General features: G+C 56.2%; 44 protein-coding genes and 1 tRNA gene (2 of these 45 running past the window's edge). 31 read left to right on the plus strand and 14 right to left on the minus strand.

Annotated features, from left to right (window positions below):
• From coaE to ERD84_RS05725, 6 genes are all read left to right on the plus strand, one after another.
• Positions 1 to 403 carry the 3' portion of a dephospho-CoA kinase gene (gene coaE, locus ERD84_RS05700; RefSeq protein WP_130038628.1) on the plus strand. Its footprint begins 245 nt before the window's first position, so the window shows 403 of its 648 coding nt (coding positions 246-648); the start codon falls outside the window, past its left edge; its stop codon occupies positions 401 to 403.
• 23 nt (positions 404 to 426) lie between these two features.
• Positions 427 to 1179, plus strand: a complete 753-nt coding sequence (gene zapD, locus ERD84_RS05705; RefSeq protein ID WP_130038629.1) for a cell division protein ZapD — start codon at positions 427 to 429, stop codon at positions 1177 to 1179.
• A 152-nt stretch (positions 1180 to 1331) separates the two neighbouring features.
• A complete protein-coding gene (locus tag ERD84_RS05710) occupies positions 1332 to 2570 on the plus strand; it encodes an MdtA/MuxA family multidrug efflux RND transporter periplasmic adaptor subunit (protein ID WP_130038630.1) in 1239 nt (412 codons plus the stop codon).
• A 15-nt stretch (positions 2571 to 2585) separates the two neighbouring features.
• Positions 2586 to 5693, plus strand: a complete 3108-nt coding sequence (locus tag ERD84_RS05715; RefSeq protein WP_130038631.1) for a multidrug efflux RND transporter permease subunit — start codon at positions 2586 to 2588, stop codon at positions 5691 to 5693.
• Positions 5690 to 8794, plus strand: a complete 3105-nt coding sequence (locus ERD84_RS05720; protein ID WP_130038632.1) for an efflux RND transporter permease subunit — start codon at positions 5690 to 5692, stop codon at positions 8792 to 8794. Before ERD84_RS05715 ends, ERD84_RS05720 begins: the two co-directional genes overlap by 4 nt.
• A 122-nt stretch (positions 8795 to 8916) precedes the next feature.
• A complete protein-coding gene (locus ERD84_RS05725; protein ID WP_167667342.1) occupies positions 8917 to 10368 on the plus strand; it encodes an efflux transporter outer membrane subunit in 1452 nt (483 codons plus the stop codon).
• Here ERD84_RS05725 and ERD84_RS05730 read toward each other — a convergent pair.
• Complete coding sequence (locus tag ERD84_RS05730; protein WP_130038634.1) at positions 10360 to 11331, minus strand: Nudix family hydrolase; 972 nt, start codon at positions 11329 to 11331, stop codon at positions 10360 to 10362. The two genes, ERD84_RS05725 and ERD84_RS05730, sit on opposite strands and share 9 nt — an antisense overlap.
• Positions 11332 to 11385: 54 nt before the next feature.
• Complete coding sequence (locus ERD84_RS05735; protein ID WP_130038635.1) at positions 11386 to 12252, minus strand: ATP-binding protein; 867 nt, start codon at positions 12250 to 12252, stop codon at positions 11386 to 11388.
• Between the two features lie 139 nt (positions 12253 to 12391).
• Between ERD84_RS05735 and ERD84_RS05740 the strand changes: the two genes are divergently transcribed.
• The 5 genes from ERD84_RS05740 (at position 12392) to ERD84_RS05760 (ending at position 25575) form a co-directional block, all read left to right on the plus strand.
• Positions 12392 to 13357 carry a polyprenyl synthetase family protein gene (locus tag ERD84_RS05740; RefSeq protein WP_130038636.1) on the plus strand — a complete coding sequence of 322 codons (966 nt, stop codon included), beginning with the start codon at positions 12392 to 12394 and terminating at the stop codon, positions 13355 to 13357.
• Positions 13358 to 13409: 52 nt separating this feature from the next.
• Positions 13410 to 13486 (plus strand) — tRNA-Pro (locus ERD84_RS05745).
• A gap of 841 nt (positions 13487 to 14327) precedes the next feature.
• A complete protein-coding gene (locus tag ERD84_RS05750; RefSeq protein WP_130038637.1) occupies positions 14328 to 24698 on the plus strand; it encodes an autotransporter-associated beta strand repeat-containing protein in 10371 nt (3456 codons plus the stop codon).
• Between the two features lie 226 nt (positions 24699 to 24924).
• Positions 24925 to 25245 carry a hypothetical protein gene (locus ERD84_RS05755; RefSeq protein ID WP_130038638.1) on the plus strand — a complete coding sequence of 107 codons (321 nt, stop codon included), beginning with the start codon at positions 24925 to 24927 and terminating at the stop codon, positions 25243 to 25245.
• A gap of 123 nt (positions 25246 to 25368) precedes the next feature.
• Positions 25369 to 25575, plus strand: a complete 207-nt coding sequence (locus ERD84_RS05760) for an autotransporter outer membrane beta-barrel domain-containing protein (protein ID WP_130038639.1) — start codon at positions 25369 to 25371, stop codon at positions 25573 to 25575.
• Between the two features lie 207 nt (positions 25576 to 25782).
• Here the strand turns inward: ERD84_RS05760 and ERD84_RS05765 are convergent, their stop codons facing one another.
• Genes ERD84_RS05765 through ERD84_RS05775 form a run of 3 tightly spaced genes read right to left on the minus strand, consistent with a single transcriptional unit; the run spans position 25783 to position 29547 of the window.
• Positions 25783 to 26841 (minus strand): alcohol dehydrogenase, encoded by a 1059-nt coding sequence (locus tag ERD84_RS05765; protein ID WP_130038640.1) that lies wholly within the window; start codon positions 26839 to 26841, stop codon positions 25783 to 25785.
• A gap of 17 nt (positions 26842 to 26858) precedes the next feature.
• On the minus strand, positions 26859 to 28322 hold the full coding sequence (locus ERD84_RS05770; RefSeq protein WP_130038641.1) for an NAD-dependent succinate-semialdehyde dehydrogenase: 1464 nt from the start codon (positions 28320 to 28322) through the stop codon (positions 26859 to 26861).
• Between the two features lies 1 nt (position 28323).
• Entirely contained in the window at positions 28324 to 29547 is a 1224-nt protein-coding gene (locus tag ERD84_RS05775) for an ABC transporter substrate-binding protein (protein WP_130038642.1), read from the minus strand.
• 145 nt (positions 29548 to 29692) lie between these two features.
• Here ERD84_RS05775 and ERD84_RS05780 point away from each other — a divergent pair, with 145 nt between their 5' ends.
• Positions 29693 to 30313 (plus strand): TetR/AcrR family transcriptional regulator, encoded by a 621-nt coding sequence (locus tag ERD84_RS05780; protein WP_130038643.1) that lies wholly within the window; start codon positions 29693 to 29695, stop codon positions 30311 to 30313.
• 8 nt (positions 30314 to 30321) lie between these two features.
• Here the strand turns inward: ERD84_RS05780 and ERD84_RS05785 are convergent, their stop codons facing one another.
• Complete coding sequence (locus tag ERD84_RS05785; protein WP_130038644.1) at positions 30322 to 31215, minus strand: LysR family transcriptional regulator; 894 nt, start codon at positions 31213 to 31215, stop codon at positions 30322 to 30324.
• Between the two features lie 183 nt (positions 31216 to 31398).
• Here ERD84_RS05785 and ERD84_RS05790 point away from each other — a divergent pair, with 183 nt between their 5' ends.
• The gene (locus tag ERD84_RS05790) at positions 31399 to 31830 is read left to right on the plus strand and encodes a DoxX family protein (RefSeq protein ID WP_130038645.1); all 432 of its coding nucleotides are present in this window, start codon (positions 31399 to 31401) and stop codon (positions 31828 to 31830) included.
• A gap of 27 nt (positions 31831 to 31857) precedes the next feature.
• Positions 31858 to 32664 carry a DODA-type extradiol aromatic ring-opening family dioxygenase gene (locus ERD84_RS05795; RefSeq protein ID WP_130038646.1) on the plus strand — a complete coding sequence of 269 codons (807 nt, stop codon included), beginning with the start codon at positions 31858 to 31860 and terminating at the stop codon, positions 32662 to 32664.
• A gap of 73 nt (positions 32665 to 32737) precedes the next feature.
• Here the strand turns inward: ERD84_RS05795 and ERD84_RS05800 are convergent, their stop codons facing one another.
• Positions 32738 to 33787, minus strand: coding sequence for an NADP(H)-dependent aldo-keto reductase (locus ERD84_RS05800; protein WP_130038647.1), 1050 nt, complete (start codon positions 33785 to 33787; stop codon positions 32738 to 32740).
• Between the two features lie 129 nt (positions 33788 to 33916).
• Positions 33917 to 35560, minus strand: coding sequence for a GMC family oxidoreductase (locus ERD84_RS05805; RefSeq protein ID WP_130038648.1), 1644 nt, complete (start codon positions 35558 to 35560; stop codon positions 33917 to 33919).
• Positions 35561 to 35793: 233 nt separating this feature from the next.
• Between ERD84_RS05805 and ERD84_RS05810 the strand changes: the two genes are divergently transcribed.
• From ERD84_RS05810 to ERD84_RS05840, 7 genes are all read left to right on the plus strand, one after another.
• Positions 35794 to 36828, plus strand: coding sequence for a TRAP transporter substrate-binding protein (locus ERD84_RS05810; protein ID WP_130038649.1), 1035 nt, complete (start codon positions 35794 to 35796; stop codon positions 36826 to 36828).
• 100 nt (positions 36829 to 36928) lie between these two features.
• Positions 36929 to 37444, plus strand: a complete 516-nt coding sequence (locus ERD84_RS05815) for a TRAP transporter small permease subunit (protein ID WP_167667269.1) — start codon at positions 36929 to 36931, stop codon at positions 37442 to 37444.
• Positions 37441 to 38781, plus strand: a complete 1341-nt coding sequence (locus ERD84_RS05820) for a TRAP transporter large permease (protein WP_130038651.1) — start codon at positions 37441 to 37443, stop codon at positions 38779 to 38781. The genes ERD84_RS05815 and ERD84_RS05820 overlap by 4 nt, the downstream gene beginning before the upstream one ends.
• A gap of 57 nt (positions 38782 to 38838) precedes the next feature.
• The gene (locus tag ERD84_RS05825) at positions 38839 to 41037 is read left to right on the plus strand and encodes an alpha-ketoacid dehydrogenase subunit alpha/beta (RefSeq protein ID WP_130038652.1); all 2199 of its coding nucleotides are present in this window, start codon (positions 38839 to 38841) and stop codon (positions 41035 to 41037) included.
• 2 nt (positions 41038 to 41039) lie between these two features.
• Positions 41040 to 41762, plus strand: coding sequence for an SDR family NAD(P)-dependent oxidoreductase (locus tag ERD84_RS05830; protein ID WP_130038653.1), 723 nt, complete (start codon positions 41040 to 41042; stop codon positions 41760 to 41762).
• A gap of 13 nt (positions 41763 to 41775) precedes the next feature.
• Positions 41776 to 42471 (plus strand): GntR family transcriptional regulator, encoded by a 696-nt coding sequence (locus ERD84_RS05835; RefSeq protein ID WP_130038654.1) that lies wholly within the window; start codon positions 41776 to 41778, stop codon positions 42469 to 42471.
• Between the two features lie 14 nt (positions 42472 to 42485).
• Positions 42486 to 43652, plus strand: coding sequence for a dihydrolipoamide acetyltransferase family protein (locus ERD84_RS05840; RefSeq protein WP_130038655.1), 1167 nt, complete (start codon positions 42486 to 42488; stop codon positions 43650 to 43652).
• Here the strand turns inward: ERD84_RS05840 and bfr are convergent.
• Complete coding sequence (gene bfr / locus ERD84_RS05845) at positions 43645 to 44121, minus strand: bacterioferritin (protein WP_130038656.1); 477 nt, start codon at positions 44119 to 44121, stop codon at positions 43645 to 43647. The two genes, ERD84_RS05840 and bfr, sit on opposite strands and share 8 nt — an antisense overlap.
• Positions 44122 to 44216: 95 nt before the next feature.
• Between bfr and ERD84_RS05850 the strand changes: the two genes are divergently transcribed.
• From ERD84_RS05850 to ERD84_RS05865, 4 genes are all read left to right on the plus strand, one after another.
• Entirely contained in the window at positions 44217 to 44417 is a 201-nt protein-coding gene (locus ERD84_RS05850) for a hypothetical protein (RefSeq protein ID WP_130038657.1), read from the plus strand.
• Between the two features lie 222 nt (positions 44418 to 44639).
• Positions 44640 to 45701, plus strand: a complete 1062-nt coding sequence (locus ERD84_RS05855; RefSeq protein WP_130038658.1) for an ABC transporter substrate-binding protein — start codon at positions 44640 to 44642, stop codon at positions 45699 to 45701.
• A 3-nt stretch (positions 45702 to 45704) separates the two neighbouring features.
• Entirely contained in the window at positions 45705 to 46475 is a 771-nt protein-coding gene (locus tag ERD84_RS05860; RefSeq protein ID WP_130038659.1) for an ABC transporter ATP-binding protein, read from the plus strand.
• Positions 46472 to 47338: an ABC transporter permease gene (locus ERD84_RS05865; RefSeq protein ID WP_130038660.1), complete on the plus strand. Its 867-nt coding sequence runs from the start codon at positions 46472 to 46474 to the stop codon at positions 47336 to 47338. The genes ERD84_RS05860 and ERD84_RS05865 overlap by 4 nt, the downstream gene beginning before the upstream one ends.
• A gap of 27 nt (positions 47339 to 47365) precedes the next feature.
• Here the strand turns inward: ERD84_RS05865 and ERD84_RS05870 are convergent, their stop codons facing one another.
• Positions 47366 to 48166: an IclR family transcriptional regulator gene (locus tag ERD84_RS05870; RefSeq protein ID WP_167667271.1), complete on the minus strand. Its 801-nt coding sequence runs from the start codon at positions 48164 to 48166 to the stop codon at positions 47366 to 47368.
• Positions 48163 to 50283 (minus strand): acetate--CoA ligase family protein, encoded by a 2121-nt coding sequence (locus tag ERD84_RS05875; protein WP_130038662.1) that lies wholly within the window; start codon positions 50281 to 50283, stop codon positions 48163 to 48165. The genes ERD84_RS05870 and ERD84_RS05875 overlap by 4 nt, the downstream gene beginning before the upstream one ends.
• 185 nt (positions 50284 to 50468) lie before the next feature.
• On the opposite strand from ERD84_RS05875, the gene ERD84_RS05880 reads away from it, so the two are divergent.
• The 6 genes from ERD84_RS05880 to ERD84_RS05905 are packed head-to-tail and all read left to right on the plus strand — an operon-like array spanning position 50469 to position 54991.
• Positions 50469 to 51611, plus strand: a complete 1143-nt coding sequence (locus ERD84_RS05880) for an acyl-CoA dehydrogenase family protein (protein WP_130038663.1) — start codon at positions 50469 to 50471, stop codon at positions 51609 to 51611.
• Positions 51608 to 52759: a thiolase family protein gene (locus ERD84_RS05885; protein ID WP_130038664.1), complete on the plus strand. Its 1152-nt coding sequence runs from the start codon at positions 51608 to 51610 to the stop codon at positions 52757 to 52759. The genes ERD84_RS05880 and ERD84_RS05885 overlap by 4 nt, the downstream gene beginning before the upstream one ends.
• On the plus strand, positions 52713 to 53162 hold the full coding sequence (locus ERD84_RS16100) for a Zn-ribbon domain-containing OB-fold protein (RefSeq protein ID WP_218947890.1): 450 nt from the start codon (positions 52713 to 52715) through the stop codon (positions 53160 to 53162). Before ERD84_RS05885 ends, ERD84_RS16100 begins: the two co-directional genes overlap by 47 nt.
• Positions 53159 to 53572, plus strand: coding sequence for a hypothetical protein (locus tag ERD84_RS05895; RefSeq protein ID WP_130038666.1), 414 nt, complete (start codon positions 53159 to 53161; stop codon positions 53570 to 53572). The genes ERD84_RS16100 and ERD84_RS05895 overlap by 4 nt, the downstream gene beginning before the upstream one ends.
• 16 nt (positions 53573 to 53588) lie before the next feature.
• Positions 53589 to 54008, plus strand: a complete 420-nt coding sequence (locus tag ERD84_RS05900; protein WP_130038667.1) for a MaoC family dehydratase — start codon at positions 53589 to 53591, stop codon at positions 54006 to 54008.
• A gap of 2 nt (positions 54009 to 54010) precedes the next feature.
• On the plus strand, positions 54011 to 54991 hold the full coding sequence (locus ERD84_RS05905) for a Bug family tripartite tricarboxylate transporter substrate binding protein (RefSeq protein ID WP_130038668.1): 981 nt from the start codon (positions 54011 to 54013) through the stop codon (positions 54989 to 54991).
• A gap of 106 nt (positions 54992 to 55097) precedes the next feature.
• On the opposite strand, the gene ERD84_RS05910 is transcribed toward ERD84_RS05905, so the two are convergent.
• The 3 genes in view from ERD84_RS05910 to ERD84_RS05920 are tightly spaced (at most 52 nt apart) and all read right to left on the minus strand, a layout consistent with a single transcriptional unit that may run on beyond the window.
• Positions 55098 to 56075, minus strand: coding sequence for a Bug family tripartite tricarboxylate transporter substrate binding protein (locus tag ERD84_RS05910; RefSeq protein WP_130038669.1), 978 nt, complete (start codon positions 56073 to 56075; stop codon positions 55098 to 55100).
• A gap of 52 nt (positions 56076 to 56127) precedes the next feature.
• Positions 56128 to 56892 carry an enoyl-CoA hydratase/isomerase family protein gene (locus ERD84_RS05915; RefSeq protein ID WP_130038670.1) on the minus strand — a complete coding sequence of 255 codons (765 nt, stop codon included), beginning with the start codon at positions 56890 to 56892 and terminating at the stop codon, positions 56128 to 56130.
• A 14-nt stretch (positions 56893 to 56906) separates the two neighbouring features.
• On the minus strand, positions 56907 to 57671 hold the 3' portion of the coding sequence (locus ERD84_RS05920; protein WP_245150613.1) for a CaiB/BaiF CoA transferase family protein. 432 nt of this gene lie beyond the right edge of the window; only the last 765 of its 1197 coding nucleotides appear in the window; the start codon falls outside the window, past its right edge; its stop codon occupies positions 56907 to 56909.

Raw genomic sequence — 57671 nt, forward strand, 5'->3', positions numbered from 1 at the left:
GCTTGAATCCATCCTGCATCCCATGATAAGTTCCGTTACACGGCAGCGTGCCTCAGAGGCCCAGGGATGTTATCTTGTTTTCGTTGTGCCTTTGCTGGTTGAGTCCTTGCAGCACTCGAGTCGCTGGCGTGATCTGGCAGATCGGATTTGCGTCGTCGACTGCGACCCGGCTACCCAGGTAGCAAGAGTGCAGTCGCGCAGCGGGCTGACGCCGGAAGTGATTGCGCGTATCATGTCAGCACAAGCTTCGCGGGCTGATCGTCTGGCTGCCGCCGACGATGTTGTTCTTAACGATAGGCCAACCACTGTCAATGATCTTACACGCCGCACACGCATGCTGCACGATCAGTGGTGTGAGCTGGCACAGAGTCGCCCCGGTTCGCTTGCAGGCAGTCGTTCCTAGTCATTAAAAAGGTTTTTGTTCGCGTGATTCTTTATGAATATCCTTGCAACGAACGCGTAAGGTCTCTGCTAAGGGTCGAGCATCTCTTTGACAGGTTGTTTTTTTTCGCTCAAGGCACCGACGTCCATCACCATCAGATTGCGGTGGCCACCTTGTTCGACCTGCTCGATATCTGCGACCGTAACGATCTGCGGGGCGGGGTGTTGCAAGACCTCGAAAGGCAACGTGTTTCGCTCAGCGGCTTGCGCCAGCACCCGGGCGTCGATACGCAGGCGCTCGATACCATGCTCACCGAAATTCAAGGTGTCGCAACTGAGCTCGGCACACAAGGCCGCATAGGCCAGGAACTGCGCGACAACGAGTGGCTGGCCAGCTTGCGGGGTCGTCTGGCCGTACCGGGCGGATCATCCCAGGTCGACATGCCTTCGTATTTTTCCTGGCAAATCAAGTCCCCCGAGGTTCGTGCACACGACCTGCATCAGTGGGTCCGGCCTTTCTTACCCCTGTACAAGGGCCTGGCCCTTATACTGCGCGTGCTGCGCGACTCTGGCGATGTGGTCGATGTCATGGCGCGTCAGGGGGCTTATCAGGAAATGTTGGGTGGCAAGGTTTTTCAGCTTTTACGGGTCTGGGTTGATACCGCGGCCAATATTTTTCCCGAAATGAGCGCCAATAAATACGTGATCTGGGTGCGCTTTGCCGCACAAGACTCCGAGCTAAAGCCTCAGCCTGTTACCCGCGACGTGGCTTTCAAACTAGCGCGCTGCAACGTTTAAGACTGCCTGATTCAGGCCCCAGCGGGCCGCTTGCCGGCTCTATTGCTGCGGGATAGTTGTTGCGCTCCGTTTCAAATTCGCAATTTTCGTGTTCGCCGTGCCGGCAATAGGCGAAAATGTCGCCTGTTTTGTTTGTTCCCGGAGAACATTGCATGTCGGATTCATACTCCGAATCACGCCAACGACGTCAATCGTATTGGCTCTGGCTTGTTGCCCTGTTGGTGCTGACTGCCGGTGCCTACTGGTTTGTTGGCAAAGACAGTTCCCCACAATCTCAAGGGGGCGGTTCGTTTTTTGGCGGGAGAGGTATGTCGGCCATGCCTGTGCCAGTCAAAGTGGCAACGGCAACAATCGGGCCGATCAACTACACGCTTAAAGCCATAGGCACCGTAACCTCCTTCAATACGGTGACGGTGCGCAGCCGTGTCGATGGCGAGCTGCAGGAAATTGCCTTCAAGGATGGGCAGAAAGTAGAGGCCGGCGATCTGCTGGCACAAATCGATCCACGCACCTACCAGAATGCGCTGGATCAGGCTCTCGGGCAGCAAAAGCAAAATGCAGCGCAATTGGCCAATGCTCAGCGCGATCTACAGCGCTATCAGTTGCTGTATAAGCAAAACTCTATTGCGAAACAACAGCTCGATGCACAGGCTGCTCTGGTTCAGCAACTGCTGGGGTCGCGTAAAAGTGATCAGGCCGCTGTCGACAGCGCCAAGCTGCAGCTGGAGTTCACCCGTATCACTGCACCCATCAGTGGTCGCTTGGGGCTGCGCAAGATAGATAAAGGCAATATGGTGAATGCCTCAAATACCGATGGTCTGGTCACCATTACGCAAACCCAGCCTATCTCGGTGCTGTTTACGCTGCCGCAGACTCAATTGCCCGATGTGCTGGCCCAATTACGCGCCGGTAAAAACCTGGTGACCGAACTTTACGACCGTAGCGACCAAACAAAAATAGCCACCGGCCAGTTGGTCTCGGTGGATAACCAGATCGATGTGGCCACCGGCACCGTCAGCTTCAAGGCGCGTTTTGACAACGAAGATGAAATGCTGTTTCCCAACCAGTTCGTGAATGTGCGCCTGCGCGTTGATACGTCACAAGCACTGGCCATACCTACCATTGCCGTTCAGCACGGTTCTGTAGGGGCCTTTGTTTACTTGCTTGACGAAGAAGACAAGGTACACGTGCAGCCTATTGCTGTGGGCCGTACCGATGCAAAGCTCGTCGCTGTGGAGTCGGGCCTGAGCGAGGGACAGAGGGTCGTGACTGACGGCGTTGACCGCTTGCGTGAAGGCGCCAAAGTCGAAGTCATCACGGCTGACGCCGTGGCGGATGCTGCGGTTGCCGATAGTGGCGCGGCGAAGCGCAGTTCGGGTAGCCCCCACTAGGTCTGGGGGACACGAGTGAATCTGTCTCGCTTATTCATACTCAGGCCAGTCGCCACGACGCTGGCCATGGTTGCGCTGCTTATTTCCGGCATATTGGCCTATCGTCTGCTGCCGGTCTCGGCCTTGCCGCAGGTAGATTATCCAACCATACAGGTATCTACTTTGTATCCAGGAGCCAGTCCTGATGTCATGGCGGCGCTGGTGACCTCACCCCTGGAGCGTCAGCTCGGGCAAATGCCGGGGCTCACGCAAATGACGTCGTCCAGCTCGGGCGGTTCATCGCTGATCACCTTGCAGTTTGACCTGGACTTGCCACTGGATGTTGCCGAGCAAGAGGTCCAGGCGGCCATCAATGCCGCATCCAATCTGCTGCCTGGCGATTTACCATCGCCACCCATCTACAATAAGGTCAATCCGGCTGATACTGCCGTGATCAGTCTGGCGGTGACGTCACCAACCTTGCCGCTACACGAAGTGCGCGACCTGATCGACATACGGGTTGCCCAGAAGTTGTCGCAAATATCGGGTGTAGGCCTGGTCAGCATTACGGGGGGGCAGCGTCCTGCGGTACGTATACAGGCCAATCCACGGGCGTTGGCGGCCCACGGTCTGACGCTGGCCAGCCTGCGCTCCGCCATTGTGGGGGCCAACGTCAATCAGCCCAAAGGTAATCTGGACGGCCCCGAGCGCTCAACCACCATCAACGCCAATGACCAGTTGCGATCGGTTGAAGACTACCAGCAGTTGATCGTGGCCTACGAGAATGGCGCTGCGCTACGCCTGCAGGATGTGGCCCAAACCCGGGAAGATGCCGAGAACATCCGCCAGGCGGCCTGGATAGGCCAGACTCCGGCCATTCTGCTGAACATACAACGCCAGCCGGGTGCCAATGTGATCGACGTTGTGGATCAGGTCAAGGCCTTGTTGCCGTCCCTCAAGCAAGCCTTGCCGGTCGGTGTGGACGTCAGCGTTGCCACTGATCGAACGCAAACCATACGTGACTCCATCGAGCATGTGCAGATCGAAATGCTGCTGGCCGTGGTGCTGGTGGTGCTGGTCACCTTTGTCTTTTTGCGTACCTGGACCGCCACCTTTATTCCCAGCGTTGTTGTGCCTCTGTCGCTGGTGGGTACCTTCGGCATCATGTATTTGGCGGGCTTCAGCGTCAACAACCTGACACTCATGGCCTTGACCATCGCCACAGGCTTTGTGGTGGACGACGCCATTGTCATGATAGAAAACATTGCGCGCTATATCGAACAAGGCGAGAGTGCCTTGAATGCCGCCCTGAAGGGTTCGGCTCAAATAGGCTTTACGTTGGTGTCGCTGACCTTGTCATTGATTGCAGTATTGATTCCCCTGCTGTTCATGAGCGATGTGATCGGGCGGCTATTCAGCGAGTTTGCCATCACACTGGCCGTGGCCATTTTGCTGTCGCTGCTCATTTCCCTGACGCTCACGCCCATGATGTGCGCGCGTCTGCTCAAGGCTGAATCAGAAGTCAGGCACAGCCGCTTCCAGCTTGCCCTGGGCCAGTACATGGACAGGCTTACCCATGCCTATGACGGCGGCTTGAAGTGGGTGTTGCGACATCAGGCCCTGACCTTGTGGGTAGCGCTGGGTACTTTTCTGCTGACGGCGCTGCTGTATGCCATGGTGCCCAAGGGATTCTTCCCGCAGCAAGATACCGGCCTGATTCAGGCTATCAGTCAAGGTCCGCAAACCGTATCGTTCAGCGCCATGGTGCAGCGCCAGAAACGGGTGGTCGAACGTATTTCGAACGATCCCGATGTGGCGGCGGTTACCTCTTTCATCGGCATTGATGGCACCAATGCCACACTGAATACCGGCCGCATGCAAATAGCCCTCAAGCCTATAGGCGAACGCAGCGCAACGGCTAGCGCCATCATCGAGCGTCTGAATCAAGACTTGGCATCGCTGCCTGGCATGCAGGTATTCATGCAACCTGTGCAAGACCTGACGGTGGACGATCGTGTCAGCCGGACTCAATACCAGATGACCCTGTCCGATCCCGATCATGCCCTGCTGCTGGAGTGGACCCCCAGGCTTGTGGATACCCTGCGCGAGGTGCCTGAGCTGCGGGATGTGGTGGACGACTTGCAAAGCAGCGGTTTGCAGGCCACTGTGGTCATAGACCGGGATGCCGCTGCGCGGCTGGGTGTCAACAACGCAGTGATCGATGACGCCTTGTACGATGCGTTCGGCCAACGCCTGATTTCCACCATTTTTACCCAGTCCAGTCAGTACCGGGTGGTGCTTGAAGTGGCGCCTCAGTTCCGGCAGGATCCGCAAGCCCTGACGCAAATTTATATACCGACCACTTCCGGGACGCCGGTCCCCTTGAGCAGCGTCGCGCATATCGAGCAAAGCAGCACGCTGCTGTCCATAGAGCGATTGGGGCAGTTTCCGGCTGCGACGATTTCCTTTAATCTTGCGCCCGGTGTGGCCTTGTCGGATGCGGTTCTGGCGGTTCGGGCTGCGCAAGCAGAGCTGGATATGCCTGCATCGCTGGACTTGCGTTTCCAGGGCGCTGCCCGGGCCTTCCAGGCCTCGCTGGACAGCACGCTATGGCTGATGCTGGCGGCGGTTGCTGTTATGTATATTGTGCTCGGCGTGCTGTACGAAAGTTATATCCATCCTGTCACCATATTGTCGACCCTACCCTCGGCGGCCATTGGCGCCTTGCTGGCCTTGCTGCTCACTGGCTCGGACCTCGATATGATCGGGGTCATAGGCATCATCCTGCTGATCGGCATTGTCAAGAAAAACGCCATCATGATGATCGACTTTGCGTTGGATGCCGAGCGCAACCGCGGTCTGGCGCCCGCGGAGGCCATCCACGAAGCGGCCCTGTTGCGGTTCCGGCCCATACTGATGACCACCTTGGCGGCCTTGTTCAGTGCCATCCCCCTGATGCTGGCCAGCGGCTCGGGTGCCGAACTGCGCCAGCCGCTAGGCCTGGTGATGGTGGGTGGCCTGTTGTGCAGTCAGGTGCTCACCTTGTTTACGACGCCGGTTATTTACCTGATGTTCGACCGCTTGTCGCGCGGCAAGCGTGGTCGGAGCCGGGCGCCGCTCGCTGAAGGTGGTTCAGCCCAATGAGGTTTTTCTCCCTCTTCATCGTGCGACCAGTAGCGACCACGCTACTGTGCCTGGCCATGGTGTTGTCGGGTGGACTGGCCTTTGTCTTTTTGCCGGTCTCGCCTTTGCCACAGGTGGACTTCCCAATGATTTCGGTGTCGGCCAGCATGGCAGGGGCCAGTCCGGAAACCATGGCGTCCAGTGTGGCGACGCCGCTCGAGCAGTCTCTGGGTTCGATCGCAGGATTGAGCGAAATGAGTTCGCGCAGTTCCGAAGGGTCGACCCGCATCTCTTTGATGTTCGACATGGACAGGGACATCAACAGTGCCGCACGCGATGTGCAGGCCGCCATCAATGCGGCCCGCAGCATGCTGCCTTCCAGCCTGCGCAGCAATCCCACCTATAACAAGGTCAATCCTTCTTCGGCGCCCATCATGGTGCTGGCATTGACATCGCAGACGGCGACACAGGGGCAGCTCTATGACCTGGCCTCGACCGTATTGGCGCAAAAACTGTCTCAGGTTACGGGCGTGGGCGAGGTCGAGGTAGGCGGCAGCTCGTTGCCTGCCATCCGGGTCAGTCTGAATCCGCTGGCACTCAATAGCGCAGGCGTTGCATTGGACGAAGTACGTGCAGCCTTGTCCAACGCCAACACCATGCGGCCCAATGGCGTTGTCGAAAATGACGTGTACCATTGGCAGATCAGCTCGGGCGGCCAGCTATCCCGGGCAGAGCAGTACAAGCCTCTGATTATCGCCTGGCGTGATGGATCGCCCATACGGTTGCAAGATGTGGCGCAGGTTGAGGACTCGGTCGAGAACGTTTTCAATACGGGCTTCTTCAATGAGCGGCAGGCTATTTTGCTGGTGGTCCGCCGCCAGGCTGACGCCAATATCATCGAGACGGTAGACGCCATACGCGAGCAGATGCCCGTCTTCGAGGCGATGATGCCGGCGCATGTGGCACTGACCGTGGCACAGGATCGCACGCCCAGCATACGGGCCTCTTTGCACGAGGCAGAAATCACCTTGCTGATTGCCGTGATTCTGGTGACGCTGGTGGTACTGCTGTTCCTGGGCAATTTGCGTGCGGCCCTGATTCCTGCCATTGCTGTGCCCGCGTCCCTGATCACCTCTTTCAGCCTCATGCTTTGGTTCGGCTATAGCTTGAACACCATTTCACTGATGGCCTTGATTGTCGCCACGGGTTTTGTCGTCGATGATGCCATCGTGGTGCTTGAAAACATCATGCGCCATATCGAACGAGGCGTCACACCCTTGCGCGCAGCCATTCGAGGTGCCAGGGAAGTCGGGTTTACGGTGCTGGCCATGAGCTTGTCGCTGGTGGCCGTCTTCATACCCATGCTGCTCATGGGCGGTCTGGTAGGGCGTTTGTTTAAGGAATTTGCGGTGACGCTGTCGGTGGCCATCCTTGTCTCGCTGCTGATTTCCCTCACGCTGACGCCCATGATGTGTGCCCGCTTGCTGCGTCGGCAGCCGGAGACCGGGCCGGATCGTACAGGTGTGTTCAAGCGCAGCTTGCAAGCCATGGGTGATTTTTTCTGGCGCGGCTATAAGCGTTCGCTGAATTGGGCGTTGCGGCATGGGCGTTTGATGATGCTGATATTGCTCGCCACGATAGGGCTCAACTTTTACTTGTATGCGGCCGTACCCAAGGGGTTTTTTCCACAGCAGGACACTGGGCAGCTACTGGGGTTTTTCAGGGTGGATCAAGGTACGTCCTTCCATGCCATGAAACCCAAGCTGGATCACTTCAGGGATATCCTCCTGAAAGATCCCGCCATCGAGAGCGTGACGGGCCATGCCGGTGGGCGGGGCGGCAGCAATTTCACCTTCATGATGATTCAGCTCAAACCCATGGCGCAGCGGCATGCCAGCGCCATGGAAGTGGTCAATCGCTTGCGCAGCCAGTTTCAAAATGTACCCGGTGCCCGCATGACCCTGGTCCCGCAGCAGGATATTTTCGTGGGTGGCCGCCAGAACACTAGTGGATCCTACGAATACAGTTTGCTCACCAGCGAATTAGAGGTTCTGAAAACCTGGCTGCCACAGGTGCAGAGGGCTTTGGCGGCACTACCTGAGCTGGTGGACGTGGATACGGACATCGAAGACAAGGGCCGACGCGTAGAACTGGTGATTGATCGCGATGCGGCCACACGTCTGGGAGTGGATATGTCGCTTATTGCCTCGACCTTGAATAATTCCTTCAGCCAACGGCAGGTCTCGGTCATCTATGGCAAGCTGAATCAATACCACGTGGTCATGGGCGTTCAGGACCAGTATGCGCAAGATGCCGAGTCGCTCAAACTGGTGCAGGTGGTGACCGACGAAGGGCATCGCGTGCCCTTGTCAACCTTCACTCGATTCGAAGTGGGTAGCGCACCGCTCAGCGTTCGGCATCAGGGATTGCTTGCCTCGGAATCCATTTCCTTCAGCCTGGCGCCTGGCGTATCACTGGAGCAGGCCACACAGTCGATAGAAAATGCGGTGGCTCGCATCAGCCTGCCTACCCAGGAAATACAGGCGGGTTTTGAGGGGTCGGCACAGGCTTTGCAGGAATCCATGGCGCAGCAGCCGTGGCTGATTCTGGCGGCGCTGCTGACCATGTATATCGTGCTGGGCATGCTGTATGAAAGCTATGTGCACCCCATTACCATTTTGTCGACCCTGCCGTCGGCAGGCATAGGTGCGTTATTGGCGCTTATCATGCTGGGCGAAGAGTTCACCTTGATTGCATTGATAGGTGTTTTCCTGCTGATAGGCATCGTCAAGAAAAATGCCATCATTATGGTGGACTATGCCCTGCTGGCCGAGAGGCGTGATGGTCTGTCCTCGCGCGAGGCCATCTACCAGGCATGTCTGGTTCGCTTTCGCCCCATCATGATGACGACGATTTCGGCATTGTTTGGTGCCTTGCCGCTGGTATTGGCATCGGGCGCCGGAGTAGAAATGCGCCGGCCCCTGGGGCTGACCATAGTGGGAGGCCTGATACTCAGCCAGATGTTGACGCTGTATACGACACCTGTTGTGTACTTGTATCTGGATCGCTTCCGTCTTTGGGCCAGACGCAAGCGGGGTGCTGCGGTTGCGGCGCGGGCATAGCCGGCCGGATGCTGTCTGCCGGTTGGAATAAGTGAATTTTGCAGAGACTGATAATGAAACTGATCATTCCCAAGCCTTGCAGCAAGGTCGTATTGAAAGGGCTGACACTGGCTGGAGTACTGATGTTGAGTGCGTGTACGCTAGGCCCCGATTATGTGCGGCCGTCCATGGAACTTGGCGATGCCTATAAAGAGCTGGAGTCCGGCAAGCTGGGTGAACAAATGGTGGGCGCGTCGACTGCCGAGCTGCGGGGCTGGGTGCCTGCACAGCCTGGCGACGCCGCCTTGCGCGGTGACTGGTGGCAGCTCTTCAGTGACCCGACCCTGTCGCAATTGATGCTGACCTTGCAGGAAGCCAACCCCAGCATCATCCAGGCTGAAGCCCAGTATCGACAGGCGCAAGCCTTACTGCAGTCGGCGCGATCGGGCTTTTTCCCCACTGTAGGTGCGTCGGCGGCGGGCTCCCGTTCTGGCAGCGGTCGCGGACCGAGCACTACGGGCACCGTGGGAGGGGACAATCCGTCGAATCAGTTTTCCCTGAGCGGCGATGTCAGCTGGGAACCCGATTTGTGGGGCAAGGTGCGCCGGTCGGTCGAGGCCAGCGGCGCCAGTCTGCAGGCCAGCGATGCCGATCTTGCCACCACACGGCTGAGCATGCAGTCCACGCTGGCGCAGACCTACTTTCAATTGCGCGTGATGGATGCTGAAAAAGATCTGTTGCAGCAAACGGTCGAGGCCTATGAGCGCTCGCTTACCATGACGCAGAATCGCTATAACGCTGGCATTGCTGCGCAGATGGATGTGGAATCAGCGCGTACCCAACTGGAAAACGGCCGTACCCAGTTGTTGGCGCTGGATTGGCAACGCGCCCAGCTTGAGCATGCCATTGCTGTTTTGCTGGGCCGGACACCGGCCAGCTTTGCCCTGGCGCCGGCCAAAATAACGGCACAAGTGCCGGTCGTACCAGTAGGGCTGCCCTCGCAGCTGGTGCAGCGGCGCCCCGACGTGGCGGCGGCCGAACGCCGTACGGCCGAGGCCAATGCCCGCATAGGCGTGGCTAAGGCGGCATGGTTTCCCAACCTCACACTGAGCGCGCAGGGCGGCTATCGCAGCAGTGAGTGGGCGCAGTGGTTGTCGGCGCCAGCCAGCTTCTGGTCTCTGGGTCCAGCATTGGCCCTGGCTATATTCGACGGGGGAGCCCGCGAGGCGCAATTAAAAGAAACCCGTGCGGCCTACGATGTACAAGTGGCCTCGTATCGGCAAACTGTACTGACCGCTCTGCGTGAAGTCGAAGATTATCTGGTGCAGTTGCACGTGCTGGGACAAGAGCAGATTACACAGGGCCGGGCGCTGGCATCGGCGCGCGAATCGCTACGTCTGACCCGGAATCAGTATGAAGCCGGTCTGATTGACTATTTGAGTGTGGTGCAGGTCGAGACCACGGCCTTGAGTACTGAGCGTGCGGCACTGTCACTGATGTCCGACCGACTATTGACCAGCGTGCAATTGATTGCCGCCCTGGGTGGTGGCTGGGATGCCTCTGCGCTGGAGCAGGCCGAAGACGGGCTAGGTTAGCAGTTGGCGTATGCCGGCAATGCCGTGGGCGCCATGCTGACGGGCTGTTTCCAGTGTGGCGACTGATTGACCGCCAATGGCGAATACTGGCAAGCCGGCATTATCGATCAAGGACGCAAACTGCGCCCAGCCGATGCCGGGTTCACCAGGGTGGGAGGGCGTATCGAGCACATGGCCCAATACGGCAAAGTCTGCGGCCAGCATGCGTGCGGCGTCGAGGTCATTGGCGTTATGGGCCGATACTGCAAGCAGGCCCGGCGCTTGGTCTTTGATCGCGACCCCGGCACTTGCCAGTTCGCAGGCGTCGGCTGCGCGCAAATGCACGCCGTCGGCTTGGGTCCACCATGTTTCGGGGTGGCAACTATTGATCAGGCAGCGTGCGCTGTATTGATGGCATAGCGTAAGGACTTGCTGGAACGCAGTGTGGATATCATGGTCTGATTCCGGCTCCCAGCCCGGTTCGCGAAACTGCACCAGTTTCAGCCCATTTTGCAAGGCCTGCGTCAATCTGGCCAGGTAGCTGTCCAGACCCTTGCTGCTTCCTATGGAAGTAAGCAGATAGTGGTCGGGTAGTTGTATCCAGCGCAGCGGCGGTTCGGTTGCGGGCAGCAGTGGCCCTACGCTTAGCGGCGCATCGAGCTTGACCCATGAAAGTTGCTGGCCTTCCATGCCTGTGGGTTCGCCTTCCCAGCCGGTAACCCGGCAGAACGCCAGACGAACGATATTCTTCGGGTACTCATGGGTATAGGTGACCCAGGGAGTGGCTGCCGTCACGTCAATGTTCAGCTCTTCTTTAAGTTCGCGAGCAAGCGCCTGCAGCGTGGTTTCGCCTGGTTCTATCTTGCCGCCAGGCAGCTCCCACCAGCCCGACCAGGGCTTGTCATCCGGGCGTTGCGCCAACAACAGCGAACCATCGGGCTGCATGATCAGGCCGGCGGCCACTTCAATAAAAGGCTTGCTCATGAGGGAGTCCGTGAATGAGTACAGGTAAGACGTGGGCGGTGGCTGGATTGGACATTAAATATGGCGGGCAGCCCAGTCGCGAGCGAATTGGCGGGCCACACGTCCAGAACGCGACCCGCGCTCCAGTGCCCACTGCAGCGCCTCGGTGCGCGAAGCTTCGACGTTTGCCTCTGAGCAACCGTGCTCAGTCAGCCAGTAGTTCACGATATCCAGATAGTCATCCTGCTTGAAGGGGTAGAAGGACAGCCACAGACCAAAGCGTTCCGACAGCGAGATTTTTTCTTCTACGGTTTCACCTGGATGGATTTCGCCGTCGGACTGGTGCTTGGCGCTGAGATTCTCGCTCATGTACTCGGGCATGAGGTGGCGGCGGTTCGAGGTCGCGTAGATCAGTACGTTGTCGCCCGAGGCGCTGACCGACCCGTCCAACACCGACTTCAGCACTTTGTAACCGGCTTCGCCTTCTTCGAAAGACAAGTCATCACAGAAAATGATAAAGCGCTCGGGCCGGGGGCTGATCAGGTCCACGATGTCGCCCAGGTCACCCATATCGGCCTTGTCGACTTCGATCAGGCGCAGGCCTTCAGTGCCATAGGCATCCAGCATGGCCTTGACCAGCGAACTCTTGCCCGTACCGCGTGCGCCGGTCATCAACACGTTATTGGCAGGTTTCTTGTGCAGAAAATGGCGGGTGTTGCGATCGATAATGTCTTTCTGGCGTTCGATATGTTGCAAGTCATCAAGATGGATGGTTGAAACATGCTGTACTGCGTCCAGCCAGCCCCTGGACCCTCGCTTGCGCCAGCGAAAAGCGTGTGCTGACCAGTCGATATCGGGCGGCGCCGGAGGAAGCCATGCCTCTAATTGAGACAAAACGCGTTCGGCGCGGCTGATCAGCGTACTCAGGTCTTGGGTTGTCACTACCGTCTCCAGGGGGTAATTGCAGGCAAAACATACATTATCGCCAATTTATCATCTGCAATCACCCGCGTGCGTCACGTATAATCCAGCGTTGATTCGACAGATCGCACATACACTAACCTCACGCCCGGACAACGTTTTGAATCTCTCCGAGTTAATTGCCCCCATAGCAAACGACATGAAAGCGGTCGACGCGGTGATTCGCGCCCGCCTGAATTCGGATGTCGTCCTGATACGCACGATAGGCGACTACATTGTGGGTGCCGGTGGAAAACGCATGCGGCCAGCCATGTTGCTCATGATGGCCAAGGCCCTGGGTTACCAGGGAAGCAATCATCACCTGCTGGCCGCCGTGGTCGAGTTCATCCACACAGCCACTTTGCTGCACGACGACGTGGTTGACGAGTCCGATCTGCGCCGCGGCCGCAGTACTGCCAATGCGGTCTTCGGCAACGCTGCCAGCGTGCTGGTGGGCGACTACCTGTATTCGCGCTCATTCGAAATGATGGTCCAGTCCGGCTCCATGCCCGCCATGTCTGTGCTGTCGGCGGCAACTACCGTTATTGCCGAAGGCGAAGTGCTTCAACTGTTGAACGTGCACGATCCCGACGTATCACTGGATCGCTACTTGCAGGTCGTGCGTTATAAAACCGCCAAGCTGTTCGAGGCGGCTACCCAGGTAGGCGCCATCATAGGTGGTGCTACGCCCGAGCAAGAAGCCGCTGCAGCCGCTTATGGCCGTCATATAGGTACCGCCTTTCAGCTTATCGACGACGTGCTGGACTACAGCGGCGGCGCCGAAGCCTTGGGCAAGAATGTCGGCGACGACCTGCGCGAAGGCAAACCCACCATGCCGCTCATTCGCGTCATGGAAGTAGGCACCGATCAGCAGAAGCAGCTTATACAAGACGCCATCCGTACAGGTGACGCCGACTTTGCAGCCGTGGCGCAAGCCATACAAGATACTCAGGCGCTCGATTACACGCGCCAGGCTGCCATCGCCGAGGCCGCCATGGCCCGTGAAAAGCTGGCTGTTCTACCCGTTTCCGTTCATCAGCAATCTTTGCTAGAATTTTGTTCTTTCGCGGTAGAACGCGATTATTGAATCCCGAGTTGTCGGCAGTCAGTTTGGCCGCTGACAGCGAGCGCCACAAGATCGGGGCGTAGCTCAGCCTGGTAGAGTACTACGTTCGGGACGTAGGAGTCGCAAGTTCGAATCTTGTCGCCCCGACCACATCCATTCTGTTTAAGCCCTTGCTATGCAGGGGCTTTTTGTTTTTCTGCTGCGGGAGTGTTGGTGCATGGAAATTGGCCTGATGCGCCAATTGTGCGCCAAAGCGCCGATCCTCTCATCTGTTGCGTGCCAAAAAGCATGCGAAACATGGTCCGATTTTCCTATACGGTACACCAACGTTTCGCAGTTTCGTACAACCGATCAGTCCCCCCTCTTGCCTTCCAACATTCGCAATCGCTTGTCTTGGTGCGTTCAATATAGCGATGCGGTGCCAGCAATGACTACGGAGCAGGTAATCGTGCGCTGCGTGTCTAAAACTTGAGTCGGGTTCGTTTCGATACCCGGTGTCAAGCCAATTACATTGTTTGTCCCTCAATTCTAAAAGTAATTAATAGTTTCATTTAGTTTGCATGATTTTCACTGCAAGCACACAGGTCTGTCGTTTCAAAATCGAAATGGAGTGCGTTAATTTTCGTATTAAGTTGTTGTAGTTGCATCAATTTTTTTTGCACGTGGAAATTTTTTGCACTAGGTTGTTGTAATCGAAAATTATTGTAAATAAGTGACGGGAAATGAAAAGTTGGATAGATGCAAGGTATTCAGCCAAATACGAAATGCCTATACTCCGGTGGCCGCAATAGTCAATTTCCACAAACTGAAATGTAGATACATTGTTTATTTTTTTTCAGAAAAAATAGCAAAAAAATAGACGGCAAGTAGACCGTTTTGATACAGGTGGCTGCGTTAGACCAGAGGAATAAACCTCGGCAAAGGGCATACAGATATGTATGCAACATCACAAGCCATAGCGACTTCGACGAATCTAAAGGAAAGAGGAACCATGCTGGAGAACACGGGCGTTAAGTTGGGCAATAGTGCTGAATTAGCAAGAAAACCGACGGCAAAGTGGCATGAAGCATTGGCGGGTTCACGCATTCTGCGTGGTGGCCGCATCACGAAATGGAAAGGCGTTGTCGTCAGTTGCGCTCCTCATGTGTCCGGCATCTTACCCTTGGTTTTCCAGACGGCGGGTCGCCGCATATTGCCGCTCATGCTCCCGCTGGGGTTGGCAGCAGGGCCTGCCATGGCTGCGGACGTATACTGGGATGTGAACGGTGGCAGTCCGGGTCAAGGTGGCAGTGGGACCTGGGATCTTAGCGATGTCACTTGGAACCAAAGCAGCGACGGTGTGGCCGGGCCCTTTCGCACATGGAATAACTCAGCGCTGGATACCGCCGTTTTCGGTGGCACAGCGGGAACGGTAACGGTTGACGGCGGTATTAGTGCGGGTGGCCTGGCCTTCACAACCGCCAATTACACGCTGAATGGCGGCACGGTCACGCTGGGCGGCACCGCAGCGACTATTTCCATCACTACCGGAAATGCCACGATTAATTCAACACTTGCGGGCAATGCAGGGTTGATAAAGTCCGGCGCCGGCAATCTGATCCTGAATGGGGCAAACACCTTAAGCGGGGGAGTCCGTGTTGATGCCGGCAGATTGACTGTCGATTCGGACGCAGCCCTGGGCGCTGTCGGTAATGGAGTAACCATGGTCGGTGGCACAGCGTTGACCAGCACAGGTGCGTTGGATGCTAACCGTATCGTTACGCTTGAAAGCGGCACGGTCAACATCTACGGAGCCGGAGTTGGGTCGGCGAAATACACCGGTGCGGGCGGGCTGGTGGTGGACACCAACGTGACGATGAGCAATGATGCCAGCGACTTCACAGGGGACGTACAGTTTATCGCTAATGGTGGCGCTTCTTTTACTTCCGTAGGCAACATTGGCGAAGCCAGTTCCCTTGGTGCTGGCAACACGATTACGTTTACAGCGCGCGATCAGTACGCTGACCGACTCTTCTATATTGGCGACGGAGACAGTTCCAATCGGAACTGGGTGTTTTCTCAAAGCGGCGGCACGTCAGGCGCCATATTGTTGAATAATGGCACGGGCACGTTGACGCTGACCGGGGATATCAATAGCGTGATGGCCGCCGGTAGAAGTACGGGTTTTGTGGCGGAGACTGCCGATCTGGAGCTCCTGGGTGTGATCAGCAGCACTAGCGGCAGCCCTATATCTTTCAGCGGGGGCAGCGCCGACCGCAGCATTACCTTGGGCGGCGCCAATACTTATAATGGGACCACTACAGTCAGCGGGGTGACCCTGCGTGCCGCAACGGTGGCAGATACCGGCGCTGCCAGTTCCTTTGGCGTGGGTACAGAAGGTGGCATTACCCTCGCCAATGACGCCGCCGTGCGCTACACCGGCGCAGGCGACGCCAGCAATCGCACCTGGACGATAGCGTCGAGTGGCAGCCTGCTGAATGATGGCGCGGGCGCTTTGACACTAAGCGGCGATGTGGTCCTTGACGATGTTGCCAATAATAGCCTGACACTGGGTGGCAGCTATGCGGGCACCAGCACGCTCTCGGGTACTGTTTCTGGCCCGGGCACTCTCATCATGGATGGCGCGGCCGGTAATATTTGGGCGCTAAGCGGCGCCAATACACGAGTTGGCGACGTTACCGTGCAAGGTGGCACATTGCGCGCGGCTAGCGCCTCCGCCTTCGGCACGGTGGGTAATCTGACTGTCAATGGCGGTACGTTCGACCTGAACAACTTCAACCTTGAAACACAGGCTTTGGCCGGCACAGGGGGCACCGTAGCGCTTGGCAGCGGAGATCTATCCGTCAATCATGATACAGGCGTCAGTACGACGTTCGCCGGTTCCATTACCGGCACAGGGTCCTTCACCAAGCTGGGGGCGGGCATGTTGACGCTTACCGGCAGCAATACCTACTCAGGCGATACGACTGTAGGTGGTGGCACACTGGCGCTGGACTTTTCGGCAGCAGGGGCTCCGACCAGCAATATCATCTTGAGTTCGTCAACGCTTAACATGGCTGGTGGTGTATTGGCGGTGACGGGGGCGGATGGCGCTGCCACTGCGCAGACCTTTAACGGCATGAATGTGACCGGCGGGAACAACACGGTCAGTGCCACCGCAGGCTCCGGCGGTACGCTGAATGTGAATATGGGTTCGATCACTCATAGCAGTGGCCTGGTGGATTTTGTTAACTCGGGTGGCGGCAATATTACGACCAGCAATACGGCGTTGGGTGGTTGGGCAACGGTTAACGGTACTGATTATGCCAAGGTTGAAAGCGGCAACATCGTCGCTTTTACCGAGGCAGACTATACAGACAACGATAACGCCAGTACCTGGGCAGACGGTCAATACATTACTGACGTTGACGGCTTCTACGACACGGTAGGTACAACAGTACAGCTTGCAGGGCTTCGATATACGGAAGCCACGGAAACCACTGTGACGGTGGCGACGGGCCAGACGCTGGGCGTGGACGGCACGATTATTGTCGCGCCAACCGTCGAGGCCAATGATCAGACGATCACCGGGGGAGCACTGACGGGCACGTTGGGCGGCGGCCAGTTGGGCATACAGCAAAATAGCACTGGCAATTTCACGATCGCATCGCAGATTGTTGATAACGGCGGCAGCGTCGGTTTCACCAAGGCGGGCACCGGGCTTGTCACACTGACCAATGCGAGCAACAGTTACACCGGCGCCACGACGGTGGGCGAAGGTTCGTTGTCTATAGCCAATATCGGCAATGGGGGTACGGCGAGCAGCATCGGCGCCTCAAGCGCAGACGCCACCAACCTGGTGATCCAGGGCGCAACGCTGCAATACACCGGCGGTACGACGACAACAGATCGAGGTTTTACGGTGGGTCGGGCAGGCGCGATCGGGAGCGGCACCATTGATGTCACCCAAGCCGCCACCAACCTGACGTTTGGCGGCGAAGTGCTGGGCCTGGACGATGGGGGCCTTAGCAAGACCGGCGCCGGTACATTGACACTGACAAATGCCAGCAATAGCTATGCAGGGGTCACGACCGTCAGCGGCGGTACGCTTGCCGTGGCCACGTTGGCAGACGGTGGGGTCAACAGCTCGATTGGCGCTTCGACTAGCGACTCAAGCAACTTGATTTTGTCGAATGACGGTACGCTGGACTATATCGGTGGCACCACGTCTACTGATCGCGGTTTGCAGCTGGGCGCAGGTGGCGGCGCCGTAGGCGTAAGCGACGCAGCATCGGTCTTGACTGTCAGCGGTGTTATTGAAGATCAAGACGTAACCCCGGAAGTTTTGACTAAAAAAGGTGACGGTACGCTCGTGTTATCGGGTATGAACACATACTCGGGCGGCACTGTGGTCGAGGCAGGAACACTGGAAGCAGGTTCGACACAAGCGTTCGGAAGCCAGACTGCAGCTATGACAGTGGCCAGTGGTGCCACGCTGGATCTGAACGACTTTGATAATACAGTGGGTGTGCTCGCCGGCGCCGGGAACGTTGAGCTGGGTTCGGCCATGCTGACTTCAAGCAGCCGGTCCGGCTCTTTTTCGGGATCCATCAGTGGTACAGGGGGGGTCACGCGCACAGGCCAGTGGACACAAACCTTTGTTGGCGCCAACAATACTTATACCGGACCTACCATCATTAGCAGTGGCGGCACATTGTCTGTTGACAGTCTGGCTGATGGCGGCCAGGCCAGCGGCATTGGCGCCTCTACCAGTGACTCTGCCAACCTTTCCATTGGTGGTAACGGCAGGTTGACCTATACCGGCAACACGGTTGCCATTGATCGGGGCCTGACCTTACCGGGCGGCAGCGGTGGGATCAATGTCGCCGAAGGCTCGGCCACGTTGGAGTTTGGCGGTCAGGTTGTGGGTGCCGGTACGCTACGGAAAGAGGGGGCGGGCACGCTGGTGTTGTCGGAGAGCAATACCTATACAGGTGGCTCTATTATTGAAACGGGTGTTTTGCGTGCGGGGGCGGAAAATGCGTTTGGCACCGGTGCAGCGGCTGGAGGGATGATACTGAGTGATACCGCTGGTGCCATGCTGGACCTGGACGGTTTCAACACCACGGTCTCTTATCTTGAGGGAGGTGGTGTCAACGGCGGAGACATTACGCTTGGAGATGCAACGCTGACGATTCGTAGCGGCGGCAGATCATACTCGGGCGCAATCAGCGGCACAGGAAACCTCGTTAAGAACGGTGGCGCGGTTCAGGGCCTGAGTGGTTGCGACAGCAGCTATTCCGGCGGTACTACCATCAATGGTGGCTCGATTGAAACATCTTGCCTGGACGATGGCGGGGTCAACAGCTCGATTGGCGCGTCAACGGCCGATGCTTCCAATCTTGTTCTTAATGGTGGTGCGCTGCGATATATTGGGGCGGGTGACAGCACCAATCGCGAGTTTACACTGGGCCTCGCCGGAGGCACGCTCGATGCGTCAGGCAGCGGGGCCCTTAACTTTACGAGTACGGCCCCTATCACGCTGGATGGCGCAGACGCTGCGCGTACGCTTACGCTGACCGGTACCAACACCGACGACAATACGCTTGCTGCATTCATCGCAGACAACGGGGCCGGTGTTACTTCCCTGACCAAGACTGGCACCGGCACTTGGCGGCTGACCAATTCCGACAGTACGTATACAGGGGTCACCACCATCAATGGCGGGGTACTATCCGTCGATAAACTGTCTGACGGTGGGCTGGCGAGCAGCATCGGCTCTTCAAGTGGAAGTGCATCCAACCTTGTCATTGGCAACAACTCGACCTTACGTTACACGGGTAGTGGCGATACGACCGATCGTTTATTCACGCTTGAAACAGGAGTCGCTTTTATCGAATCCTCCGGTACAGGCGCTGTTGTATTCGAGAATACGAACCCAGTGACATACTCAGGCACTGGCACCCGCACGATGGGCCTGGGCGGAACTAATACCGGGCTCAATACTTTGGGAGGTGCCATTGGTGATGGTGCTGGTGGCGCTACAACGTTGGCCAAGAACGGTACCGGCACTTGGGTGCTGACGGGTGATAATACTTATACAGGCAGCACAGTCATTAACGACGGTAACCTGATCGTTGGTAATGGTGGCATTACAGGAAATGTGGGTGCCGGCAATGTGATTGTCGATAAGGCGACATCAACGCTTTCACTGAACCGTAGCGACACCTTTACGCTGGACGGCACCTTGAGCGGGCCAGGCTCGCTAGCCCAGATAGGCACCGGCACCAGCATCTTGACGTCCACCGCCAATGAAATCGGTGCCACGAGCATCAGCGCAGGCACCTTGCAGGTGAACGGTAGCTTGACGACGACAACCGTCGCGATGACCGGGGCTTCCACACTAGAGGTGAACGGTACTGTGCAGGCGGCGGGTGCCACGGCTACAGCGATGACCGGAGATGCCGGTGCAAGCCGCGTCAATGTCAACAAGGGTGGCACTTTGCTTGCCGCCGGTGACCTGGGCGCAGGCGCTGATGCACTGGCACTCTCGGGTGTGCTTGATACGGGGGCTGATACGCTGGCGCTGGGCGATGGTGATGACACGCTGACGCTGAGCGATGGCGCACAGATCATAGGAAGCGTCGTGGCGGGCGCTGGCACAGACCTGCTGCAAGTGAATAATGCGGTTGCCCTGAGTCTGGATGGTACGCAAGTCGGTGGCTTTGAAAGCCTGGAAAAGCAGAATGCCGGCACACTTACGCTAACGGGTGACCATGTCTATACCGATGGCGCGACGATCGCGGCCGGCACCGTGCAGGTGGGTAACGGCGGTACGTCTGGTGCACTTGCCAGCGATGTGATCAACAATGGCACGCTCGCCTTCAATCGTTCCGATGCCTATGTTTTTGCGGGCGAAATCTCGGGCACCGGCGGCGTGAGTCAGATCGGTGCTGGAACCACTACCCTGACGGGCGACAACAGCTATGCCGGGACGACTGCGGTGCAGGCCGGAACGCTGCTGGTCAACGGTGATCAGTCTGCGGCGACCGGCGACACCACGGTCGCCAGCGCTGCGGCACTGGGCGGTACGGGCACCATCGGCGGCAATGTCAGCGTAGCAGGTGGTGCGACGCTCAGTCCGGGAACGTCCGACGGTACTGCGGGCACGCTCAATATCAACGGTGACTTGGCGCTGAACGACACGTCGAACCTGGCCTTCAACTTCGGCGAACCTAATGTAGTTGGCGGGGCGCTGAATGACCTGGTCAATGTGGGTGGCGATCTTGTTCTGGATGGCAACCTGGAGGTGACACAGACCACGGGTGGTACCTTTGGTGCAGGCATCTATCGTGTCATTAGCTACCAGGGAGGACTGACCAATAATGGCGTGAACCTGGCATCTACGGACTTCGTGCTGCAGACCTCGGTGGCGAACCAAGTGAATCTGGTGAACACCGCAGGCCAAAATCTGAACTTCTGGGATGGTGGTGCAGGACCGCAGAACGACAATGTCGTGAATGGCGGCGACGGCACATGGAGCCTAGCGTCTGATGCGCTGTGGACCAGCGATACGGGTGAGATCAATGCGCCGTACTCCAATGGTACTTTTGCAATTTTCACAGGTGCGGCTGGCGATGTGAGCATCGACAATACCGATGGCCAGGTTCAAGCCTCTGGCATGCAGTTCGCCGTGGATGGCTATTCGCTGACCGGCGATGCCTTGACACTGGTCGGTGGCCTGGACGATCCCACCAGCTCGACGATCCGTGTGGGTGACGGCACTACCGAGGGTGCGGGTATGTCTGTTGCGATCGGGGTGGATCTTGCCGGGGCGACGACCTTGGTCAAGACTGACCTCGGCACACTGGTTCTGTCGGGCTCCAACACCTATGCGGGCGGTACGCGTATCGAGGACGGTACGGTGTCTGTCTCCAATGACGGCAACCTGGGAGCTGCAGCCGGTGCGATCGAGATTGATGGCGGCACGCTGCAGAACACCGCCGCCTTTGCCTCGGCGCGTGGCGTTACGCTGGAAGATCGTGGTGGGATATTCCAGACCGATGCTGATCTGGCCCTGTCGGGCACCATCGACGGTACAGGTGCGCTAAGCAAGACAGGGACAGGAACGCTCACGCTCTCGGGCGCCAACAGCTACGTCGGCAGCACCCACATTGATGAAGGTACGCTGTCGGTATCGAGCGATCAAAACCTCGGGGTAGTAGCTGGCGCTATCACCTTTGATGGCGGCACGCTACAGAATACGGCGGCGTTTGTCTCTGCACGTGAGCTCACACTAGAGACTGGGGGTGGCACACTCCAGACCGATGCCGCGTTAACGTTGTCGAGCGCCATAGTCGGTACCGGTGAGCTCACCAAGACGGGAGCCGACACCTTGATACTGGCTGGCGCGAACACCTATGCCGGCGGTACGACGATCTCCAGCGGCACCTTGCAGCTTGGCAACGGTGGTGCTTCGGGCTCTATCGACGGCGACGTGGCCAACGATGGTGCATTGGCCTTCCAGCGCTCCGACGTCTACACCTTCGATGGCCAGGTCGCCGGCAGCGGTGTGGTGAATCAGATGGGCAGCGGCACAACGATCCTGACCAGCAACAACACTTATGCCGGCCAGACTAATGTGCAGTCTGGCGCGCTGCTGATCGATGGCGATCAGTCCGGCGCAACGGGCCTGACTTCGGTTTCGGCCGGTGCTGCGCTCGGCGGTTCCGGCACAGTTGGCGGAGACGTCGACATTGCCGATAGCGGTGCGCTTCGTCCAGGCGGATTGGGCGTCACGCCCGATACGCTCGCCATCAATGGCAGCCTGATGCTGGCCGATGCATCGGCACTGGACTACAACTTTGGCGAAGCGGGCGTCGTGGGCGGCGCGTTCAATGATCTGGTGACTGTCGGTGGTGATCTAGAGCTTGATGGTGTATTGAACGTGACGCAATCACCGGGCGGGGAGTTTGGCCCGGGCTTGTATCGAGTCATCAGCTATGACGGTGCACTGACAGACAGCGGGTTGGTACTGGGTGCCATGCCGGCGGGCGATTTCCGTGTCCAGACTTCGGTGGCCAACCAGGTGAATCTGGTCAACGCTACGGATTTGGCGCTGAACTTCTGGGATGGTCCGGCCGGAGGCCTGAACGACGGCAACATTCACGGTGGTGATGGCGAGTGGAATCGTTCCGGCAGTGAGTATTGGACTACCGATACAGGCTCGATCAACGCTCCCTATGCGAATGGCGCGTTCGCTATCTTTGCAGGCGAGGCTGGCACAGTCAGCGTTAATGATGGAGATGGGGCGGTCGAAGCGCAGGGCATGCAGTTTGCGACCGATGGCTACTCCATCGTTGGGGATGATCTAACGCTGGTGGGCGATGCTTCCAATGTTTCGACGATACGGGTGGGCGATGGCACACTCGCAGGCGCAGATATGACGGCGGTGATCGATGCCACGCTGGGCGGCAACTCAACGCTCGAGAAATCTGACTTAGGTACGCTGGTGCTGAATGGCGTCAACACCTACACGGGCGGCACGTCCATCAAGGGCGGTACTTTGCAGGTCTCTCAGGATGCGAATCTTGGCGACGCGGCTGGCTCGATTACCATTGACAATAGCACTCTGCATACGACGGCTTCATTCGAAAGTGAGCGTAACGTCGATCTGACTGGTACAGGTACGATCCTGACTGATGACGCAACCGAACTGGTACTTAATGGTGCGTTTGCCGGGGCCGGCGGCTTAACGAAGGCGGGTGCAGGCACGCTGATCATGGGCGGAACGGCCTCGTATACTGGTGCGACGACTGTCGCCGAGGGTACGTTGCGGGCCAGCGCGGCCAATGCGTTCAGCGCTACCTCCGATACGTCGGTCTTGGCTGAGAGCGAACTCGATTTGGCTGGTTACAGTCAGTCCATAGCCTCTTTATCCAACGCGGGAACCGTGCGCTTGTCGGGCGGCACCCCCGGCACACGTCTGAGCCTGGATGGCGATTACGTTGGCAATGACGGTCTGCTGGTGCTCGATACCGTGCTGGGCGGTGACAGCTCCGCCACAGACCAGCTCGTTGTAGGTGGGAGCACCTCGGGCAACTCCAGCTTGCGCGTGAATAACGTTGGGGGCGGTGGTGCTCCAACCGTGGAAGGCATCAAGGTGGTGGACGTAGGCGGTGCTTCGAACGGCAGTTTTGCGCTGCAGGGCGACTATGTCTTCCAGGGCGATCAAGCGGTGGTTGCTGGCGCTTATGCTTATCGACTCTATAACGGGGGCGTCAGTACCCCCGCCGACGGCGATTGGTATTTGCGCTCGAGCCTGACCAATCCTGTGGATCCGACGAATCCCGTTGACCCCACCAATCCAACGAACCCGAGTAATCCAGGCGAGCCCTTGTATCAGCCGGGCGTACCGGTCTACGAGGCCTATGCAGGCGCATTGCAGGCTTTCAACCAGTTGGGCACTTTGCAGCAACGGGTTGGCTCACGCTCATGGAAAGATCAGGATAGTGTGCGCGCTATGCCGGACGGTTCCGTTGATGCCAGTGGCATCTGGGCACGTGTCCAAGCCAGCCATGCCGATTTCGACCCTGATGTTTCCACAAGTGGCACCAATTATGATGCTGATACGTGGAAAATCCAGGCGGGTATCGACGGCACGATTAGTCAAAACGCAACCGGGCGCACCGTGCTGGGCATGTATGCGCAGTACGGGACTCTGGACACCGATCTGAGTTCAATCCATGGCAGGGGCGCGATCGAAACGCAGGGTTACAGCCTGGGCGGCACGTTGACTTGGTATGGCAACTCCGGCGCATATGTCGACAGCCAGATACAAGTGACCCGATATGACAGCGACCTGCGCTCCAGGACTGCCGGCCGACGCCTCGTTGATGGTAACGACGGCATGGGCTATGCAGTGAGTGTCGAGGGTGGTAAGCGTATCGCGATGGGCGGCCCCTGGTCGTTGACGCCACAGGCACAATTGTCCTATTCATCCGTCAAGTTCGATGACTTCACAGACCCCTTTGGGGCAGACGTATCGCTAGACAAAAGCGAAAGCCTCGTCGGCCGCCTGGGCCTGGCTATCGAACATGAGACCGAGTGGGCGGGAGCGGGTGGCCGACCTGGCCGTTCGCGTATCTATGGCATTGCCAATGTCTACTACGACTTTGCTGATGGTTCACGCGTTGCGGTGGGCACCACACCCTTCAAGAGCAAGAATGATGCGTTGCGTGGTGGCGTCGGTCTGGGTTGGTCGTTGAACTCGGCGGACGACAAGTACTCGGTTTATGCCGAAGCGCTTGCTAATACCAGCCTGCGTAATTTCGGCGATAGCAACGAAGTGAAGGGCACGGTAGGGGTCCGCGTGCGTTGGTAATGCATATGAAAAGAAGGGGCAGCGCATTGGGCGCCGCCCCGTTTTGCGTAGGCCAAGGCCTTTTCCTAAACGCCGCTTTATTGATTTTCACATTTCTATTTGTGAAATGAGAGGATGTTTTTTAACCAGTTAACGGTAGAGTGCTAATGAATACCTTAATCGAGTTGGTGGGAGTCTGACGCAGCAAACGGAGGGGGTGATTTCGAAAGTCATGCCGGTACGCAGGATGAACGGTCGCCATTTTGTGGCCACCGCCGTGGCAGCCGTGGCGTTCACGACAGCCCATGCCGCAGATATCGAATTTCTGGGGACAAACAGCCGTGAGTTCATGGACAACCCTGGGTACTGGGCAGGCGGCGAGCTTCCCAGTCTCAGTGATCGCGGCGTCATTTCCGACACACCTGTCAATCTCGTCACAGGCAGCGCTCCCGATGCTTTCTCTATTGGCTCTCTCTGGATCACCAATACCGCGGGCGTGACACAGTTCAACTCACTTCGCGATCACAGGTATCGCCAGCCTGCACAACTCCAGCGGCGTGAATGTTGACGCCACGCTCGACATTTCGGGTACCGCTGACGGAACGAATATCAACAACACCACCAATACGCCGGGCGGCAGTGCCCTGCGCAATTTGACGGACAGCGGTCAGATTCTGCTAGTGGCACCGATGTGGCACGTTTCACCGGGCCGGCTGGTTCTACGGATATCCGCAGCGATGTTGGCGGCACCAGTATGGAACTGGCTGTCGGTGCAACCTTGTCTCTGACGGATCGCACTCATTTGTATGCCGAAGTGGGTAAGTTGTGGGATACGGGTGGAAGCAGTCGCATCAAGAGCGGGCTGAACGGCAGTGTGGGCGTGCGCGTCGCCTGGTAAGAGGGTGCAGAGGCCTGTCTGACCTTCCGTTAAAAGCTGGAGGGTGTGTGGTTCGTGAGCTCTTTAATCGATTAAAGAGCTCACGGGCCGATTCGAATCATTTGATCAACGCTGCACATTCGGCTTTAAAGCTAAACAAAAAAAGCACGGCTCACGCCGTGCTTTTTCTCGTTTGCCGAAACAGGTATTCAGCAGATCTGTCTATGATCAAGGAACCAGGACCTGTCGTCCCACTGCACTGCCGTTCGCCAGATTTTCCAGGGCTTCGTTTGCTTCTTCCAGCTTCCGTGTTGTCGTGGGAATTTGCGGTATCTGCTTGTCACGGACAAGCGCAATGAGAGCCTTGGTCTCATCAATGCTTCCGACATAGCTCCCCTGGTAGCCTTTGACCCCCAAGGGCATGCTGGGGGTGGGCACATCGACATGGCCGCCGAACAGGCCAACCTGCACCAGCTTGCCGCCTTTCGCGAGCAAACTCAATCCTTGTTCAACTGTCTCGCTTGACCCCACGCAATCCAGGATCATATAAACCCTGCCGCCCGCGGCGGCACGAATGTCCTCGGCCGAGCTTTGCCCGTTTGCGCTGATAAACGTGCTGGCCCCGGCATCCAGTGCCGCGTCGCGCTTGCGCACGTCGGGATCTACGACCACGATGCGAGGGCAATCGAGTGCCTTTGCGATACGTACCGCCATCAGCCCGAGACCGCCTCCGCCATAAATGACTAAGGTTTCCCTGCGGAAGATGTCGGCATCGAATTTGCGCATGGCTGAATAGGTTGTGACACCTGAGCATGCATAAGGAGCCGCTTCAGTGGGATCCATATCGCCAATGTCGATGAGATACCGTGCATCGGTAACAAGGACATGGTCCGAGTAACCTCCTTGCTGGTACACACCCATCGAGCGATTGGCCGTGGGGCATAGGTTTTCGTGTCCTGCAGTGCACATTGCGCAAGTGCCACAGCCCTGCCACGGGTAAACAAGATAATTGCGGCCCAGCTCGATATTGGTCACCTTTGCTCCCGTCTGTACCACGGTGCCGGCAATTTCGTGCCCGAGGGTCAAAGGCAATGGAAGACCGCGATCCGCCATACTCAGTTGCCGCCCATTTCCGAGATCGTAAGCGCCGTGTCGTATATGCAAATCAGAATGGCATACGCCGGCTGCTTTGACCCGCAGCAGAATCTCGTTCTCGCCGACTTCCGGCAAATCGGACTCGACCCGTTGCAGGGGTTTACCATATTCAAAAAGCTTATAACTAATCATCGTGGCTCCTTTTCAATCTAGCGTAGCCCGAGAAAATCTTCGCTGACCAACTTGATGTTCAGATATTCTCGCAAGCCTTCGCTGCCCATTTCCACACCATAACCGCTCTCTTTGATGCCTCCGAAGGGGGCCTCGTTCATGGAGACGTAAAAGCTATTAATGCCCAGCGCTCCGCTTTCTATTTCGTTCACAGCCCTGCGGCGGGTAATGCTGTTCTGCGTGAATACATATGCAGCCAATCCGTAAGGGAGGCGATTCGCCTCGCTGATCGCGGCATCCAGTGTTTTATATTTCTGTACGAGCATGATGGGACCGAATGGCTCTTCGTTCATTAAACGAGCGTCGTTCGGCACGTCCGCCAGAACCGTTGGCATCCAGAAATAGCCGCCTGTCTGGGAGTCTGGTGCCTTTCCGCCGCATAAGACCTGGGCGCCTTTCGATTGAGCGTCTTCAACGAGCTCCTTCATGGTGCTGACCCGCCTTGCACCGATCAATGGCCCCATTTCGGACTCTGGGTTCAGGCCATCACCAACCCGGACGCTCGCCATTCTTGGCACGATTGCTGCAATGAATTTCTCGTAGAGTGACTCTGCAACCATCACGCGGGTCGGAGCAATGCATACCTGGCCTGCCGTACGGCATTTTGCCTGCACCAAGGCATCTGCGACACGCTCAACATCGGCGTCTTCGCAGATGATGGCCGGCGCATGACCGCCTAGTTCCAGGGTTGCTTTTTTCAATCCGCGCGCTGCTTTTTCTGCCAGAATCTTCCCGACAGCGGTAGAGCCGGTAAATGAGAATTTCCGGATTTCGTCCCTGTTCAGAAGGTAGTCCGATATCTCTGAGGGCACCCCAAACACAACATTCAAGACGCCAGAGGGCAGGCCGGCGTCCATCAGTGCGCGCGCGACGGCAATGGCGGCAGAGGGCGTTTCTTCGGCGGGCTTTATGACCAAGCTGCATCCTGCTGCAATCGCTCCCGCAATTTTGCGTGCACTCAGGGTGGCCGGGAAATTCCACGGCGAAAAGGCCGCACAAACCCCCACTGGCTGCAGCAGGACCGAAATGCTGTGTTCCGGATTCTTGCCAGGGACCGTTTTTCCGTAAAGGCGCCGACTTTCTTCGGCATACCATTCAAATGTTGCGCCAGCCGCCATGACTTCACCGGTTGCCTCTGCAAGTGGCTTGCCGGTGTCCATAGTCAGCCACCGCGCGATGTCCTCGCTGCGCTCCTGAATCAGCTGACCCGCACGTTTGAGAATGCCTACCCTTTCTGCGAGCGGACGTGCCCGCCATACTGGAAGCGCTGCACTTGCTGATTTCACGGCACGATCCAGGTCAGCCTCTGTTGCATGCGGCAATTGACCGATAGCATCGCCGGTTGCAGGGTTGACCACGGGTTCGGAGCCTCGGTCCGTGCAATCAAGCCATTGCCCGTCGATAAGCATTTCCAGTTTGGGATAGTTCACATGCTGCGTCATATTATTTCCCCAGCGCCTGGGCCTTCAAGTCGCATTTTCCTTGGTCCATGGGGCGGAACGCCTGATCACCCGGTACGGTTGCGATGATGTCGTAATAGTCCCACGGGCTTTTTGATTCCGCCGGCGACTTCACTTTGGCCAAATACATATCGTGCACAAAGCGGCCATCTTCGCGAAGGTGCCCATTTTGTGCAAACATGTCATTTATCGGCTTGCCACGCCAGTCTGCGACGATCGCTTGTGCATCGTCTGTACCTAATTGCTCGATCGACTTCAGATACTGATAAACGGCAGAATACTGGCCTGCATGCTCCTGCGATGGCATTGATGACTCATCCATCCTTTTATAGAACTCTTCAGACCACTTGCGTGTTTCATCGGTCCTGTTCCAGTAAAAGGCGGTACCAAACACCACTCCTTGTGCTGTCTCCAGCCCGAGAGCATGTACATCCTGTATGAAGAGAAACTGCGGCGCGACAATCTGGGTGACGCCAAATGATTTCGCTGCCTTGATCGCGTTGACGGTGTCGGCCCCGGCGCTCACCAGCCCTATTACCGATGCGCCGGAGCTTTGCGCTGATAGTATGAACGACGAGAAGTCGGTCGTATTGAGTGGGAATTTCACCCCGCCGACTATTTTTCCATCCACCTTGGCAAGCGCAGCTCGCGAGGCTTTTTCTCCTGCCTTACCAAACGCATAGTCTGCGGCGATCATGAACCAGTCTTTTTTGCCGGTTTGCGCCAAACCATTAACCGAGCTGTTGGCGAAGGCGAAGGTATCGTAGGTGTAGTGAATGCCTGTTGGAATGCAACTGCTAAACGTCAGGGCATCACTTGCCGGGCCGGTTGCCAGCACCAGGGCGTTTTTGTCTTTTGCCAAATTGTAGACACTTAAGGCCACTGCACTGTTGTTGATCTCGGTGATAACGTCAACGTGATCCACGTCCAGCCATTTGCGCGCGGTACTGGCCGCGATATCGGGCTTGCCCTGGTGATCAGCGGTGAAGATTTCTATTTTCTTGCCGTTGATTTCCCCGCCGAATTCAGCTACGGCCATTTCCGTCGCGATGATGGATCCACGTCCACCTGTCGCGGAATAGGGCCCGCTCAAATCGGTCATGACGCCGATTCTTATGACGTCATCTGAAATTCCCTGAGTCGCTGCCAGTGCGGTGCCGGTTCCCACCATTGTCAATAAACCGGCCATTATCAAATTCAGTCTCATGTCTACTCCTTTAATTGGGAAGGTTTTATTGGCAGTGTCTGTTGATAGCAATGCCAGTTATTTTTTTTTAGTCTATCATGTTCATGACGATTTTCGTCAGAAATTATAAAAATTGCTGGTGTAGTACGAACGAAGGAACTCAGACATGGCAACAAGACCAATCGGACGTCCTCGTGAGAGTGGTTTAGAGCAGAGAGTTTTTGTGGCGGCCTGTGCGATTTATGCCAAACGCGGGTGGGCTGGTTTCAATTTTGATGAGGTCGCCAGGCGATCCAGAGTCGGTAAAGGATCTTTGTATTTGCGCTGGCGCAACAAGGCTCAGATGCTCTTCGAGCTGGTCCAGTCGCGGACGGACTTTATTGCAGGCATCGATACCGGACATGTGCGTACTGATCTTATTGAGTTTGCCCGGCGTTGGTGTGTTCACCTGGAAACAGACGAAGGAGTGCTCACTTACCGGCTGACCATAGACGCACGCTTCTATCCTGAGTTACGCAAGGCGCTTGGCGAGAAGCACTATCCGGAACACGTGCGCAGCACCCGAGCCATCATCCGCCGTGGTATTGAACGTGGTGAGCTGCCTCCGGGAACCTCGATCGCGCTGGTCGCGGATCTGGTCGCTGGGGCAGTGTCCAATCATGTCCGCAACACACCCGATTATTTGCGTGATGGCTTTGCCGATCATCGGGATGAATACTGCGCGATGGTAGTGGATACGGTCTTGCAGGGGATAAGTGCTGGTCATAGGCCCCGGGCCCCTGAATAAGGCTTGGTTCACCACTTGCGGTTTTGCAAAGCGCTGTGCAGGTAATCAATCAGTACCCGGACTTTGGGCGTTACGTGTTGCCGACTTGGGTACAGGGCATAAATACCCATTTCGAACGAGCGGTATTCAGGCATGATCTCTTCAAGGGTACCGTTACGCAGATCGTCACCCACCAGAAACGAGGGTTGCAAGATAATACCCTGATGCTGAAGTGCTGCAGCGTGGCAGGTGTCGCCACTATTGCTGCGCATCCGGGGCGTCACCGCAACGCTCTCCGGTCCCTGAGGCCCTTGGAACATCCATTGCTCTCCGGTCGAGAACAGGCTGTATGCGAGGGTTGTATGGCTGGCCAATTCGCCTGGATGTGAAGGCCGGCCATGCTGGTCCAAATAGTGCGGCGAGGCGCACAGCACCATGCGTGTGGTCGATAGCTGACGGCTGATCAAAGACGAACTGCGCAAGCGGCCGATACGCACCACAATGTCATAGCCTTCTTCAACTACATCGACAAGCCTGTCGGACAGTGTGATATCCAAGGTCACGGCAGGGTTCTGCGCCATGAATGCACCCCATAGTGGAGCAAGATGCAGCAAGCCGAAGGTGACCGGGGCGTTGATTTTCAGAAGACCTAGGACATGGCCTGAACGGGCCGTGATTTCGGCCTCGGCCTCTTCGACATCAGCCAGCAAGGTTTTGCATCTTACGTAGAAAACCTTGCCCTCGTCAGTGAGCGAGAGTCGTCGCGTTGTACGGTGGAGCAGTCTTGTGCCCAAGCGCTTTTCCAGGTCGCCCAGAACGCGTGAGACGGCAGCTTTGGATAAATTCAGCGAGTCGGCCGCCCCTATAAAGCTGCCGGCGTCGACAATGGCAGCAAAGACGCCCATTTCATGAAAGCGGTCCATGGATATTGATGGCTTATTGTCTCGTTTTGGTGAACTATATGTCTAATTAAAACATATATATTCCTTGATATAAAACAAATATAGTATCGGTCATGGCAACACCCGACGAGATCATTGAACGTCAGATCGGGGAGAATCCACCACATTTACCAAGATCGACTCATTTCTCAAGGAGAACCTACCATGACATCAAACACTGTAAACGCTTCAACACCCACTGCGAGTTTCCTGAACTTGCTAGGCCGTCTGGCCATTGTTGCCCTATTTCTGCCGGCTGGCCTGAGCAAAATTACGGGCTTTGCGGGCACTGTCGGTTATATCGGTTCAGTTGGCTTGCCGGCCCCTACGCTGGCGGCCATTGTCGCCATCATTGTTGAGGTCGGCGGCGGTCTGGCACTGATCGCGGGCTATCGTACACGCCTGGTAGCATTGGTTTTGGCCATCTTCACTGCCGCAGCGAGCTTTGCCTTCCATACTTTCTGGTCGCTACCTGCAGAACAGGTGATGATGCAACAACTTCTGTTCTACAAAAACATCGCCATCGTAGGTGGTTTGCTGATTCTGGCGGCCAACGGTGCTGGCGCCTTCAGCCTGGACGCACGCCGCAGCCACTAAGTTAAACCATGCAAAGGAGATAACACCATGTCCGCGCTTTCTTTAGCACCTGTCCTTTTCATTTCGCATGGCGCGCCCACCTTTGCGCTGGAGCCTGGCCGTCTGGGTGCGCGCTTGGGTGAGGTGGGCCGGCATCTGGAAGATGTGCGGGCTATCGTGGTGGTGTCTCCACATTGGCAAACCCGCGATGTGGCGGTTGGCACCACTGCCGCACCAGAAACCATCCATGATTTCAGCGGCTTCCCGCAGGCGCTGTATGCTTTGCGCTATCCGGTTGCTGGTGCCCCCGAGGCCGCAGGGCAAGCGCTGACGCTACTGAGTGAGGCCGGGTGGCCAGTACGCGTAGAGCCTGCGCGCGGGCTCGATCACGGTGCTTGGGTGCCACTGATGCATATGTTGCCCAAGGCCAATATTCCTGTCTTTCAGGTGTCATTGCCCCATGCGCTGGATACGCGTGGCGCCGTGGCACTGGGCCAGACGCTGGCTCCGCTGCGCGAGCAGGGTATTGCGATTGTTGCTTCAGGCAGCATGACTCACAATCTATATGAGTTCCGCGGTGCAGCTAGTCAGCCTGAGCCTTATGTCAGCGAATTCACCGCATGGGTCGATCAAGCCGTTGTGGAGCGTGATGTGTCACGCCTGGCTGACTATCGTTCGCTGGCGCCGCACGCACAGCGTGCTCATCCTACTGAAGAGCATTTCCTGCCATTGTTGGTCGCCATGGCGGCGACGGGAGATGACGAGCCGCTGGTGCAACTCGACGACGCCATTACGTATGGGGTGTTGTCCATGACGTCATACGGATGGGGGCTCGCCCAGGCTGTATCGGCCTGAGCGGCACTCACTGGTGCTCGCTCGGCGACGGGTGTGGTGGCAGGCCACGAGACCGTGGAGTTGGCTGCAGCCATCAAGGCGCAGGATTCGGGTAACGTTGATGGATGGCCTGAATGGCCTCCATTACCTCGTCTGACAGCGTCACTTCGACGCTGTCTATATTTTCCTTCAGCTGGTCGAGACGAGTTGCTCCTATCAGGTTGCTGATGACAAAAGGCTGCTGATTCACAAACGCCAGCGCCATGATTGCGGGCGAAATGCCCTGGTCGCGAGCCAGTTGTACATATTCGGCGGCAGCGAGTTCGGCCTCGGGCTTGGCATAGCGGTTAAAGCGTGTGAACAGGGTCATGCGGGCGCCCTCGGGGCGTGCTCCGTTCAGATACTTGCCCGCCAGTACGCCCATGGCCAGTGGCGAATATGCCAGCAGTCCCACGCCGTCGAGGTGGCTGAATTCCGACAGGCCGTTTTCGTAGCTGCGATTGAGCAAATTGTAGGGATTCTGTATGGATGCGATGCGAGGCAGGTGTCGTGTTTCGGCCAGCTTCAGGTACTGTGCCACGCCCCACGGCGTTTCGTTGGACACACCGATATGGCGCACTTTGCCGGCTTTGACGAAGTCTTGCAGTACATCGAGGGTTTCTTCGATGGGTACCGTGTATTCATCGTTCTTCCAGGGGTAGGCAGGGCGGCCAAATATGGTTGTGGTGCGATCGGGCCAGTGCAGCTGGTAAAGATCCAGGTAGTCGGTTTGCAGGCGCTTCAGGCTGGCATCTAGCGCTTCGGTCATATTCTTGCGGTCCAGATGCGTCTGGCCGCTGCGAAGATGGCTGGGTCGCTTTGGATCGGTGGCGGCGCCCGCGACTTTACTGGCCAGCACGATGTCCTTGCGGCGGCCCGTCCTGGCCAGCCAGGTGCCTATATACGTTTCAGTGCGGCCTTGTGTTTCAGGTTTTGGGGGCACGGGATACATCTCTGCGGTATCCACCAGGTTCACCCCCTGCGACAAGGCGTAGTCGATCTGCTCGTGGGCTTGTGACTCGGTGTTTTGTTCGCCCCAGGTCATGGTGCCCAGTCCGATCAGGCTGACTTCAAGGTCGGTGTGGCCAAGCTTCCGGTATTTCAAGTTAAGTGCTCCGACTGAATGATGCAGTGAAGGCCTGCTGCCGATGGAGTCGATGTCAACTCCACTGTCTTTAGGTCTGGTTTTGATGCGAAGTTATTACTTCGCGATTCATCATGGTGTGTTCGCGGCTTACCGAAGCGTGCTGCGGCCTCGTATCAAATCCCCAGCTTTATTGCCGATCATCATGGTTGCAGCACATGTATTTGCCGATGGAATGGACGGCATGATGGAAGAGTCAGCAATACGCAGGTTCTCTATGCCATGCACACGTAACTGATTATCGACTACGGCAAACCTATCGCTTTTCGGCCCCATGTGTGCCGTTCCATTTACATGGTACGACGAGACGCCATATTGCCTGGCGAAATCCAGCAGCTCGTTATCAGACTCGCATAGCTTACCGGGTAGAGTCTCTTCATCGAAATAGCGTTCAAGCGCCTTTGATTGCAACAGCTTGCGGGCCAGCCTGATTCCGCGTATCAGGGTAAGCTGGTCTTGCGGGTGCTCAAGGTAGTTGGGCTGAACAATGGGGTCTTCAAATGGATCTGCCGATTTAATGCGTACATGGCCCCGGCTTTGAGGCCGGTGCTGCCATATGCCAGCCGTCATGCCAGGAAAGTCATCCAGCATGCCGACGTAGCCTTCTTTATAGCTGGCGGGTGTAAAGACACCTTGCAGGTCAGGGGCATCGAGTTCGGGTAATGATTTCCAGAAATAATGCACCAGCGATGGGCTTAAGGCCATGACACTGGGCTTTTTCGTCAGCCATTTAAAGATCTGGCCAGCTAGCCTTGGGCCTTTAACCAACTCATTGATGGTGTCGCTGTTTTTTACTTTTGCTACAACCCGAACCGAGTAGTGATCGCTCAGGTTCTCGCCCACGCCTGGCAAGTCATGTACGACGCTGATGTTTTTTTCCTGCAGAAGGCCAGCTGGCCCTATACCGGATAACTGTAGCAGTTTAGGTGTATTGATTGCTCCGCAGGCAATAATGATTTCTTTGCGGGCCATGACGGTACGGGTGGTGTTGGGTTGCTTTGGATGGCAATAAGCCACGCCGACTGCCTTCTTTCCCTCCAGCAAAATCCGACTTGCCTGCGCGTACGTTTTGATGTCCAGGTTCGAGCGTGATTTTATGGGCTTCAGGAAGCGGCGCGCGGTACTCATACGCCAGCCCTTGTCTATAGTGCGTTGAAAATAACCGACTCCAGCTTGGTACATGCCGTTGTAGTCTTCATTTCTTGGTATCCCCGTTTCGACTGCGCCGTCTATAAATGCACTGCACAGGGGATGGATCCAGTCTATATCTGAAATGGGCAGCTCTCCTGAGCGTCCGCGGTAGTGGTCATCGCCGCCTGTTCTTGCTTCCATGGATTTGAAATAAGGCAGCACGTCATTGAATCCCCATCCGGGATTACCCAGCGCGGCCCACGCGTCGTAATCCGTCGACTGGCCGCGGTTATAGATCAAGCCGTTGATTGAGGTCGAACCCCCCAGTGTGCGTCCCTGAGGTATGGGTATGCGGCGGCCGTGAGTATTTTCTGTGGGCTCGCTTGAGAACTGCCATGCATATTTGGGATTGAATACTGCTTTGATGAACCCCGCCGGTATATGCAAGTACAACATGTTGTCCGGTGGGCCGGCCTCGAGTACGCAGACCGTAGCACCGCTCTGAGTCAGACGATTCGCAATGATGGCACCAGCCGCACCAGAGCCGACAATGACGTAGTCGTAGTGTTGAGTATCAGATGAAGGTGCTGATGTTCTATTCATGTTGAGTCTCGTTAAGAGTTACGCTGGGCACGGCTCAATTCAATTTAAGACAACGTTGATGCAAGGCAGCTTACCATTTTGAATGGCAGCATTATAGATAAATTTTGTGATCACAAATATCATATTGACTTTATGGTTTTAGGCCGGGTAGCATTTGACACAAGCCCTAAATGAAAAAAAGGGTAGGCGTCAATCAGCCATCCAGACTCATTAAAGTCATATTCGGAGAAGACATGAAATTCAAGTTCCTTATTGCCGCAATGTCGGCCGCGTTCAGTTTTGCCGCAACTCCTGCCGCCAATGCGGTCGAAATCGATGTGGCCAGTACTTTTCCCAAAGATATGATGTTTCTGGGAGACGGTCTGAAGCAGTTTGCCAAGTCGGTCGAGGAAATCAGCGACGGCGATATCAAGATCAAGATTCATGGCGCAGGTGATCTGGTGCCTGCGCTTGAGGTACTGAACGCAGTTAGTAGTGGCGCGGTTAGTGGCGGCTACGATTGGGTAGGTTACTGGGGAGGCAGTATTCCTGTGGCTAACCTGGTTGGGGCACTGCCATTTGGCCCAAGCCCCGAAGTGCTGGCTGAATGGATCTGGGAAGGCGGCGGTATGCAGATCATTCAAAAGGCGTACGACAAGCGCAACGTCAAATTCCTTCCTTGTGTTGTTGTACCGGCAGAGCCGGCTGGCTGGTTCAACAAAGAAATCAAAACGGTTGAAGATCTGCAGGGCTTGAAAATGCGCATCGGTGGTCTGGCAGGCCGTGTATTGACCAAGGTCGGTGTCAGTCCACAGATGATTCCAGGCGGTGAGGTGTTTGTTTCGCTAGAGCGTGGGCGTATTGATGCGGCAGAGTTCTCACTCCCGGCGGTCGACGAAACCATTCAATTGAATAAAGCTGCAAAAAATTATTACTTTCCCGGTTGGCACCAACCGTCCAGCATCAACTCCATCACCTTCAACATGAAGGTATGGAATGACCTGAACGATTTGCAGAAACATCAAATCACTACGGCGTGTCGGTCGTCCTTCCTATGGACGCTCACCAATGGTGTGCCTCAGCAGCTTGAAGCACTGAAACGGATGGAAGAGGGCGGAACCTCTATTCTTCGCCTTCCTGACGAAGTACTGGATGCCTTGCGCAAAGCAACCGCCGAAGTCATTGCTGAAGAACGCCAGAAGGACCCGCTCTTTGACGAGGCATACGCGTCCTTAAGTACCTATATCGAGGGCGCTGATCGCTGGAAATCGCTGCAAAGCACCAAGTGAGGCAAACATGGATAGCAGGCGCTCTAGCCCGAGTGCCATGACGAGGTGGGGAGACGCACTACTTAATGTCTGTGCGCTCCCCGGACGTTATGGATCGGCATTGATCTTCATACTTGTGTTTGTGGTGCTGACGGCAGTCATCGGTGCGCAGTTTGGGCTCAGCGAGCTGGCCCATTGGGAAAATCCCATCCCCTTGTTTGGTAACCATCTGAGCATGACAAGTATTGGCGAATTGCAATGGCATATCTTTGCATTGCTGGTCATGCTCTCCGGAGCTTACGCCTTCAAGGAAGATCGTCATGTGCGGGTAGACGTCTGGTCGGCGCGATTCTCCGACCGCACACGGCTTATTGTCGATCTTCTTGGCGATTTGTTTTTACTGATCCCTTTCTTTGCGTTGCTTGCCTGGTATTCATGGGCATTCATGCTGATGGCGTACGAGTTCGGCGAACAGTCCAATGCGGGCGGGTTAGTGGATCGCTATCTGGTCAAAACAGTATTGCCACTGGGAAGCGTGCTCATGCTCGGGGCAGGGGTAGGGCGCGTTCTGCGGAATCTGGGTGTGCTGCTGTCTCACCCATCAGGCAAAACAACTACCGGGGGTTCGCCTCAATGACTTATTTTTTACCGTCTTTGATGCTGCTTGCCCTGGTTGCCGGTATTTTCACCGGCTATCCGGTAGCCTTTTTATTGGCTGGCCTGTCCGTCCTGTTCATGCTGCTGGGCGACATCGCGCTCCCTTCGTTTGCTTTGATTACGAGTCGAATTTTCGGCGCAGTGCTGGAAAACTGGATACTGGCGGCCATTCCTCTTTTCATCTTCATGGGCATCATGCTCGACAAATCCAAAGTGGCAAACAAGCTGCTTACCGAGCTTGAAGCGCTTTTTGGTGGAAAGCCAGGTGGCATGGGTTTGGCGGTGGTAATTATTGGCATCGTCATGGCCGCCAGTACCGGAATTATCGGCGCATCCGTAGTGTTGATGGGCACTTTAGCTTTACCCATGATGCTAAAGCAGGGTTACGATAAAACCGTTGCCATCGGTACGGTACTAGGCTCAGGTACTTTGGGTATTCTGATACCGCCCAGTATCATGCTGGTTGTGTTTGGCGATGTGATGCAGATACCTATTGGCGACCTATTTGCCGGCGCGCTTATCCCAGGCTTGATGCTTGGTGGGTTCTATGCGCTGTATATCATGTATGTAGCGATCACCAACCCTAAAAAGGTGCCTGCCGGGCCGAAACCGTCAGCCGGAAGCCGTGGGAAGCTATTGCTGCGACTCTGCATGAACCTCGTTATTCCGGGCGTACTTATTTCAAGTGTGCTGGTTTCCATCGTGGTGGGTGTCGCCACGCCTACAGAGGGTGCTGCAATTGGTGCATTTGGCGCCATGGCGCTTGCTTTTTTCAGCCGTGAGCTCTCATGGAAGGTGCTGGTAGCAAGCCTGAAAGAAACCTGTCTGACTACAGGCATGATACTGGTGCTGGCCATTGGTGCCACAGCGTTTAGCCTAATCTTCAAGCGTATCGGCGGACAAAGCATGATAGAAGATGCGGCAGGCATGTTGGGGCACAGCCCTTACATGGTGATCCTGGCCATCATGCTGCTGATGTTTGTGCTGGGTTTCTTCCTTGAGTGGATAGAAATTTCATTTTTGGTCCTTCCTCTGTTTGCCCCTATTGTTGCCGGGCTGGATTTTGGCGATGCGTTCGCCAACCAGAATGAAGTCATGATCTGGTTTGCTTTACTGGTAGCCATTAATTTGCAAACCTCATTTCTGACTCCTCCCTTTGGTTATGCGCTCTTCTACCTGAAAGGTATAGCCATACCTGGCATTACCACCATTGATATTTATCGTGGTGTAGCGCCCATTGTCCTGCTGCAGCTTCTGGGGGTTGTGCTGGTGGCGCTATTTCCGGCCATCGCACTGTGGTTGCCGGGCAAGTTTTGATTTGGCTGGCCTGGCGCCAGCACTATTGGACCAAATGTACAAGAACACGGAGACGCCATGCGTTTGACAACGCTTGATAACACGACGCCCATGCAGCGGCTTGAAGTAGAAGAAGTCGACTGGGAAAGGTTGAATATCCATGAAGCAAAGCGGCTGGCAACACTCGTGGTGGCCGCGCGTCATTTCGAAGAATGCATATTGCGGCTCGATAAACTGAATCTGGTGCATGGGCCTGCGCACTCCAGTCTTGGACAAGAAGGAGGGGCGGCAGGATGTATTGCTGCGCTGCCCACTGCCACCATGATCAATGGTACGCATCGTGCTCACCATCAATGCCTGGCCAAGGCCATCAATGCCCTCTATGGCGATGACTTTGACCCAACTGTTACGGGCCGGCTTAGCGAATCAATGCGCGAAGAGACTCGCCGAATGATGCACGAAATTCTGGGCTTGCGCGACGGCTGGACTGGCGGACGCGGCGGCTCCATGCACTTGCGTCGCGCCGAGCTGGGCATTATGGGGACCAACGCCATTGTTGCCGGTGGTTTGCCTATCGCCTGCGGTCATGCCTTTGCTGAAAAAGTGCGTCAAGGCACATCGTTGATGGTCAGTTTCTTTGGCGATGGTGCTGTCCATCAGGGGGCCACGCACGAAGCGATGAACCTGGCAGCCTTGTACCGCTTGCCACTGCTGTTCTTTCTGGAAAACAATCGATACGCAGTGTCGATGAGCATAGAGCAGTCTACCTTTCAGACTCAATTGCTTACGCGTGCCCAGGCTCATGGCATACCTTCGGTGTGTGTGGATGGCATGAACCCCTTCGCGGTGTGGCTGGCGGCTCGATGGGCTCAGGGTCATATGCAAAATGAAGGTGGTCCTGCCTTGGTTCAGGCAGATGTGTACCGCTATTATCATCAAAGTTCATCTGTGCCGGGCAGTGCTTTCGGATACCGAACGCGTGATGAAGAAAACCAATGGCGTGAAAGGGATCCATGGCCGTTGTTGAGTCGCGAGCTCATCGCACGAAATATTCTTGATGAGGCAGAACTGGAAGCCATCAGCGAGGCTGCTCATGAGGCTGTCAGCGCTGCCTATGATTCATGTGTGGAAGGTACAGGGTCTGCGACACGGATTCGACCAGAGCTTTGGCCTGACCCCCAAACAGTGGACGATCACCTGACCAGCGATATGTCGGAGTTTGATGGCGTCAAGTTCTCTGAAATCGAGGATTTCGAAGCTGATGAGCTTGAAAGCCTGTCATTTATCGAAGCCATACCGCGTGTTGTCGGGGCGCGCATGCATGAAAACGATGCCATTTATGTGTTTGGCGAAGATGTGGCAAACATGAGAGGCGGTACGGTCGGGGCAACTCGCGGCTTGCTTGATCAGTATGCAGACCGGATTATCAATACGCCTATTACCGAGAACGGCTTTTGCGGCCTGGCTACCGGAGCCGCACTATCGGGCTTGAGACCGATAGTTGAATTGATGTATAGCGATTTTTTCCTTGTTGCAGGCGACCAGTTGTTGAATCAGGCTGGCAAGATACGTCATCTATTCGGTGGCACGGCGTCCGTACCGCTGGTATTGCGTGCCCGTATCCCCGGCCTCGAGGGTTACGGTTCACAGCATTCGATGGATCCCGCGGGTGTGTTCGCGTTGTTTCCTGGCTGGCGAATAGTGGCACCTTCCAATGCCTTTGATTACGTTGGGTTAATGAATTCAGCGCTGCAATGCAATGACCCTGTACTGGTGATCGAGCCCCAGGAGCTGCACCGCAAAAAAGCACTGGTTCCCAAGCACTGCAGTCACTATATTCCCATCGGGAAGGCCCGCCGTGTGGTCGAAGGGTCCGACATCACGCTGTTGGCGACCTTGACGATGGTCGATGTATGCAAAGAGCTTGTTGAACGCTTGGGCATCAGTGCTGATGTCATCGACTTGCGGACTTTGTCACAGCGCGATATCGATTATGAAACGATAGCGGCTTCTATTAAAAAAACCGGCCGCCTGGCCATTGTGGAGCAAACAACGCGCGGAGCCAGTATTGGGGCTGTTATTGCTGATGAAATCCAGCGACGGTTTTTTGATTACCTGGATCAGCCCGTCAAACGAGTAACTGGGCGCTGGGCACCTCCGGTGGTTTCAAAAGTATTAGAAGCTGCTGCCCTGGCCAGTACCGACGATGTCGAGGCTGCATTGAAAGAGATGATGATAGACAGTGGCCTGATCGCCGCTGCTGCTCAAGGACGATAACCATGCCTTTTTCATTGCTGGGAAAAACAATCCTGATCACAGGAGCAGCCGGAGGCATAGGTTCGGAAACGGCAAGGGTATGCGCCGAGCTTGGCGCAAATCTGGTGCTGGCCGACCTCCAGGAGCCTTTGAGCATTGCTGAGGAATTACGGGGTAAGGGTGCGGCAGTGCAAGTGCTTGCATTTGATGTGCGTGACCGCCAAGCCAGTGAGGATGTGGTGCAGCAGCTGCCGCAGCTGGACGTTATCGTTGCTAATGCTGGTTTTTGTCCTTGGGATGACTGGAATGAGCCGGGCTGGGATGATGTCTTTCACCAGACCATCGATATAAATGCCCTGGGCGTTATTAACTTGCTACGTCCTGGCTTGAACAGAATGATATCGCAAGGGTCAGGCCGCATGGTGTTGGTGTCTTCAGTGGCCGGCCGTATGGGCGGCTTAAGGGCCAGTCCCCATTATGTTGTGGCGAAGGGCGGAATAAATGCCATGGTTAAATGGCTGGCAAGAAAAGCCGCGCCGCATGGCATTACCGTCAATGCCGTAGCCCCCGGTGCCACGGCCACCAATATGGTGCAGGGCCAGGCTTTCGACGAACAAGCCATTCCTTTGGGCCGTATGGCCACTCCCCGCGAAATCGCAATGCCAGTCGCCTTTTTGTGCTCCGATGCAGCCAGCTATATATGCGGAACCATTCTGGACGTGAATGGCGGCGTTTACATGAACTGAAGTATTGAAAATTATGAGCAACACCTTGGAAGGACTTTTGCGGCGTCAAGAAAGAACGACGATGGCCGATAAGGTATATCTGGATATAAAACGCCTGTTGCTGTCAGGCATGATTCCGCCTGGCCAGAAAGTCACCTTGCGCGGCTTGGCCAAGGGGATTGGTACAAGCCCCATGCCCGTGCGTGACGCGGTCACGCGCCTAGTTATAGAGGGCGCCTTGAACATGCTGCCCAATCGGGGGTTGCGTGTATATAAGCCTACTTCGCATGAGTTTCATGAAATAGTGAAACTGCGTTGCTGCCTGGAGGGGTATGCAACGAAAGAGGCCGTGGCGGTGATAAACCAGAAAACCGTAAACAAAATCAAGGCATCCATACGTAAATTCGATCGCCTGGGCCATAAAAAAGAAATGGATATGGCTGCAGTGATTGAAGCGAATCGTGATATTCATTTCACCTTGTACGCGGCGGCGGGCATGCCTAGGCTGGAGACCATGATCGAGAATATCTGGACACAGATTGCGCCGCTGTTTGCATTGAGCATGAATAGCGCAGATCGACGCTCAGAAAAATGGGAGTCTTTTGATCACCACAATACTTTGCTACAGGCATTGCTTGCCCGAGACGGGCAAGCCGCCCAGGACGCGGTTGTCGCCGACATACGTGATGCGGCGGCCTATATTGAACATATCGCCAACTTATCGGATTAGAGGGGAGTCACGCAATGACGATAAATATTCTGATGCCGGGCGTTGGTGCGGGTACCTCATATGGAAGGATTGTGCAGTGGGTGAAGAAAAAAGGTGAGCATGTAGCGGTAGGAGACACGCTGGCCGAGATCGAAACCGACAAAGCGGTGCTCGAACTTGAATCCTTCGACGAGGGGGTGCTGCAAGATATTATCGTGAACGCCGGTGATGAGGAGGTGGCTTCGGGCTCCGTCATTGCAGTGTTGTCTGCCTCTGCTGGCCCGTTGGTGCAAGTGACTGCAACGAGCCCTGAGCCGACCGGTAAGCTCAATCGCCAGTTTGCAAGCCCGTCGGCGCGTCGATTGGCGCGACAATTGGATGTCGATATCGCAACATTGCGCGGTAGCGGTCCCAAGGGGCGTGTCGTCCGCATCGATATCGAGCAGGCGGCGGCGCAAGCCCCATCAATATCAGACAAAAAGGTGGTGATGCCTGCCGTCGCCAGCACACCGGCAGAGCTTGTCCCACATAGCCTGATGCGCAAGACGATTGCACGACGCTTGCAGGAGTCCAAGCAGCAAATCCCGCATTTTTACCTGACGGTTGACTGCCGCATGGATGCATTGCTGCTGATGCGTGCGCATATCAACCAAGATATTTCCAGGTTGAAGCGGACTGCAAAGATCACAATCAATGACATATTGGTTTACGCAGTAGCTCGTGCCATGGAGCGGGTACCCGATGTAAACGTCCGTTGGACTGAGCAGGCTATCGAACGTCATGGCACAGTCGATATCAGTGTGGCGGTCGCCGCAGAAAAGGGTTTGGTAACGCCAGTAGTAAGAAACGCACAGCAGAAGAATCTGGAGACGATTTCAAAAGAGCTCTTGGAGCTCGTGAGTAAGGCCAGGTCAGGCCAATTGGCCCCTGCTGATTACGAGGGTGGCGGACTTACGATTTCAAATCTGGGCACGCACGGCGTCAAGGTCTTTTCAGCCATTATCAATCCGCCCCAGGCAGCCATACTAGCGTTCGGCGCGGCAGAAAAGCGGCCGATTGTTCAGGATGACACGCTAGCTATTGGCACGCTTATGAGCGTCACCTTGTCGGCTGATCACCGGGCCATCGATGGTGCCGTAGGGGCGCGTTTTTTGGCAGAACTCAAATCTTTGCTGGAGGCACCCCTCGGGCTGCTTATATAGGCGTATCGATCTGGGCTTGCTTGTAGTTTTGCAAGCCCACTTGTTCGATAAGACGAAGTTGCTTCTCGAGCCAATAGGTATGGTCTTCTTCGGTATCGTTAAGTTGAGCCTGGAGCATGTCGCGCGAGCTGTAGTCGCGTAGCTCTTCACACAAAGCCATGGCCGTTTGGAGATTTTCACGAACCTCGTACTCGGTGGCAAGGTCTTTGCGCAGCATTTCCAACACGGTTTCGCCTTGTGTGAATTCGTGGGGGCGCATGTCGGGTTTGCCGCCAAGAAACAAAATCCGGCGCAGGATGACGTCGGCATGCTGGGTTTCTTCTTCCATCTCGTGGTTCATGCGCTCGTACAGGCGCATGTAGCCGTGATCTTCGTATTGACGCGAGTGTACAAAGTACTGGTCACGCGCGGCGAGCTCGCCGCGCAGCAGTTCTTTCAGGCATTCGATGACTTCAGGGTGGCCTTGCATGGTTCTGAATGGATTGATGGCTAAAGATACCTTGATTGTACGAAATTGTCGGCTTGCGCAGTATGATGCGAGCTTATATCCATAGGAGTGAAGCCATGGCCCGAAAACGCGAGTCACTGGATCCGGACGAAGTCGCCTTGATCCAGTGGTGTACCGAAATAGAAGAGTTGTTCGTGGCGGCAGGAGCATCTCGCGAAGAATCCCAGCAGCACATTGAGGACGAAGCCGAATGGTTTACTGATATGTTCTACGAGGGGTTGAGCCCTGCGGAAGCCGCCAAGGCGGCTTTAAATTAATCATTGCACTGCACTGGCTGTGCAAGCCGATGGAGCCCCGCTGTTTCCTCTGACAGGCTTGTTTTCATCAGCCTGAAAACGGCATTGCCTTGCGGGACGACAGCCATTATTCTGAGAGCCTTACCCAAACTATAAACAGGAGCAAACGCAGGTACGAGTTCAGGTTGCAGTGTTTGATTTTCTGCACATTGCGGTCTTCGCTTCGTCTAGCGTAAAAAAGTCATGGCACATTCAGCATTGAAATCGGCGCAACGCCGCAAATTACTTCTGGCTTCGGGCGCCATGGCGGGTGTTCAGCTGTTTGGCTTTGGCTCTGCGCGGGCGCAGACTGATCTGGGCAAGGTCACGTACGGGCAGGGCAGCATAGATCCCATCTTCACAGCAGGTTATGTTGCCCTGAAACAAAACTACTTCGCAGACGAAGGGCTCGAGGTCGAGTATCTGAATACCCAAAGCGGTCCACGCACCAGTCAGTTGCTGGCCGCCGGGCAAATCCTGTTTGGTGCAACGGCCGCGACGGCTGCGCCGGCCCTGGCCATAGCGGGCAAGCCTGCTGCGCTCATTTATGGTTTTGATCGCCGTATGACGTACGCGAACGTTATTGTCAGGAAGGCGGACTACGACAGCGGTAAGTTCCGCTCGCTCAAAGACCTTGCCAACCAGCGTGTGGGTGCGACTCAGCCTGGGTCGGTGACGGCGCTCATGGCCATTTACCTGATGGAGCAGGCCGGCATCGCCGGCAAAGTCGATATCCGGCCATTGGGCGATCTCGCCACCATGCTGGCGGCACTCAAGACGGGTTCGGTTGCCGCCACCATGGCCACCGCCTCGATGATGGAGCAGGCCGTGGCCGAGGGTTGGGGTATCCCGATTTTTGACGGCACGCAGGATGACGTCTGGAACGAGTTCATGAAGGGCGATGTGCCGGGCATCGCCGCCTACGCCTTGCGTGAAAGCATCGAGAAGCAGCCGGAAAAAGTGCAGGCCTTCATCAATGGTCTGGTCAAGGCGCAAGACTATATCAATACACATACGCCCGAAGAAATCACGGATGTTGTCTACGATGCCTACCTCAGTGCGCTTGCCCGGCCATCCGTCCTGAATTCAATAAGCCTGTACAAGAAAACGGTGTGGCTCAAGGACAATATCATCACCAAAGAAGCTTACGACCGAATGGCCGGCATCATGGGCGATGGTCGGCAGTTCTCCAACGAGAAAATGAAAACCGTGCCTTATGAAGAATGCGTCGATATGTCTTTTGTGCGTAAGGCCAGGGGTATTTGAGCCGTGATCGAATTGCGTGATGTTGCAAAGGCGTATCAAACCGAGAAGTCGCATACCTGGGCCATAGGCAATGTGTCGATCAATATCCCCGAAGGCGAGTTCGTTTCCATCGTCGGGCCTTCGGGTTGTGGCAAAAGTACTTTGCTCAATATGATTGCCGGCTTTCTGGAGCCTACTTCGGGCACCATCAAGGTTGATGGCGAACTCATCAAGGGGGCGCTGCACCCCTCGCTCGGTTATATCTTTCAGAAAGATACCTTGTTGCCCTGGTATACCGTGCAGAAAAATGTGGCCCTGGGGCTTCGATTCCAAGGGGTGGCAGAACATCAGGTCAAAGATAAAGTCGCAGAGCTGCTTGAGCTCGGACACCTTGCCGGCTTTGAAAACGCTTATCCCCATCAGTTGTCGGGCGGCATGCGTCGGCGTGTTGCTCTGCTGATGAGTCTGGCGGTGGAGCCCCGCATTCTGTTGTTGGACGAGCCTTTTGGTGCTCTCGATACTCATACCAAAACCCATTTGCATCGTGAGCTGATAGATATCTGGCGCAAGCTGGGGCAGACCATCGTCATGGTCACCCACGATCTGGACGAGGCGATCACGCTGTCGGACCGCGTCGTGGTGCTGTCGTCTCCGCCCAGCCAGGTGCTGCTGGACGAGCGTATCAATATTCCCCATCCGCGTGACGTATTTTCCCTACGTGAAAGCGCCGAGTTTCTTACGCACTTTCAAAGTATTTGGGGTGTATTGGGCCAGCAATTCAGGGCGGTCGCATGAAAGAAGAGGCTGCAAACTCCGTGCTTGCCGAAGCGTCGGCTTACCAGGCACAGCAGCGCAAAACGGCGGCTCGCCGCCGCTTGCGTATCACCGCATGGCAAATCGCCATTCTGGCCGTCATCCTGGGTGCATGGGAATTACTTACACGCATTCCGTGGTTCGTGGCGAATACGGTATTCGATCCCTTCTTTATCAGTCAGCCTTCGCGCGTTGCCGTAAGGCTCTGGGAGTGGGTACAGCCGGGACCCGATTCGGTGTGGCCGCATTTGTGGCTGACTTTGCAGGCAACTTTTCTTGGGTTGGCGGTTGGCGTGGGCAGCGGCTTTGTTGTCGGCATGGCACTAAGCCGCAATCGCCTGCTGGCCGATATTCTTAACCCTTATATCGTTGCCTTCAACTCGATGCCCAGAATCGCCTTTGTGCCCTTGATAACCATGTTTTTTGGGCTGGGCATGATGTCCAAAGTCGTCACGTCCTGGTTTGTTGTGTTTTTCCTGGTGTTTTTCAATACCTACAAGGGAGGGCGCAGCGTAGAGCGTGAATTGCTTGAATTCTGCCGTACATTGGGTGGTTCGCCGCGCCAGATTCTATGGCGTGTACGAATTCCCACGGCGGCCGCATGGACGTTCGCTGCCTTGCCCAATGCCATCAGCTTTGCCCTGATAGGGGTGGTGCTGGCCGAGTTTGTGGGCTCGACCACGGGTATGGGGTATCTGATGATCACGGCGCTTGCCACGCTGAATGCCACCGATATGTTTGCAGCCGTGACGCTGCTTTCCATCGTTGGTATTGCACTGGTCTACAGCGTTACCGTACTCGAACGACGGCTGCTGCACTGGTCACCCGAGTTTCGTGATCACTGACTACGAGGGTCGGATTCTGAGTTTGAATTATTCTTTGATGACATTGAGCAACGAGGCCTTGCCGCCTGAAAGGGCCTGAGTGGTCTCTTCGCAGCGGTGGCGCAGGTCTTCGCCCAAAGCCTGGATCGATGTGTCGGAGAACTGGGCGGAAATTCCTACCGCACTGATGGCCATGATGGGCACACCGGTTTCATCCAGAATGGGTGACGATACCGTTGTAATGCCTTTGACGTAATGGCTGTGGTCGACGGCGTAGCCGTGGGTCCGGGCAAACTGCACTTCTTTCAAATAGGTTTCGAAGCTTGGGCCATCGTCCCAGCGCAGCTTGCTGATCCGGGAACGAAGCTCGCGTGAGTCAAGGCTGGAGAATGCCGCCATGCAGCGGCCAAGCGCCGCAATATACATGGGCAGGCGTTGCCCTATGCTCATGTGTATACGGATAGTGGATTCGGAGTCGGCCAGGTCAACAAGCACGACGCGCTCATCCGCGATACGGTGCCACAGCGTGGATGTGACGCGATGTCTTACTGCGATCTCTTGCAGATGAGGCCTCAAGAGCCGAACGTACGAGGCTGCGTCCAGAGTGCCTTTTGCCAGCTGCACCACACCAAGCCCAATCGAATAGGTTTTGGTGGTTTCGTCGAAGCGTACGATGCGCTCATGAACCAGTGTCTTCAAAAGATTGAAGCAGGTGCTGGAATTGAAGGACAGATCTTTGGCGATGCGTGTGACGCCGACCGGCTCGGGGGAGCTGACCAGATAGCGCAGTATGGCAAGCCCCGAAGAAAGGGCACCGACAAGCTTCTCGGACTGCGTGTTGATAGTCATTTTTGTATTGTTCCGGTCGTAATCAAGGCGTCGAGCGCCCATAACTGGTCGCCTTTTACCGCCAGTGGGTTGATCTCGAGTTCGGCCAGGTCCTGTGATAGAAACCAGTCGCATAAGCGGGCAATGCTCTGTGAAATAGCCTGCATGTCGACACGAGGCCCGCCACGGAAGCCCTGAAGCAGGGCTGCGCTGCGCAGGCCTTCAAGCATCATAACGATATCATTTTCGTTCAGGGGCAGGAGCCTGGTCACTACATCCGGGTCCAGTTCGGCCTCGATGCCGCCCCGGGCCAGCGACAAGACGGGACCAAAGCGCGGATGGCGCTGCAAGCCCAGCAGCAGTTCATGATCGAAAGGAATCATGGCTTCCACCAGTACTCCTTGCACGGCTATGCCCAGCGCCTGGCCTTTATGGTGCAAGGTCTGCGTAGCATCGTCGACGGCCTTCTGGTCATGAAGCGGTAATATCACGCCACCCGCGTCGCTTTTGTGCAGCAGCTCGGCTGACTGAAGCTTTGCAACTGCAGGGAAGCCGGGAGCGGCTGTCTTTGTGCCCGGGGTTTCGCTGATGAGCGTGCCCGCTGGCAGCCTGATGGCTTTCTGGGTACGCAACAACTGTTTGCTGTCCCATTCTGAAAGCGTGGTCGCAGGTAGCGCACCGGCAAGCTGATATGTATTTGGGCTGAGTTGGGTAGCCATGCGGGAGCGCTGCTCGTGGGCCTGTATGCCGCGTGCTATGGCCTGGATGGCTTGGGGTATATCCAGGAACACAGGTATGTCGTGGGCTTCCAGTTGTTGTATGGATTCTTCCATTGCGCCCACCCAGATCACGATGATGGGACACTGCACCGATTGTTTTGCCTTGGTCAGCGTGTCGGTGAAAACATCGGCAATACTATGCATCATGCCTATGAAGAGGACGATGGCATCGACTTCGTTAGCCTGGGTCAGGGTGTCCATGGTGCGGGATATCAGGCTGGTGTCTTGCAGGACGTTTCCTGTGATATCCAGCGGATTGGCAGGATGAACAAATGGCGGAAGAATCTCGCGCAATGCTTTTTTTGTGGGCTCGGAAGGAGCGGGTAGCGTCAGCTTGAAAGGTTCGCAGGCGTCCGCGATCAGCACGCCCGCTCCGCCCGAGACCGACATGACCCCCAGACGCCGGCCTGCCGGTGTGGCACCCTGTGTGAGCAAGCGGGCCATGTCCATCATTTCAGTCAAGCTGTCTACGCGGATGGCGCCAAACTGGCTCAGGCATGCGTCATACAACGTATCGTTGCCCGCCAGGGCGCCTGTATGCGAAGCGGCGGCCAGTTGGCCGGCTACCGACCTGCCCGACTTGATGGCAATAACAGGCTTGCCTGCTGTGGCAGCACGCTGGAGCGCCTTGCGAAACTCGAGCGGGCGGCGTATGTCTTCAATATACAGACCAATGACCCGGGTGTGTTCATCGTCAACCAAGTGATGCAGTGCATCTGCAATATCGACATTGCACTCATTGCCAGTGGTAATCCATTGACTGAACCCCAGGCCTGATCGCAGGACTATATCGAGCCAATAGGCGCCCAGGGCGCCGCTCTGGCTTGCAAAGGCAAAGCCGCCCTGCACGACAGGCGTGTTTTCAAGTGCGGTGGTAAAGGAGGCAATCAGCCCGTTCCGGCTGTTCACTACGCCCAGACTGTTCGGGCCGATAATGGCTACGCCATGGGTGCTGGCAAGTTGCTGCAGGCGGTCCTGCATGGCACGGCCTTGCTCACCCACTTCGGCAAAGCCCGACGAGAAAATCACGAACGCCTTGACGCCCAAGGCAATGCCTTCCTGAACGATGGTCTCTACCCGTTCGGCTGCCGTACCGATAATAGCCAGGTCTATGGGTCTGCCGATAGCGCTCAGAGAAGGATAGCTTGTCTGCCCCTGGACGATCTGGCGGGCTGGATTGACCGGGTAAATGTCGCCGGTATAACCCCGCGCCAGCATGTAGGCCAGCGGACGCCCGGCAATTTTTCCGGGATCGTCGGAAGCACCCACTATGGCAATGCTCCTGGCATTCAGGATGGTGGACAGGCAAGTGCTGTCGGGGTTTTGCGCCGTGTGCTGCGTTGCTGCCGAGGTTTTCATTGCCTGCTTCGTCCTGTGCACTGTATTAATGCTTTGAATTCTATATCAAGAATATTATTCTTTAAATGTATGTGTGTTTAAGAGCGGGCAAGCAATGATTAGGTATTTTCCCTATATTGTGAACCCTGGCTCACGATAATAATATTCTTGATAGAGAATTAAATTCTCTTTAACTGTGAGTATTTATGGACTTTCAATTTTCTTCCGAGCACGAGGCCGTGCGCGATACGGTGCAGCGGCTTTGCCGCGAGGAGTTGGCGCCCTTGCTCGAGGAGGCTGAAGAGCAAGAGCGGTTCCCCCGGCATGTTTTCCAGCGCTGGGGCGAGCTTGGCCTGATAGGCGTGCGTTACCCCGAGGAGTCGGGCGGCAGTGGCCTGGACAAAATCAGCGACTGCATAGTGCGCGAAGAACTGAGCTATTTCAGCCAGGCGTTTGCAACGTCCTGGTCCGCACATTCTCATCTTGGTATCTGGCCTATCTGGAAGATAGGCACGGCACAGCAGAAGGCCCGGTTTCTTGAACCAGCCATGCGCGGCGAGAAGATATCAGGGTTTGGCCTGAGCGAACCCGATGGTGGCTCCAATATTCGTGCCATGACAACGCGTGCCGAAAAAGTCGATGGCGGCTGGACACTGCGTGGTGCCAAGCTCTATATCACCAATGCACCTTTTGCCGACTTTCTGCTGGTTGCTGCCAGAACGTCGCCTGAGCTGACGGCCGCAGCTATCAGCCTCTTCATTGTCGAGCTGCCTAACGCCGGGTTCGATATTCACAAGCTCAAGAAGGAAGGCATACGTGCGTCGGAAACTGGCCTGATCCATATCGACGATGCTTTTGTGCCCGATGACTGTTTGCTCGGCGAGGTTACAGGAACCTACCCTGTCATTCTGGAGTGCCTGAGCGAGAACCGTGTGGGTGTTGCGGCGAACGCGCTCGGGATGGCCAGGGCAGCGCTGGACGCTGCACGCGCTTATGCCGACGAGCGTGTTGTTGCGGGCAAACGTATTGGCGACTACCAGGCCATCGCACATCGTCTGGCAGACATGAGCGCAAATATCGAAGCCGCGAAATGGCTGGTTTATTACGGAGCGTGGCGGGTGGATCAGGGCACGCTGGATTCGGCTACTGCAGCAAAGGTAAAGCTGATCGCCACCGAGACCGCTGTACAAACCAGCGAGCAGGCCATACGCATACTCGGGGGCGCTGGCATTATGCGCGAGTATTCGGTGGGACGCATACACCGGGACGCACTGGTATACGTTATTGGCGAAGGCACCAGCGACATCCAGCGCAATCTCATTGCACGCGACATGGGCTTCAAGCCATGAGCATGCATGCTTTTATTACCGGCGCAAGCGATACCCAGATTGGCGAGCTGCCGGGCAGTACATGCATGAGCTTGCATGCGCAAGCTGCGCTGGGGGCGGTACAGGATGCGGGCTTGACGCTTGATGACATCGATGGCGTGCTATGCGCCTATTCGTTTACTGAGCCTCATCTGATGCTGGCATCGGTGTTTTGCGAGTATATGGGTATACATCCAGCGCAATCCCTGGCCATACAGGCCGGAGGAGCGAGCGCCTGCGTGATGGTGATGCAAGCTGCCGCCATGGTCGCCAGCGGGCAGTGCAATCATGTGTTGGTTGTCACGGGTGACAACCGGATGACCGGCATGTCGCGGGATGCCGCAGTCGCGGCGCTTGCCGAAGTTGGACATCCACAGTTCGAACGGCCTTTTGGCATTAGTGTGCCGGCGTCCTATGCTCTGGTTGCGCAGCGCTATATGCATGAGTATGGCGTTACGTCCGGACAATTGGCTGCCATTGCCGTAGAGCATCGCCGACATGCAGGCCGGCATCCCAAGGCGCACAAGCGCGAACCTATTACTATTGAGCAGGTGCTGGCATCCAGGATGATTGCCGAACCATTGCACATGCTGGATTGCTGCCTGATCTCCGATGGTGGTGCCGCGGTCGTGGTCAGCGCCCGGACTGCCGCAGCCAACACACGTGGCCAGGCCATAGAAATTCTTGGCGCCGGGCAAGGGCATACACACGAGCATATCCTGAACGCACCCAGCCTGGTCGACTTTGGCTGCAAGGCCTCGTCGGCGCGGGCGTTTGAACGTGCGGGGGTGCAAGCTAAAGATATTGATGTCGCTGAAATCTACGACTCGTTCACCATCACGCTGGCTGTCGAGCTCGAGTCCATAGGATTCTTCGAACGTGGGCAGGCCGGAATTGCTGCAGAGCAAGGGCAACTGGGCCTGGGAGGGAGCCTGCCTTGCAATACCCACGGAGGCCTGCTTTCGTACGGCCATTCGGGTGCGGCCGGCGGTATGTTCCATGTTGTCGAAGCCGTGCATCAGTTGCGTGGACAAGCCCACGAACGTCAGGTTACCGATGCCCGGCTGGCGTTCGTGCATGGAGATGGCGGCATTCTTTCCGCACATTGCTCGCTGGTTCTGGGAGGCTAAGACCGTGATTATTCCATTGCCCAAACCCGATGCGCAAACCCAGCCTTTCTGGGATGCGTGCCAAGAAGGCCGGCTTATATGCCAGCGCTGTACGGAATGCCATGTCGTGCAGTTCACACCGCGCGCTCGTTGTATGCGCTGTCATAGCGAGCGGTTGAGCTGGGAAGCGTCCGCACGTCAGGGGACAGTCATGAGCTTTACACGTGTGCATCGTGCACCCAATCCGGCTTTCAAGCAAAAAACACCTTACGTCATAGCCATGCTCGACATGGATGAAGGCTTCAGGCTGATGACCAACGCAAGCGTGGCGGTTCAGGACAGCATAGGCGTTGGGGAAAGGGTGTCTGTCGGATTTGAGCAGGTAGAGGGCATGATGCTGCCTATCGTACAGGAGCTGACATGACCCACCACCACGATGCGTCTATTTTGTTCGATGATTTCATTCCAGGAGAATCGTTGGGAAGCTGCGAGCTTGAGTACGATGAGGCTCTGGTGCAGGGTTGGCAGCGCATTTTTGGCCGGAATCAAGGCCGGACCGGCGGTAAGGCCGAGGCGGCGAGCGCTGCAGTCATCTTGATGATGCGCGCCTACCTGGCCGTGGTCAGCCCTCGGCCTCCGGGGAATATCCAGGCCAGGCAATCCATTGAGTACGCCTCGCTTCCCCAGCCTGGGCAGTCGTTGCTTGTGGCGCTGGATTGTCAGTCCAAGGAAATGAAGCGGGGCCGGCGCTACGTCGAGTTGCTCGCTCAGGGTAGCCATTCCGATGGCAGCCCGGTATTCAAAGGGGTGCTGACCCTGGTATGGGCTGCCTGATATGAAGGAAACACTCATGAGCCCGCGTTCTGATCTTCAGGAAGTCACACTTACCGTAGATGCCGAAACCGTTCGTGCCTACGCCGAGCTGACACAGGACTTCAACCCCATTCATCTTGATCCCGATTTTGCCAGGCAAACCCCTGTCGGTGGCGTTATCGCACATGGCACGATGTCCATATGCCTGCTATGGCAGAGCGTGGAGCAAACGTTTGGTGCGCTGGATTTTACGGATCTGAGGCTCGATATCCGCTTCGCGAGCCCTGTGTATCTGGGCGAAGTCATTACGGCGAGCGGCAGGCTGCAAGAGGGAGCTGTTGGGTGTTACGACGTATGGGTGCGTGGTCAGGATGGGCGCGACCGCATTGCTGGAGTGTTGAAAATCCACGATAAGGATGAGGCGGCTGAACGCCTTGTCGACAATACAGGAGACTGAGAATGCATGCTTTGAAGAAAACGCTGGTGTTATGGGGCGTGGCGGCAGCCATGGTGTCGGGTTTATCTGTTGCGCAGGCCCAGGAAATCGATAGCCGCAAGCAGATACGGATTATCGTTCCGTACTCTGCTGGAGGTACCTCCGATATTTTGGGCCGGAAATTGGCGGACGAACTAGGCACACGCTTGAAGCGCCCGGTTATTGTCGAGAATAAAGCGGGCGCCGGCGGTTCGATAGGCACCGAGGCAACTGTACGCTCCGATCCCGACGGAACGACGATTTTGCTGCATAGTGGTGCCATTGCAACCGAGCCCGCACTCAAATCAAAACTGCCTTACGATGTGACCAAAGATTTGACGGCGGTCACCACGGTCGTAGAGGGGCCTTTTGCGTTGCTGGTCAATAAAGATATGCCGGTGAGCAACTTGAAGGAGTTCCTCGAATATGCCAAGGCCCATCCGGGCGAAGTGAACTTCGGGACCCCGGGCGTGGGTACCTCGGTTCACCTTGCCAGCGAGCTGTTCAAGGTCAAAAGCGGGCTTAATTTGGTGCACGTCCCGTACAAAGGGGCAAGCGCAGCCTTGACCGGCCTGATGGGTGGTGAGATTCAAATGGTGATCGACCCGCTTGCCACGGCAAAACGGTATAGCGAGGACGGCCGGGTGAAAGGCTTGGCTTTGACCACTGCACAGCGCAGCGATCTATGGCCCGATATGCCCACTGTTGCCGAGTCAGGTGTGCCTGACTACAGCTCTGCGGTTTGGTATGGGCTTTATGTGCCTTCCGCCACGCCTGAGAAAGTTGTAGAGACTTTGAACAAGGCATTCGTAGATATCGTGCACTCAGACAACATGAAATCCTGGCTGAGCAATCAGGGTCTGGAGCCTGTTGGTAACAGCCCCAAGGAAGCCGATGAATATCTGAAGGCCGATATCGCACAGTGGAAGGAAGTGGTCAAGAAAGCTGGCATCCCTGTACAGTAATTCCTTGCCATTCAGTCAATCGAACTGGCAAGAACGAGGGCATTACAAGGGTGTATCGCCAACCCTTGTAATGTCTATGCCAGGCCCGGTTCCTGACGGCGCTTTCTTACTGATTCGTGATATTGGCCGCCTTGATGATTTCTCCCCAGCTGGTGTGGCTCTTTTTCACGACATCGGCAAACTCTTGCGGTGTGCTGGGCCAGCCCTCGACATATTGTTTCTCGAACTGTGCGTGAATTTCCGCAGAGTTCAACGCATTGACAAGTGCTGTGTTCAGCTTGGCCAGAGTCTCTTCGGGAATGCCGGCAGGCCCGACTACACCCCACCACAGTTCACTGCCAGTATCGGCGTAACCAGTGATGCCCGCCTCGTCCATAGTAGGTACATTGGGAAGATATTTGCTGCGCTCGGGGCTTGTAACAGCCAGGGGCAGCAGATTTCCGTTCTCAATGTGACCCATGCTGGTGTTAAGCGTGTCGAACATAAAAGTGATGTTGCCACCTAACAAGTCGGTCAGTGCAGGGGCGCTGCCGCGATAGGGGACATGGATAAATGGCGATTTTGTGAGCAGCTTGAGTAGCTCGCCCGATAGGTGGTTGGATGAACCGTTTCCGGCCGAGCCGAAAGTAATGTTTTGAGCTGGATCGGCAGCTTTTTCAGACAGGTCTTTCACTGACTTTATGTCCGACTTGGCATTTACGATCAGTACGTTGACGTACTTGCCCAGCAAACCAACTGGTGTGAAGCCGGTGTTTGGGTCGTAGGTAACGGTAGCATTAATATTGGGGGCGATAGCTTGTGTGCCAATACTGGCAATGCCGATGGTATAGCCGTCGGGTTTTGCACGGGAAATCTGGGCCATGCCCAGGGTTCCGCCAGCACCGCTTTTGTTCTCGACCACAATAGGCACGCCGAGTTCATCGCTCATTTTTTGTGCAACAGGGCGCGACACCATATCCATGGGGCCTCCCGCAGAGAAGGGGACTATCCAGGTAATGGGGCGCTCGGGCCAGGCAGCGTGTGCCGTGGCAACATTGGCAAATAAGGTTGCCGTGATGGCAGTTTTGATCAGTTTGCTTAACATCGGTATTCCTTCGATTTGTTGTGCTGCGCGATACGTAATATTGATAAGGAGTTCAAGAGGCGGACTTGCCAAAGCTGCTACGCGCCTGAGTGGCCTCTGTACTTTGATTGCATAGAAGTGCCTGATCGACATCCATGAAGCACGACAAGTGGTTTAACGCGTTGGCATGCGCATTAATGCTTTGTTTGCTCATCTTGATGATTGCACGAGGCGTTTTACTTGCCTGTTCGGCAAGCATCAATGCGTGTTCGCGGGCCTTTCCGTCGTCGACCAGCCAGTCGGCCAGGCCACATTCAAGCGCCGTTGCGCTAGTCATTTTTTGGCCCAGCAAAATTATCTGCTTTGCCCGCGATGCGCCTACAAGGTTCACCAGTCGCGGGACAGTATGCCAGCCTAGCGGTATGCCGATTTGTGCTTCGGGTACGAGCATATACGCGCTGTTTCCCATGACGCGCCAATCGCACGCCAGGGTCAGTGCGATACCACCACCTACATTCAATCCTTCGATTGCAGCGATAGTCAGCTGAGGAACCTCTTCCCAGGCCTTGCACATGCGGGAGCCCCACAAGGCAATGCTACGGCGTTCATCCAGTGTCTTGTCGTTGATGTCCCAGCGTGCTGGGTCTTTGAGGTCTACGCCCGATGAGAACTCTTTATCAGTCCCGGTCAGGACGACGCAGGAGGTTTGCCCGTCGTCTTTAAACGACTCGGCAACTCGGGTGAGTTCTTGCATGGCTTGCAGGGACAGGGCGTTACGCCGCTCTCCGCGATTGAAAGTAACGAGGGCGACAGCCCCTGTGTGTTCGATTGTGATCATGTTGGTGCTTGATGTCATAGTGCGGAAGATTGGACGATATTGTCGGAAACCAGGTCAGTGACTTGAGTTTCTGTCAGGCCGAAGCGCTGCAGGATTTCGGTGGTGTGCTGGCCTATGGCGGGCGGCGCAAGCCGCACGGATCCTGGGGTACGGGCCAGTTTTACGGGAATGCCGGTACCACGATAGTTGTCCAGCTCGACACACATTTCGCGTGTTCGGGTGTGGTCCAGCGCCAGCGCCTGCTCCACCGAAAGTACGGGTGCGCAAGGCACGCCGATTGCCATCAGTTCCTTGAAGAGTTCGACGGAATCGAATGTTGATAGCAATTCGGTGAGTCGGGCTTTGAGGGCGTCCCGATTGCTGACCCTGTCTTTGTTGTGCTTGTAGCGAGGATCTTCGGCCAACTGAGCGTCGCCGATGCGCTGGCAGAGCGTGGCAAACTGACGGTTGTTGCCGATGGCTATGAACAATGGCGTGGTTTTGGTCGAAAATAGGTCGTATGGAACGATATTAGGATGGCCGTTACCAGCCCGTACAGCGTTTCCGCCGTGGAGTACGTTGGCTGTGTGCGGGTGCAGCAGTGCCAGCGCTGTATCGTATAGCGTCACCTCTACTCGTTGACCCTTTTGCGAGCGATAGCGCTCTAGCAGTGCAAAAAGGACACCCATGGCGGCATTCATGCCCGTGGTGGTATCTACAAGCGGAATACCTATGCGTAAACCGTCGCCCTGGGGTTCGCCGTTGATGCTGATCAGACCGGATAAGGCCTGTACTGCGGC

The organism is Pollutimonas harenae (assembly GCF_004153685.1).
Taxonomy (GTDB): Bacteria; Pseudomonadota; Gammaproteobacteria; order Burkholderiales; family Burkholderiaceae_B; genus Pusillimonas_C; species Pusillimonas_C harenae.

What these genes read in the sequence shown, in the direction of transcription:
- ERD84_RS05850 (WP_130038657.1), top strand. Translation starts at nt 44,217, where the DNA reads ATGGCCCGAAAACGCGAGTCACTGGATCCGGACGAAGTCGCCTTGATC.
- ERD84_RS05725 (WP_167667342.1), top strand. Translation starts at nt 8,917, where the DNA reads ATGTTGAGTGCGTGTACGCTAGGCCCCGATTATGTGCGGCCGTCCATG.
- ERD84_RS05765 (WP_130038640.1), bottom strand. Translation starts at nt 26,841, where the DNA reads ATGATTAGTTATAAGCTTTTTGAATATGGTAAACCCCTGCAACGGGTC.
- ERD84_RS05885 (WP_130038664.1), top strand. Translation starts at nt 51,608, where the DNA reads ATGAGCATGCATGCTTTTATTACCGGCGCAAGCGATACCCAGATTGGC.
- ERD84_RS05720 (WP_130038632.1), top strand. Translation starts at nt 5,690, where the DNA reads ATGAGGTTTTTCTCCCTCTTCATCGTGCGACCAGTAGCGACCACGCTA.
- ERD84_RS05875 (WP_130038662.1), bottom strand. Translation starts at nt 50,283, where the DNA reads ATGAAAACCTCGGCAGCAACGCAGCACACGGCGCAAAACCCCGACAGC.
- ERD84_RS16100 (WP_218947890.1), top strand. Translation starts at nt 52,713, where the DNA reads ATGGCGGCATTCTTTCCGCACATTGCTCGCTGGTTCTGGGAGGCTAAG.
- ERD84_RS05840 (WP_130038655.1), top strand. Translation starts at nt 42,486, where the DNA reads ATGACGATAAATATTCTGATGCCGGGCGTTGGTGCGGGTACCTCATAT.
- ERD84_RS05795 (WP_130038646.1), top strand. Translation starts at nt 31,858, where the DNA reads ATGTCCGCGCTTTCTTTAGCACCTGTCCTTTTCATTTCGCATGGCGCG.
- ERD84_RS05910 (WP_130038669.1), bottom strand. Translation starts at nt 56,075, where the DNA reads ATGTTAAGCAAACTGATCAAAACTGCCATCACGGCAACCTTATTTGCC.
- ERD84_RS05865 (WP_130038660.1), top strand. Translation starts at nt 46,472, where the DNA reads ATGAAAGAAGAGGCTGCAAACTCCGTGCTTGCCGAAGCGTCGGCTTAC.
- ERD84_RS05775 (WP_130038642.1), bottom strand. Translation starts at nt 29,547, where the DNA reads ATGAGACTGAATTTGATAATGGCCGGTTTATTGACAATGGTGGGAACC.
- ERD84_RS05710 (WP_130038630.1), top strand. Translation starts at nt 1,332, where the DNA reads ATGTCGGATTCATACTCCGAATCACGCCAACGACGTCAATCGTATTGG.
- ERD84_RS05835 (WP_130038654.1), top strand. Translation starts at nt 41,776, where the DNA reads ATGAGCAACACCTTGGAAGGACTTTTGCGGCGTCAAGAAAGAACGACG.
- ERD84_RS05880 (WP_130038663.1), top strand. Translation starts at nt 50,469, where the DNA reads ATGGACTTTCAATTTTCTTCCGAGCACGAGGCCGTGCGCGATACGGTG.
- ERD84_RS05790 (WP_130038645.1), top strand. Translation starts at nt 31,399, where the DNA reads ATGACATCAAACACTGTAAACGCTTCAACACCCACTGCGAGTTTCCTG.
- ERD84_RS05870 (WP_167667271.1), bottom strand. Translation starts at nt 48,166, where the DNA reads ATGACTATCAACACGCAGTCCGAGAAGCTTGTCGGTGCCCTTTCTTCG.
- ERD84_RS05915 (WP_130038670.1), bottom strand. Translation starts at nt 56,892, where the DNA reads ATGATCACAATCGAACACACAGGGGCTGTCGCCCTCGTTACTTTCAAT.
- ERD84_RS05830 (WP_130038653.1), top strand. Translation starts at nt 41,040, where the DNA reads ATGCCTTTTTCATTGCTGGGAAAAACAATCCTGATCACAGGAGCAGCC.
- ERD84_RS05895 (WP_130038666.1), top strand. Translation starts at nt 53,159, where the DNA reads ATGACCCACCACCACGATGCGTCTATTTTGTTCGATGATTTCATTCCA.
- ERD84_RS05750 (WP_130038637.1), top strand. Translation starts at nt 14,328, where the DNA reads ATGCTGGAGAACACGGGCGTTAAGTTGGGCAATAGTGCTGAATTAGCA.
- bfr (WP_130038656.1), bottom strand. Translation starts at nt 44,121, where the DNA reads ATGCAAGGCCACCCTGAAGTCATCGAATGCCTGAAAGAACTGCTGCGC.
- ERD84_RS05905 (WP_130038668.1), top strand. Translation starts at nt 54,011, where the DNA reads ATGCATGCTTTGAAGAAAACGCTGGTGTTATGGGGCGTGGCGGCAGCC.
- ERD84_RS05825 (WP_130038652.1), top strand. Translation starts at nt 38,839, where the DNA reads ATGCGTTTGACAACGCTTGATAACACGACGCCCATGCAGCGGCTTGAA.
- ERD84_RS05805 (WP_130038648.1), bottom strand. Translation starts at nt 35,560, where the DNA reads ATGAATAGAACATCAGCACCTTCATCTGATACTCAACACTACGACTAC.
- ERD84_RS05755 (WP_130038638.1), top strand. Translation starts at nt 24,925, where the DNA reads ATGAACGGTCGCCATTTTGTGGCCACCGCCGTGGCAGCCGTGGCGTTC.
- ERD84_RS05770 (WP_130038641.1), bottom strand. Translation starts at nt 28,322, where the DNA reads ATGACGCAGCATGTGAACTATCCCAAACTGGAAATGCTTATCGACGGG.
- ERD84_RS05855 (WP_130038658.1), top strand. Translation starts at nt 44,640, where the DNA reads ATGGCACATTCAGCATTGAAATCGGCGCAACGCCGCAAATTACTTCTG.
- ERD84_RS05900 (WP_130038667.1), top strand. Translation starts at nt 53,589, where the DNA reads ATGAGCCCGCGTTCTGATCTTCAGGAAGTCACACTTACCGTAGATGCC.
- ERD84_RS05810 (WP_130038649.1), top strand. Translation starts at nt 35,794, where the DNA reads ATGAAATTCAAGTTCCTTATTGCCGCAATGTCGGCCGCGTTCAGTTTT.
- ERD84_RS05780 (WP_130038643.1), top strand. Translation starts at nt 29,693, where the DNA reads ATGGCAACAAGACCAATCGGACGTCCTCGTGAGAGTGGTTTAGAGCAG.
- ERD84_RS05785 (WP_130038644.1), bottom strand. Translation starts at nt 31,215, where the DNA reads ATGGACCGCTTTCATGAAATGGGCGTCTTTGCTGCCATTGTCGACGCC.
- ERD84_RS05730 (WP_130038634.1), bottom strand. Translation starts at nt 11,331, where the DNA reads ATGAGCAAGCCTTTTATTGAAGTGGCCGCCGGCCTGATCATGCAGCCC.
- ERD84_RS05820 (WP_130038651.1), top strand. Translation starts at nt 37,441, where the DNA reads ATGACTTATTTTTTACCGTCTTTGATGCTGCTTGCCCTGGTTGCCGGT.